General features: G+C 60.6%; 52 protein-coding genes (1 of these 52 cut by a window edge). 28 read left to right on the forward strand and 24 right to left on the reverse strand.

The genetic code is table 11. The annotated features are described in order from the left end of the window. The 5 genes from dnaA (at position 1) to gabP (ending at position 7,902) form a co-directional block, all read left to right on the forward strand. A complete protein-coding gene (gene dnaA / locus LOY50_RS00005) occupies positions 1-1,527 on the forward strand; it encodes a chromosomal replication initiator protein DnaA (RefSeq protein ID WP_258690091.1) in 1,527 nt (508 codons plus the stop codon). A gap of 39 nt (positions 1,528-1,566) precedes the next feature. Continuing rightward, positions 1,567-2,670 carry a DNA polymerase III subunit beta gene (dnaN, locus tag LOY50_RS00010; protein ID WP_003196145.1) on the forward strand — a complete coding sequence of 368 codons (1,104 nt, stop codon included), beginning with the start codon at positions 1,567-1,569 and terminating at the stop codon, positions 2,668-2,670. Between the two features lie 8 nt (positions 2,671-2,678). Further along, positions 2,679-3,782 (forward strand): DNA replication/repair protein RecF, encoded by a 1,104-nt coding sequence (gene recF, locus LOY50_RS00015; RefSeq protein ID WP_003196148.1) that lies wholly within the window; start codon positions 2,679-2,681, stop codon positions 3,780-3,782. 5 nt (positions 3,783-3,787) lie between these two features. Then, the gene (gene gyrB / locus LOY50_RS00020) at positions 3,788-6,205 is read left to right on the forward strand and encodes a DNA topoisomerase (ATP-hydrolyzing) subunit B (protein WP_253470577.1); all 2,418 of its coding nucleotides are present in this window, start codon (positions 3,788-3,790) and stop codon (positions 6,203-6,205) included. 302 nt (positions 6,206-6,507) lie between these two features. After that, positions 6,508-7,902, forward strand: coding sequence for a GABA permease (gabP, locus tag LOY50_RS00025; protein WP_214511131.1), 1,395 nt, complete (start codon positions 6,508-6,510; stop codon positions 7,900-7,902). Between the two features lie 52 nt (positions 7,903-7,954). Here gabP and LOY50_RS00030 read toward each other — a convergent pair whose 3' ends face one another. Further along, positions 7,955-8,689 carry a response regulator transcription factor gene (locus LOY50_RS00030; protein ID WP_253470579.1) on the reverse strand — a complete coding sequence of 245 codons (735 nt, stop codon included), beginning with the start codon at positions 8,687-8,689 and terminating at the stop codon, positions 7,955-7,957. A 223-nt stretch (positions 8,690-8,912) separates the two neighbouring features. Here LOY50_RS00030 and LOY50_RS00035 point away from each other — a divergent pair, with 223 nt between their 5' ends. After that, the gene (locus tag LOY50_RS00035; RefSeq protein WP_258690092.1) at positions 8,913-10,430 is read left to right on the forward strand and encodes a PAS domain-containing sensor histidine kinase; all 1,518 of its coding nucleotides are present in this window, start codon (positions 8,913-8,915) and stop codon (positions 10,428-10,430) included. Positions 10,431-10,608: 178 nt separating this feature from the next. Here LOY50_RS00035 and LOY50_RS00040 read toward each other — a convergent pair whose 3' ends face one another. The 4 genes from LOY50_RS00040 to glyQ form a co-directional block, all read right to left on the reverse strand. Further along, entirely contained in the window at positions 10,609-11,388 is a 780-nt protein-coding gene (locus LOY50_RS00040; RefSeq protein ID WP_214511134.1) for a 1-acyl-sn-glycerol-3-phosphate acyltransferase, read from the reverse strand. Between the two features lie 80 nt (positions 11,389-11,468). After that, positions 11,469-12,008: a D-glycero-beta-D-manno-heptose 1,7-bisphosphate 7-phosphatase gene (gene gmhB / locus LOY50_RS00045; protein ID WP_214511226.1), complete on the reverse strand. Its 540-nt coding sequence runs from the start codon at positions 12,006-12,008 to the stop codon at positions 11,469-11,471. Positions 12,009-12,012: 4 nt separating this feature from the next. Next, positions 12,013-14,064: a glycine--tRNA ligase subunit beta gene (glyS, locus tag LOY50_RS00050; RefSeq protein WP_258690093.1), complete on the reverse strand. Its 2,052-nt coding sequence runs from the start codon at positions 14,062-14,064 to the stop codon at positions 12,013-12,015. Beyond that, positions 14,061-15,014: a glycine--tRNA ligase subunit alpha gene (glyQ, locus tag LOY50_RS00055; protein ID WP_003177094.1), complete on the reverse strand. Its 954-nt coding sequence runs from the start codon at positions 15,012-15,014 to the stop codon at positions 14,061-14,063. Before glyQ ends, glyS begins: the two co-directional genes overlap by 4 nt. Positions 15,015-15,095: 81 nt before the next feature. On the opposite strand from glyQ, the gene LOY50_RS00060 reads away from it, so the two are divergent. The 6 genes from LOY50_RS00060 (at position 15,096) to LOY50_RS00085 (ending at position 20,144) form a co-directional block, all read left to right on the forward strand. Further along, entirely contained in the window at positions 15,096-15,653 is a 558-nt protein-coding gene (locus LOY50_RS00060; protein ID WP_258690094.1) for a DNA-3-methyladenine glycosylase I, read from the forward strand. Positions 15,654-15,696: 43 nt separating this feature from the next. After that, complete coding sequence (locus LOY50_RS00065) at positions 15,697-16,584, forward strand: lysophospholipid acyltransferase (protein ID WP_253470585.1); 888 nt, start codon at positions 15,697-15,699, stop codon at positions 16,582-16,584. A 628-nt stretch (positions 16,585-17,212) separates the two neighbouring features. Next, the gene (locus LOY50_RS00070) at positions 17,213-18,259 is read left to right on the forward strand and encodes an FAD-binding oxidoreductase (RefSeq protein WP_258690095.1); all 1,047 of its coding nucleotides are present in this window, start codon (positions 17,213-17,215) and stop codon (positions 18,257-18,259) included. A gap of 54 nt (positions 18,260-18,313) precedes the next feature. Then, positions 18,314-18,667: a VOC family protein gene (locus LOY50_RS00075; RefSeq protein ID WP_214511139.1), complete on the forward strand. Its 354-nt coding sequence runs from the start codon at positions 18,314-18,316 to the stop codon at positions 18,665-18,667. A 161-nt stretch (positions 18,668-18,828) separates the two neighbouring features. Then, positions 18,829-19,617, forward strand: a complete 789-nt coding sequence (locus tag LOY50_RS00080) for an SDR family NAD(P)-dependent oxidoreductase (RefSeq protein ID WP_214511140.1) — start codon at positions 18,829-18,831, stop codon at positions 19,615-19,617. Between the two features lie 161 nt (positions 19,618-19,778). After that, positions 19,779-20,144 (forward strand): NIPSNAP family protein, encoded by a 366-nt coding sequence (locus LOY50_RS00085; protein WP_014335799.1) that lies wholly within the window; start codon positions 19,779-19,781, stop codon positions 20,142-20,144. Positions 20,145-20,252: 108 nt separating this feature from the next. Here LOY50_RS00085 and LOY50_RS00090 read toward each other — a convergent pair whose 3' ends face one another. The 3 genes from LOY50_RS00090 to LOY50_RS00100 form a co-directional block, all read right to left on the reverse strand. Next, positions 20,253-21,377 (reverse strand): diguanylate cyclase, encoded by a 1,125-nt coding sequence (locus tag LOY50_RS00090; protein ID WP_258690096.1) that lies wholly within the window; start codon positions 21,375-21,377, stop codon positions 20,253-20,255. Positions 21,378-21,618: 241 nt separating this feature from the next. After that, positions 21,619-21,993 carry a lysozyme inhibitor LprI family protein gene (locus LOY50_RS00095; protein ID WP_033062452.1) on the reverse strand — a complete coding sequence of 125 codons (375 nt, stop codon included), beginning with the start codon at positions 21,991-21,993 and terminating at the stop codon, positions 21,619-21,621. Between the two features lie 127 nt (positions 21,994-22,120). Further along, positions 22,121-22,678 (reverse strand): hypothetical protein, encoded by a 558-nt coding sequence (locus LOY50_RS00100; RefSeq protein WP_258690097.1) that lies wholly within the window; start codon positions 22,676-22,678, stop codon positions 22,121-22,123. Positions 22,679-23,380: 702 nt separating this feature from the next. Between LOY50_RS00100 and LOY50_RS00105 the strand changes: the two genes are divergently transcribed. Continuing rightward, a complete protein-coding gene (locus LOY50_RS00105; protein WP_079301413.1) occupies positions 23,381-23,740 on the forward strand; it encodes a DUF6124 family protein in 360 nt (119 codons plus the stop codon). 102 nt (positions 23,741-23,842) lie between these two features. Here the strand turns inward: LOY50_RS00105 and LOY50_RS00110 are convergent, their stop codons facing one another. From LOY50_RS00110 to LOY50_RS00120, 3 genes are all read right to left on the reverse strand, one after another. Beyond that, on the reverse strand, positions 23,843-24,616 hold the full coding sequence (locus tag LOY50_RS00110; RefSeq protein ID WP_253470597.1) for a MetQ/NlpA family ABC transporter substrate-binding protein: 774 nt from the start codon (positions 24,614-24,616) through the stop codon (positions 23,843-23,845). A gap of 79 nt (positions 24,617-24,695) precedes the next feature. Then, complete coding sequence (locus LOY50_RS00115; protein WP_003196204.1) at positions 24,696-25,370, reverse strand: methionine ABC transporter permease; 675 nt, start codon at positions 25,368-25,370, stop codon at positions 24,696-24,698. Continuing rightward, on the reverse strand, positions 25,370-26,377 hold the full coding sequence (locus tag LOY50_RS00120; protein ID WP_214511146.1) for a methionine ABC transporter ATP-binding protein: 1,008 nt from the start codon (positions 26,375-26,377) through the stop codon (positions 25,370-25,372). The genes LOY50_RS00115 and LOY50_RS00120 overlap by 1 nt, the downstream gene beginning before the upstream one ends. Positions 26,378-26,564: 187 nt before the next feature. Between LOY50_RS00120 and katE the strand changes: the two genes are divergently transcribed. After that, on the forward strand, positions 26,565-28,781 hold the full coding sequence (gene katE / locus LOY50_RS00125) for a catalase HPII (RefSeq protein ID WP_258690098.1): 2,217 nt from the start codon (positions 26,565-26,567) through the stop codon (positions 28,779-28,781). Positions 28,782-28,886: 105 nt separating this feature from the next. Here the strand turns inward: katE and LOY50_RS00130 are convergent, their stop codons facing one another. Genes LOY50_RS00130 through zur form a run of 4 tightly spaced genes read right to left on the reverse strand, consistent with a single transcriptional unit; the run spans position 28,887 to position 31,683 of the window. Continuing rightward, positions 28,887-29,600 carry a PA5502 family lipoprotein gene (locus LOY50_RS00130; RefSeq protein ID WP_258690099.1) on the reverse strand — a complete coding sequence of 238 codons (714 nt, stop codon included), beginning with the start codon at positions 29,598-29,600 and terminating at the stop codon, positions 28,887-28,889. A 37-nt stretch (positions 29,601-29,637) separates the two neighbouring features. Then, entirely contained in the window at positions 29,638-30,426 is a 789-nt protein-coding gene (znuB, locus tag LOY50_RS00135; RefSeq protein ID WP_258690100.1) for a zinc ABC transporter permease subunit ZnuB, read from the reverse strand. Then, positions 30,419-31,201 (reverse strand): zinc ABC transporter ATP-binding protein ZnuC, encoded by a 783-nt coding sequence (gene znuC / locus LOY50_RS00140; protein WP_018602784.1) that lies wholly within the window; start codon positions 31,199-31,201, stop codon positions 30,419-30,421. Before znuC ends, znuB begins: the two co-directional genes overlap by 8 nt. Continuing rightward, a complete protein-coding gene (gene zur, locus LOY50_RS00145) occupies positions 31,201-31,683 on the reverse strand; it encodes a zinc uptake transcriptional repressor Zur (RefSeq protein WP_018602776.1) in 483 nt (160 codons plus the stop codon). The genes znuC and zur overlap by 1 nt, the downstream gene beginning before the upstream one ends. Positions 31,684-31,749: 66 nt before the next feature. Here zur and znuA point away from each other — a divergent pair, with 66 nt between their 5' ends. Beyond that, complete coding sequence (znuA, locus tag LOY50_RS00150) at positions 31,750-32,679, forward strand: zinc ABC transporter substrate-binding protein ZnuA (protein WP_258690101.1); 930 nt, start codon at positions 31,750-31,752, stop codon at positions 32,677-32,679. A gap of 132 nt (positions 32,680-32,811) precedes the next feature. Here znuA and LOY50_RS00155 read toward each other — a convergent pair whose 3' ends face one another. After that, the gene (locus tag LOY50_RS00155) at positions 32,812-33,762 is read right to left on the reverse strand and encodes a homoserine kinase (RefSeq protein ID WP_253470607.1); all 951 of its coding nucleotides are present in this window, start codon (positions 33,760-33,762) and stop codon (positions 32,812-32,814) included. Positions 33,763-33,821: 59 nt separating this feature from the next. Continuing rightward, positions 33,822-34,109, reverse strand: coding sequence for a DUF2782 domain-containing protein (locus LOY50_RS00160; protein WP_018602771.1), 288 nt, complete (start codon positions 34,107-34,109; stop codon positions 33,822-33,824). Positions 34,110-34,183: 74 nt separating this feature from the next. Between LOY50_RS00160 and polA the strand changes: the two genes are divergently transcribed. Beyond that, positions 34,184-36,952: a DNA polymerase I gene (gene polA / locus LOY50_RS00165; protein ID WP_258690102.1), complete on the forward strand. Its 2,769-nt coding sequence runs from the start codon at positions 34,184-34,186 to the stop codon at positions 36,950-36,952. A gap of 460 nt (positions 36,953-37,412) precedes the next feature. Here polA and yihA read toward each other — a convergent pair whose 3' ends face one another. After that, positions 37,413-38,054: a ribosome biogenesis GTP-binding protein YihA/YsxC gene (gene yihA / locus LOY50_RS00170; RefSeq protein WP_003196227.1), complete on the reverse strand. Its 642-nt coding sequence runs from the start codon at positions 38,052-38,054 to the stop codon at positions 37,413-37,415. Positions 38,055-38,245: 191 nt separating this feature from the next. Here yihA and LOY50_RS00175 point away from each other — a divergent pair, with 191 nt between their 5' ends. The 7 genes from LOY50_RS00175 to LOY50_RS00205 all read left to right on the forward strand — a co-directional run bounded on the left by LOY50_RS00175 (position 38,246) and on the right by LOY50_RS00205 (position 45,600). Continuing rightward, positions 38,246-38,536 (forward strand): cytochrome c5 family protein, encoded by a 291-nt coding sequence (locus LOY50_RS00175; protein ID WP_003177141.1) that lies wholly within the window; start codon positions 38,246-38,248, stop codon positions 38,534-38,536. Positions 38,537-38,582: 46 nt separating this feature from the next. Then, the gene (locus tag LOY50_RS00180; protein WP_214511152.1) at positions 38,583-39,194 is read left to right on the forward strand and encodes a cytochrome c4; all 612 of its coding nucleotides are present in this window, start codon (positions 38,583-38,585) and stop codon (positions 39,192-39,194) included. 198 nt (positions 39,195-39,392) lie between these two features. Then, complete coding sequence (locus LOY50_RS00185; RefSeq protein ID WP_214511153.1) at positions 39,393-40,034, forward strand: thiol:disulfide interchange protein DsbA/DsbL; 642 nt, start codon at positions 39,393-39,395, stop codon at positions 40,032-40,034. 15 nt (positions 40,035-40,049) lie between these two features. Further along, positions 40,050-40,928 (forward strand): endonuclease/exonuclease/phosphatase family protein, encoded by an 879-nt coding sequence (locus LOY50_RS00190; RefSeq protein WP_003196237.1) that lies wholly within the window; start codon positions 40,050-40,052, stop codon positions 40,926-40,928. Further along, the gene (locus LOY50_RS00195) at positions 40,925-43,027 is read left to right on the forward strand and encodes a GGDEF domain-containing protein (RefSeq protein WP_258690103.1); all 2,103 of its coding nucleotides are present in this window, start codon (positions 40,925-40,927) and stop codon (positions 43,025-43,027) included. The genes LOY50_RS00190 and LOY50_RS00195 overlap by 4 nt, the downstream gene beginning before the upstream one ends. A gap of 104 nt (positions 43,028-43,131) precedes the next feature. Then, the gene (locus LOY50_RS00200; protein WP_258690104.1) at positions 43,132-43,911 is read left to right on the forward strand and encodes an N-acetylmuramoyl-L-alanine amidase; all 780 of its coding nucleotides are present in this window, start codon (positions 43,132-43,134) and stop codon (positions 43,909-43,911) included. Between the two features lie 75 nt (positions 43,912-43,986). Further along, positions 43,987-45,600 (forward strand): EAL domain-containing protein, encoded by a 1,614-nt coding sequence (locus LOY50_RS00205; RefSeq protein WP_214511227.1) that lies wholly within the window; start codon positions 43,987-43,989, stop codon positions 45,598-45,600. A 19-nt stretch (positions 45,601-45,619) separates the two neighbouring features. Here LOY50_RS00205 and LOY50_RS00210 read toward each other — a convergent pair whose 3' ends face one another. After that, a complete protein-coding gene (locus LOY50_RS00210; RefSeq protein WP_258690105.1) occupies positions 45,620-47,410 on the reverse strand; it encodes an ATP-binding protein in 1,791 nt (596 codons plus the stop codon). Positions 47,411-47,420: 10 nt separating this feature from the next. After that, the gene (gene algB / locus LOY50_RS00215; RefSeq protein WP_018602742.1) at positions 47,421-48,767 is read right to left on the reverse strand and encodes a sigma-54-dependent response regulator transcription factor AlgB; all 1,347 of its coding nucleotides are present in this window, start codon (positions 48,765-48,767) and stop codon (positions 47,421-47,423) included. A gap of 438 nt (positions 48,768-49,205) precedes the next feature. Here algB and LOY50_RS00220 point away from each other — a divergent pair, with 438 nt between their 5' ends. The 5 genes from LOY50_RS00220 (at position 49,206) to LOY50_RS00240 (ending at position 53,815) form a co-directional block, all read left to right on the forward strand. Beyond that, complete coding sequence (locus LOY50_RS00220) at positions 49,206-49,526, forward strand: hypothetical protein (RefSeq protein ID WP_258690106.1); 321 nt, start codon at positions 49,206-49,208, stop codon at positions 49,524-49,526. A gap of 80 nt (positions 49,527-49,606) precedes the next feature. After that, entirely contained in the window at positions 49,607-49,771 is a 165-nt protein-coding gene (locus tag LOY50_RS00225; RefSeq protein WP_003177151.1) for a DUF1328 domain-containing protein, read from the forward strand. Positions 49,772-49,773: 2 nt separating this feature from the next. Beyond that, positions 49,774-50,238: an inhibitor of vertebrate lysozyme family protein gene (locus tag LOY50_RS00230; RefSeq protein ID WP_258690107.1), complete on the forward strand. Its 465-nt coding sequence runs from the start codon at positions 49,774-49,776 to the stop codon at positions 50,236-50,238. Between the two features lie 702 nt (positions 50,239-50,940). Further along, entirely contained in the window at positions 50,941-52,272 is a 1,332-nt protein-coding gene (gltP, locus tag LOY50_RS00235) for a glutamate/aspartate:proton symporter GltP (RefSeq protein ID WP_214511159.1), read from the forward strand. A 313-nt stretch (positions 52,273-52,585) separates the two neighbouring features. Continuing rightward, positions 52,586-53,815: a nucleoside recognition domain-containing protein gene (locus LOY50_RS00240; protein ID WP_258690108.1), complete on the forward strand. Its 1,230-nt coding sequence runs from the start codon at positions 52,586-52,588 to the stop codon at positions 53,813-53,815. 20 nt (positions 53,816-53,835) lie between these two features. Here the strand turns inward: LOY50_RS00240 and LOY50_RS00245 are convergent, their stop codons facing one another. The 4 genes in view from LOY50_RS00245 to LOY50_RS00260 are tightly spaced (at most 1 nt apart) and all read right to left on the reverse strand, a layout consistent with a single transcriptional unit that may run on beyond the window. Further along, positions 53,836-54,471, reverse strand: a complete 636-nt coding sequence (locus LOY50_RS00245; RefSeq protein ID WP_253470623.1) for an ABC-type transport auxiliary lipoprotein family protein — start codon at positions 54,469-54,471, stop codon at positions 53,836-53,838. After that, positions 54,468-55,406, reverse strand: coding sequence for an MlaD family protein (locus tag LOY50_RS00250; protein ID WP_253470625.1), 939 nt, complete (start codon positions 55,404-55,406; stop codon positions 54,468-54,470). Before LOY50_RS00250 ends, LOY50_RS00245 begins: the two co-directional genes overlap by 4 nt. 1 nt (position 55,407) lies before the next feature. Further along, complete coding sequence (locus LOY50_RS00255; protein WP_063323605.1) at positions 55,408-56,211, reverse strand: ABC transporter ATP-binding protein; 804 nt, start codon at positions 56,209-56,211, stop codon at positions 55,408-55,410. Next, positions 56,208-56,974, reverse strand: partial view of an ABC transporter permease gene (locus LOY50_RS00260; protein WP_214511163.1) — the 3' portion only. Its footprint extends 382 nt past the window's final position; only the last 767 of its 1,149 coding nucleotides appear in the window; its start codon lies off the right edge, out of view — the gene reads right to left on this strand; the stop codon is at positions 56,208-56,210. Before LOY50_RS00260 ends, LOY50_RS00255 begins: the two co-directional genes overlap by 4 nt.

Consider the following 56,974-nt stretch of genomic DNA (forward strand, 5'->3'; position numbering starts at 1 on the left):
GTGTCAGTGGAACTTTGGCAGCAGTGCGTGGAGCTTTTGCGCGATGAGCTGCCTGCCCAACAATTCAACACTTGGATCCGTCCACTACAGGTCGAAGCCGAAGGCGACGAGTTGCGTGTCTATGCACCGAACCGTTTCGTTCTCGACTGGGTCAACGAAAAGTACCTGGGCCGGGTCATGGAACTGCTCGACGAGCATGGCAATGGCATGGCGCCTGCGTTGTCCTTATTAATAGGCAGCAAGCGCAGCTCGGCACCGCGCGCCGCACCCAACGCGCCGCTGGCCGCCGCAGCGTCACAGGCCCAGCAGGCTGCAACGGCACCGGTTAACAACCATGTTGCCCCGGCACCCGCGCCTGCCCCGAGCAAACGCAACGCACAAAAGGTCGCCGAGGTCAGCGAAGAGCCCTCCCGGGACAGCTTCGACCCGATGGCCGGTGCCAGCTCCCAGCAGGCTCCGGTGCGTGCCGAACAGCGCACCGTCCAGGTCGAAGGTGCGCTCAAGCACACCAGCTACCTGAACCGGACCTTTACCTTCGAGAATTTCGTCGAAGGTAAATCCAACCAACTGGCTCGCGCTGCGGCCTGGCAGGTCGCGGACAACCCCAAGCATGGCTATAACCCGCTGTTCCTTTATGGCGGCGTAGGCTTGGGTAAGACCCACTTGATGCATGCGGTGGGCAACCACCTATTAAAGAAGAACCCGAATGCCAAGGTCGTGTACCTGCATTCCGAGCGTTTCGTGGCCGACATGGTCAAGGCGCTGCAACTGAACGCGATCAACGAGTTCAAGCGTTTCTACCGTTCGGTGGACGCTTTGCTGATCGACGATATTCAGTTCTTCGCCCGCAAGGAACGTTCCCAGGAAGAGTTTTTCCACACCTTCAACGCATTGCTTGAAGGCGGGCAGCAGGTCATTCTCACCAGTGACCGCTACCCGAAAGAAATCGAAGGCCTTGAAGAGCGCCTCAAGTCGCGTTTCGGCTGGGGCCTGACGGTGGCCGTCGAGCCGCCCGAGCTGGAAACCCGGGTCGCGATCCTGATGAAGAAAGCCGACCAGGCCAAGGTCGAGCTGCCTCACGATGCCGCGTTCTTCATCGCCCAGCGTATCCGCTCCAACGTGCGTGAGCTCGAAGGTGCCCTCAAGCGGGTGATCGCTCACTCGCACTTCATGGGCCGCGACATCACCATCGAGTTGATTCGCGAATCCTTGAAGGACCTGTTGGCGCTTCAGGACAAACTGGTTTCTGTGGATAACATTCAGCGAACCGTTGCGGAATACTACAAAATCAAGATTTCCGACCTGCTGTCCAAACGCCGTTCGCGTTCGGTAGCACGTCCGCGTCAGGTGGCCATGGCCTTGTCCAAGGAACTGACCAACCACAGCCTGCCGGAAATCGGCGATGTGTTTGGCGGACGCGACCACACCACCGTGCTGCACGCCTGCCGCAAGATCAACGAACTTAAGGAATCCGACGCGGACATCCGCGAGGACTACAAGAACCTGCTGCGTACACTGACCACTTGATGACCACCAGCGCAGCTTATTAAGGCAAGGGACTAGACCATGCATTTCACCATTCAACGCGAAGCCCTGTTGAAACCCCTGCAACTGGTCGCAGGCGTCGTCGAACGCCGCCAGACCTTGCCGGTACTTTCCAACGTGCTGCTGGTTGTCGAAGGCCAGCAATTGTCGCTGACCGGTACCGACCTGGAAGTCGAGCTGGTCGGTCGTGTGCAACTTGAAGAACCGGCCGATCCGGGTTCCATCACCGTGCCGGCGCGCAAGCTGATGGACATCTGCAAGAGCCTGCCCAACGACGCGCTGATCGACATCAAGGTCGATGAGCAGAAGCTCGTGGTCAAGGCCGGCCGCAGCCGCTTCACCTTGTCCACGCTGCCAGCCAACGATTTCCCGACCGTTGAAGAAGGCCCGGGTTCGCTGACCTGCAGCCTGGACCAGAGCAAATTGCGTCGCCTGATCGAACGCACCAGTTTCGCCATGGCCCAGCAGGACGTGCGTTATTACCTCAACGGCATGCTCCTGGAAGTGTCGGCCGGCGTCATCCGCGCCGTCGCCACCGACGGCCACCGCCTGGCCATGTGCTCGATGCAGGCCGATATCGGTCAGCCGGATCGCCACCAGGTGATCGTGCCGCGCAAAGGTATCCTGGAGTTGGCCCGCCTGCTGACCGAGCCGGACGGCAACGTCAGCATCGTGCTGGGCCAGCACCACATCCGCGCCACCACTGGCGAGTTCACCTTCACGTCGAAGCTGGTGGACGGCAAGTTCCCTGACTACGAGCGCGTGCTACCAAAAGGTGGCGACAAGCTGGTCCTGGGCGATCGCCAGGCGCTGCGCGAAGCTTTCAGCCGTACCGCGATCCTGTCCAACGAGAAGTACCGTGGCATCCGCCTGCAACTGGCCAATGGTCAGCTGAAGATCCAGGCGAACAACCCGGAGCAGGAAGAAGCGGAAGAAGAAGTAGGCGTTGAGTACAACGGCGGCTCCCTGGAAATCGGCTTCAACGTCAGCTACCTGCTCGACGTGCTGGGCGTGATGACCACCGAGCAAGTGCGTCTGATCCTGTCCGACTCCAACAGCAGTGCGCTGGTGCAGGAGTCCGATAACGACGATTCGGCTTACGTTGTCATGCCGATGCGTCTGTAACCAGCTAGATGTCCTTAAGTCGCGTCTCGGTCACCGCGGTGCGCAATCTGCACCCGGTGACCTTCTCCCCTTCCCCCCGCATCAATATCCTTTACGGCGCCAACGGCAGCGGCAAAACCAGCGTCCTGGAAGCCGTGCACCTGCTAGGGCTTGCCCGTTCGTTTCGCAGCACCCGCCTGTTACCGGTCATCCAGTACGATCAACTGGCATGCACGGTGTTCGGGCAGGTGGAACTGGCTGAAGGTGGCCATAGCGCCCTGGGGATATCGCGGGACAGGCAAGGCGAGTTCCAGATCCGCATCGATGGGCAGAACGCTCGCAGCGCTGCTCAGCTGGCAGAGATCCTGCCATTGCAGTTGATCAACCCGGACAGCTTCCGTCTGCTGGAGGGCGCACCGAAGATTCGCCGGCAATTTCTCGACTGGGGCGTGTTCCACGTGGAACCGCGCTTCATGACCACTTGGCAACGCCTGCAGAAGGCGCTGCGCCAGCGAAACTCTTGGCTGCGACATGGTACACTTGACGCCGTTTCGCAAGCGGTTTGGGACAGGGAACTGTGCCAGGCCAGCGCTGAAATCGATGAATACCGCCGCGCTTACATCAAAGCCTTGAAACCGGTCTTCGAGCAGACCTTGAGCGAACTGGTTGAGCTTGAGGGCCTGACGCTCAGCTATTACCGAGGCTGGGACAAGGACCGGGAACTGAGCACCGTGTTGGCTGGCTCGCTGCAGCGCGACCAGCAGATGGGCCATACCCAGGCCGGACCACAACGTGCTGACTTGCGTCTCAGATTGGGCGCACATAACGCCGCGGACATCTTGTCCCGGGGGCAGCAGAAGTTGGTGGTGTGTGCCTTGCGCATAGCCCAGGGGCATCTGGTCAGCCAGGCCCGCCGCGGTCAGTGTATTTATCTGGTGGATGACTTGCCGTCCGAGCTGGACGAAGCCCACCGCCGCGCACTATGCCGCTTGCTGGAAGACTTACGCTGCCAGGTTTTCATCACCTGTGTAGATCACGAATTATTGAGGGAAGGCTGGCAGACGGAAACGCCAGTCGCTCTGTTCCACGTGGAACAGGGCCGTATCACCCAGACCCACGACCATCGGGAGTGAAGGCATTGAGCGAAGAAAATACGTACGACTCAACGAGCATTAAAGTGCTGAAAGGCCTGGATGCCGTACGCAAACGTCCCGGTATGTACATTGGTGACACCGACGATGGTAGCGGCCTGCACCACATGGTGTTCGAGGTGGTCGACAACTCCATCGACGAAGCCCTCGCCGGCCATTGCGACGACATCAGCATCATCATCCACCCGGATGAGTCCATCACCGTTCGCGACAACGGCCGTGGCATCCCGGTAGACGTGCATAAAGAGGAAGGCGTTTCCGCCGCCGAGGTCATCATGACCGTCCTCCACGCAGGCGGTAAGTTCGACGACAACTCCTACAAGGTCTCTGGCGGCCTGCACGGCGTAGGTGTTTCGGTAGTGAACGCACTGTCGGAAGAGCTGGTCCTGACCGTTCGCCGCAGCGGCAAGATCTGGGAGCAGACCTACATCCACGGCGTGCCCCAGGCACCCATGGCGATCGTTGGCGACAGCGAAAGCACCGGCACCCAGATTCACTTCAAGGCCTCGAGCGAAACCTTCAAGAACATCCACTTCAGCTGGGACATCCTGGCCAAGCGGATTCGTGAACTGTCCTTCCTCAACTCCGGTGTCGGCATCGTCCTCAAGGACGAGCGCAGTGGCAAGGAAGAGCTGTTCAAGTACGAAGGTGGCCTGCGTGCGTTCGTTGAGTACCTGAACACCAACAAGACCCCGGTCAACCAGGTGTTCCACTTCAACGTCCAGCGTGAAGACGGCATCGGCGTGGAAATCGCCCTGCAGTGGAACGACAGCTTCAACGAGAACCTGTTGTGCTTCACCAACAACATCCCGCAGCGCGACGGCGGTACTCACCTGGTGGGCTTCCGTTCGGCGCTGACCCGCAACCTGAACACCTACATCGAACAGGAAGGCCTGGCGAAGAAGCACAAAGTCGCCACCACCGGTGACGATGCCCGTGAAGGCCTGACCGCGATCATCTCGGTGAAAGTGCCGGATCCGAAGTTCAGCTCCCAGACCAAGGACAAGTTGGTGTCTTCCGAAGTGAAGACCGCGGTCGAACAGGAGATGGGCAAGTACTTCTCCGACTTCCTGCTGGAAAACCCGAACGAAGCCAAGCTGGTGGTCGGCAAGATGATCGACGCCGCTCGTGCCCGTGAAGCGGCGCGCAAGGCCCGTGAGATGACCCGCCGCAAAGGCGCGCTGGACATCGCCGGCCTGCCGGGCAAACTGGCTGACTGCCAGGAAAAGGACCCTGCCCTGTCCGAGCTGTACCTGGTGGAAGGTGACTCTGCTGGCGGTTCCGCCAAGCAGGGCCGCAACCGCCGTACCCAGGCCATCCTGCCGCTCAAGGGCAAGATTCTCAACGTCGAGAAGGCGCGCTTCGACAAGATGATTTCCTCCCAGGAAGTCGGCACCTTGATCACGGCGTTGGGCTGCGGCATTGGCCGCGAAGAGTACAACATCGACAAGCTGCGCTATCACAACATCATCATCATGACCGATGCTGACGTCGACGGTTCGCACATCCGTACCCTGCTGCTGACGTTCTTCTTCCGTCAGTTGCCGGAGCTGATCGAGCGCGGCTACATCTACATCGCCCAGCCGCCGCTGTACAAGGTCAAGAAAGGCAAGCAAGAGCAATACATCAAAGACGACGACGCCATGGAAGAGTACATGACGCAGTCGGCCCTGGAAGACGCGAGCCTGCACCTGAACGAAGATGCCCCAGGCATTTCCGGTGAAGCCCTCGAGCGCCTGGTGAATGACTTCCGCCTGGTGATGAAGACCCTCAAGCGTCTGTCGCGCCTGTACCCACAGGAACTGACCGAGCACTTCATCTACCTGCCCGCCGTAAGCCTGGAGCAACTGTCCGATCACGCAGCGATGCAGGATTGGCTGGCCCAGTACGAAGTACGCCTGCGCACCGTGGAAAAATCCGGCCTGGTCTACAAAGCCAGCCTGCGTGAAGACCGTGAACGTAACGTCTGGCTGCCGGAGGTCGAGCTGATCTCCCACGGCCTGTCGAACTACGTCACCTTCAACCGCGACTTCTTCGGCAGCAACGACTACAAGACCGTCGTATCCCTCGGCGCGCAACTGAGCACGCTGCTGGACGACGGTGCGTACATCCAACGGGGTGAGCGCAAGAAAGCCGTGACCGAGTTCAAGGAAGCCCTTGAATGGCTGATGGCCGAAAGCACCAAGCGCCACACCATCCAGCGATACAAAGGTCTGGGTGAGATGAACCCGGATCAGCTGTGGGAAACCACCATGGACCCAGGCTCGCGCCGGATGCTGAAAGTCACCATCGAAGACGCCATTGGCGCGGACCAGATCTTCAACACCCTGATGGGTGATGCGGTCGAGCCTCGTCGTGACTTCATCGAGAGCAATGCGCTGGCGGTATCCAACCTGGATTTCTGATCCCTTCAGCAGCACCGCTCCAAAAAAAAGCCAACGCTTATGCGTTGGCTTTTTTTTACGTTTGAAAAACGTGCACCCTTTTCAGACCTGTGGATAAAAAACGGGGTAACTCGGTAACACCTTGGCACAAAGCCTTCATGCTCAATAGGTTAGGAATTGAGTGAGAGCCCCGGATAACGGGGCCTCAGATTTTCTGGCGCAGAACTTGCGTGTTGAATAAATTACACATCGTTTCTTTAAATTGACAGGGGAGCGGTGGGTACGAGGTGACACGAATAAATCCAACACCAAGGGTAGTCTCAATGAGCGGTACGCAAACTTCCAATCATCTGGAGCAAGGGCTCAAACCCCGGCATGTGACGATGCTATCCATCGCCGGCGTCATCGGCGCTGGCCTTTTCGTTGGCTCCGGCCACGCCATCGCGGCGGCCGGTCCAGCCGTGCTGCTGGCTTACGCTGCCGCGGGTGCCCTGGTGGTGCTGGTGATGCGGATGCTGGGCGAAATGGCGGTGGCCTCGCCCGACACCGGTTCCTTCTCCACCTATGCTGACCGTGCGATTGGTCATTGGGCCGGTTTCACCATCGGCTGGCTCTACTGGTGGTTCTGGGTGCTGGTTATTCCGCTGGAGGCCAACGCCGCCGCGACGATCCTGCATGCCTGGTTTCCGAACGTGGCGATCTGGGCCTTCACCTTGGTCATCACCCTGCTGCTGACGGTCACCAACCTGTTCAGCGTGAAGAATTACGGGGAGTTCGAATTCTGGTTCGCCTTGGTCAAGGTAGTGGCGATCATCGGCTTCATCGGTCTTGGTGTGATGGCGATCTTCGGCGTGCTGCCCACCAGCCAGGTCAGCGGTGTTTCGCACCTGTTCGACACCCAGGGCTTCCTGCCCAACGGTATGGGCGCGGTGTTGGGGGCAATCCTGACCACCATGTTTTCGTTCATGGGCACCGAGATCGTGACCATCGCGGCGGCCGAATCGAAGAACCCTGGCCAGCAGATTTCCAAGGCGACCAACTCGGTTATCTGGCGGATTGGCTTGTTCTATCTTGTCTCTATCTTCATCGTTGTCGCCCTGGTGCCGTGGAACGATCCGCTCCTGGCCAGCGTCGGTTCCTACCAGACGGTGTTGGAGCGCATGGGCATCCCCAATGCCAAACTGATCGTCGATATCGTCGTTCTGGTGGCAGTTACGAGCTGCCTGAACTCGGCGCTGTATACGGCTTCGCGGATGATGTTCTCGTTGGGCAAGCGTGGTGATGCGCCGGCCGTTTCCCAGCGCACCAACAAGAGCGGTACACCTTACTGGGCGGTGATGCTGTCGACCGGGGCGGCCTTCCTGGCGGTATTCGCCAACTACGTGGCGCCGGCTGCTGTGTTTGATTTCCTCCTGGCCAGCTCCGGCGCCATTGCGTTGCTGGTGTACCTGGTCATCGCGATTTCGCAGCTGCGCATGCGCAAACAACGCATGGCGCGTGGTGAAAAAGTCGCCTTCAGCATGTGGCTGTTCCCCGGCCTGACCTACGCGGTGATTGTCTTCATCGTCGGGGCCTTGACCATCATGCTGTTCCAGGAAGCCCATCGTGTGGAGATCCTGGCGACGGGGCTGCTGAGTGTTTTGGTGGTGGTGTCCGGTTTGCTGATACAGCGCCGCCGGATCGCAAAGGCAGGAAGCCTGGTGCAGACGATCGGTTGATATCCATTGTGGCGAGGGGATTTATCCCCTCGCCACGGATGTAATCAAATAACTAACTCGCGACAGACGCTTCGCTCCCCGCCGTCACACTCTCCAACCGATACCCATACCCATAAATCGTCAGCAATTGCCAACCCCGGTCTGCCGTCAGGCCGAGCTTGTTGCGCAGGCGATAGATGTGGGTGTCGAGCGGGCGGGACGAGGTCATTTCCTCGTGGGTCCAGAAGCGTTCATAGAAATACTCCCGAGACAGCGGCCGGCCCAGGTTGGCGAACAGGCACCGGGCCAGGCGGTATTCCCGCTCGGTCAGGCTGATGGGTATGCCGGCGCGGGTAATGGTCAGCTCGGCGTCGTCGAACGCCAGGTCGTTGAACACCAGCACGTCGCTGGCGGGCGCGCGTTGCAGGTTGTGACGGCGCAGCACAGCGGTGACCCGGGCCTTGAGCTCGTTGGGTCGGAAAGGTTTGCTCACATAGTCGTCAGCACCGGCGTTGAGGGCCTGGACGATGTCGTGTTCGCCGTCGCGGCTGGTCAGCATGATGGCGGCCGGTGGCGAATCCATGTGCTCGCGGGTCCAGCGCAGCAATGAAAGCCCGCTGATGTCCGGCAGTTGCCAGTCGAGGATCAACAGGTCGAAGGTTTCCCGGCGCAGTTGCCGCAACAAGTCCTCGCCTCGCTCAAAGCTGTGCAGGGTCCAGGCTTGCTCGCCCCTGCCGGGGATTTGTTGCAGGGTCTGTTCTACCCGGCGTAGCTCGGCCGGTTCATCGTCCAGTATGGCGACACGCATGGAATGCGATTCCTTGATCTCGAGAGTAACGGACATCTTCAGGTGGCAATGAAACGCAGCCGGTGGCTGATTCGTTGTCATTGACCTGTCGCTGGCTGCGACAATACCGGCTCGCGGCACAGAGGGAAAGGCAGCAGCGCGTCACCCATCGAGTCCCGTTATAGTCACGGGCTTTGCAGGCCCGTAAAGAAATCCCCAGTCCTTGAGGTTGGCCAGGAGGCCTATGAGTAACCAGCGTCGCCGTGAAAGTCGTGAGCCAACCCAGGTCCAGCAGTTGTTTCGTCAGTTGGTGCGGGAGTGGTTGTGGATAAGTTTGTTGCTGTTGCCGCTGACGGCCTTGCTGTCATTGAGCAGCCAATCGACGGGTAACCATCCAGGCGCTGTGTTGTTGTCGGTGTGTCTGGTGGCCTGTGTATTGGGCTTGCTGCTGTTGCGCCCGCGCCTGGCCTTGTGGACAACAGTGGGCGGCATGAGCCTGGCCCTGTTGATCAGTGCAGTGCTGGGCGCGCGAGGCTGGTGGTGGTCGCCCATGGCAAGTGTGCTGGGCATGCTGTTCGGCTACCTGATCTGGAATTGGCGGCGCCTGAGTGTGGTGCTGGCCTATTTCGGCTGGGAGCTGGCACGCCTGGACGCGGAGCCCAAGGTTTTCCCGGAGCGTCGCCGCGCCTCCTACACCGGCAGCGACCGCTTGCAGGGGCAGATCATGGCCCTGGAACAAGCCATGAGTCGAACCCGCGACACCCGGCGCTTCATTGCCGACGGCCTGGAATACCTGCCGGTGGCGACCATGATCAGTGATCCTCAAGGCAAGCTGTTGCTTGGCAATCGCAAGGCGCGCGAGTTGTTCGGCCATGGCCTGGCGGGCGGCGACGTGCTGGAGCATCTCGGGCAATTGGGTTATCCAGGGTTGGAGCATGGGGCGCATCATCGGTTATCCACATTGCCCTTGGTGGAGTTTCGCGACATTCGCGAGCGCAGCTTGCGCCTGGAACGGGCGGCGTTATTGCCGGTTGATGGCGATGCGCCGATTGGCTGGTTGTTGAGCCTCACGGACCTGAGTGCCGAACGTGAGGCTGAAGAACAGCGCAGCGTCATGCTGCGTTTTCTCTCCCACGACTTGCGCGCCCCGCACTCGGCGATCCTTGCATTGCTCGATGTGCAGCGGCATCAGGTCGGTGGGGATAATCCGCTGTTCGACCAGATCGAGCGCCAGGTACGTCGCGCCCTGGACCTGACCGAGGGCTTCGTGCAATTGGCCAAGGCCGAATCCGAGGCGTATCAATTCCAGCCGACGCTGTTCGCCATGCTGGTGCTGGATGTGCTCGACCAGGCGCTGCCCATCGCCCAGGCAAAACGCATCCAGTTGATTCATGAAATAGAGGATGAAGAGGCGATGGTGAGGGCGGATCAACCGTTGCTGACCCGTGCCCTGTTCAATCTGCTGGAAAACGCCATCAAGTACAGTGCGCCCGACGCCTGCATTTCGCTGCAGGTTCATTGCACCCCGGGCTGGTTGATCTGCAATGTCGCCGACCAGGGCAAAGGCATCAGCGCCGAAGAACTACCCGACCTGTTCAGTCAGTACCGACGGTTTTCCTCGGCTCACGGGGTCGATGGAATTGGCTTGGGGCTGTCGATGGTCAAGGCCGTGGTTGACCATCACGAGGGGAAAATCGAGTGCCGTAGCGTGGTGGGTAAAGGCACGACGTTCAGCCTGCGTTTCCCGTTATTGGAAGATTGAAAAAGATCGCGGCTTTCGGCTGTAGGAGCTGCCGAAGGCCGCGATTTTTTGGTGCTATAAAAAACTTATGCACCTAACCGCGGGTTTTATGTGTTTAGGAAATATGTATTAAAAACATAGACCTACAGCATAAAAACAACGGATTTCGAAAAAACGGTACACAGGTTATCCACAGATCTCAAACAGCGAGCTGGTCGGTGGTGGCCGGTGTTGTCGGGGTCGGAGGCAGCGAGCCCATTTCCCGTTGTGTCTGTTCATTCCAGGCTTGGACTCGGTCATTGAGCTCGGCGATGGCGCGCGGCCCAGTGCCTTCGGCATACATCGGCGCGCCGATCACCACAGTGATGACGCCTGGTTTCCTGATCCAGCCAGCCTTGGGCCAGAATTTGCCGGCATTGTGTGCAATCGGCAGCACGGGTAGATCGGCGTTCACGGCCAATGCCGAACCGCTGCGGGAGAATTTGCCGACGGTTCCATAAGGAACACGGGTGCCCTCGGGGAAGATCAGCACCCAAACGTTATCCTTGAGCAGTTCGTCGCCCTTCTTCGCGACCTGCTTGAGGGCTGCCTTGGGGTTGTCGCGATCGATAGCGATCGGGCGCAGCATCGCCATGGCCCAGCCGAAGAACGGCACGAACAACAGTTCACGCTTGAGCACTTGGCTCAACGGTTCGAAATAGGCCGAGAGAAAGAACGTCTCCCAGGTGCTCTGGTGGTTGGACTGGATCACACAGGGCCGGTCAGGCACATTCTCGGCGCCTTTGATTTCATAGCTGATGCCCAGGAACACCTTGCTCAACCACAGGGCGCAGCGGCACCAGTACACGTTGATGAAACGGTAGCGCGCCTTGAACGGCAAGAAAGGCGCGATAAAAAAACTCAAGGAACACCACAGCAAGGAACTGGTGCCCAACAGCAGGTAAAAGAGAAAGGCGCTGATGGCCTGCAATATAGACATAGCGGCATTTACCGTTGCGGGCAATGCCCGCCTGTTCAAGCGCTTCCCGAACAATCCTTGATCAGGTTGTCTTGGGAGCTCTAATTGTGGATAAGTTCAGCGGCAATCGCCGCCAAGTCGTCAAAAATCAAGGTGCCCACCGGTAGGGTCTTGCCCAGAGTCTTCTCGCCTTTCCCGGTCTTTACCAAAACTGGCTGACAATCGACGGCTTTGGCCGCCTCCAGGTCACCGAGGCTGTCGCCGACGAACCACACACCCGCCAGCGCCACGCCGTAATGCGCGGCAATGGTTTTCAACATGCCCGGCTTGGGCTTGCGGCAATCGCAACCTTCGTCCGGCCCGTGCGGGCAATAGACGATCAGCCCGACTTCCCCGCCCTGCTCCGCCACCAATGCACGCAGGTGCTCGTGCATGGCTTCGAGCATGGCGAGGTCATAATAACCGCGGGCAATGCCCGACTGGTTGGTGGCAACCGCCACCGTCCAGCCGGCCTTGCTCAACTGCGCGATGGCTTCGATTGAACCGGGTAGCGGCAACCACTCCTCCACCGATTTGATGTAAGCGTCGGAGTCGTGATTGATCACCCCGTCCCGATCGAGAATCAGCAGTTTCAACAGCAGCTCCTCAACCCAGCACGGAAATATCGGCAATATTGAGGAACAGGCTGCGCAGGCGTGCCAGCAATGCATAACGATTCTTGCGAACGTCTTCGTTGTCCGCATTCACCATCACGGCTTCAAAGAACGCATCGACCGGCTCGCGCAATGCCGCCAGGCGCGCCAGTGCCTCGGCATAATCGCGTTTTTCCATGAGCGGTTGCACCGACGCATACGCCTGTTGAATCGCCGAGTTGAGCGAAAACTCGGCGGCATTATCAAAGTAACGTGCTTCAACGGCTTTGACGGAAGGCTCGGCCTTGCTCAGCAGGTTCGACACACGCTTGTTCACCGACGCCAGCGCTGCCGCTTCCGGCAATTTACGGAACGCTTGCACCGCTTGTACACGCTGGTCGAAGTCCAGGGCCGAACCTGGTTTCAGGGCACGCACCGACAGGTAGGTCGCGACTTCGACACCTTCGTCTTCATAACGCGCACGCAGGCGGTCGAAGATGAATTCCAGCACGGCATCGGCCAGGCCGGCAGCCTTGACCTTGCTGCCGAACGCATTGACGGCGAATGCCACGGCGTCGTTCAGGTCCAGGTCCAGCTGCTTGTCGATCAGGATCCGCAACACGCCCAGCGCCGCACGACGCAAGGCATAAGGGTCTTTGCTGCCGGTAGGCAGCATGCCGATACCGAAGATGCCGACCAGGGTGTCGAGCTTGTCAGCGATCGCCACGGCCGCACCGGTCAGGGTGGTCGGCAGCTCAGCACCAGCACCGCGCGGCATGTACTGCTCGTTCAGTGCCAGGGCCACGTCTTGCGGCTCGCCATCGTTGAGGGCGTAGTAGTAACCGGCGACGCCTTGCATCTCCGGGAACTCACCGACCATCTCGGTGGACAGGTCGCACTTGGACAGGATGCCAGCACGGGCCGCGCGCTGGGCGTCGCCGCCGATGCGTGGGGCGATGAACGCCGCCAGTTTCGACACGCGCTCGGCCTTGTCGTAGACGCTGCCGAGTTTTTCCTGGAACACCACGTTGCGCAGGCGCTCGTTGAAGCTTTCCAGCGACTGCTTCTTGTCTTGCTTGAAGAAGAATTCGGCATCGGTCAGGCGCGGGCGAACGACTTTTTCGTTACCGGCGATGATCTGCTGCGGGTCCTTGCTTTCGATGTTGGCGACCGTGATGAAGCGCGGCAGCAACTTGCCTTCGGCGTCCAGCAGGCAGAAGTACTTCTGGTTGTCCTGCATGGTGGTGATCAGCGCTTCCTGCGGCACTTCAAGGAAACGTTCCTCGAACGAGCACACCAGCGGCACCGGCCATTCCACCAACGCGGTCACTTCGTCCAGCAGGCTGGCCGGCACGATGGCGGTGCCTTCCTGCAGGGTGGCCAGCTCTTCGGTGCGCTTGCTGATCAGTTCGCGGCGCTCGTTGGCGTCGGCCAGCACGTAGGCGGCACGCAGGTCGGCCAGGTAGTTGGCCGGCGAGGTGATGCGCACGCTCTGCGGATGATGGAAGCGGTGACCGCGGGAGTCGCGACCGGCCTTCTGGGCCAGGATCGTGCAATCGATGACCTGGTCACCGAGCAACATCACCAGCCATTGGGTTGGACGCACGAACTCTTCCTTGCGCGCGGCCCAGCGCATGCGCTTGGGGATCGGCAAGTCATTGAGGGAGTCTTCGACGATGGTCGGCAACAGGCTGGCGGTCGGCTTGCCCTTGATGCTCTGGCTGTAGCGCAGCTTCGGGCCGCTCTGGTCGATTTCGCTCAGGTCCACGCCGCACTTCTTGGCGAAGCCCAGGGCGGCTTGGGTCGGGTTGCCGTCGGCATCGAACGCGGCCTGGCGTGGCGGGCCGTCGAGGTTGATGCTGCGGTCTGGCTGCTGGGTCGCCAGGGCGGTGATCAGCACGGCCAGGCGGCGCGGTGCGGCGTACACCTGTTTGGCTTCGTAGCCCAGGCCGGCGGCTTGCAGGCCTTTGTCGATACCGGCCAGGAACGCATCGGCCAGGGTGTTCAGGGCTTTGGGTGGCAGTTCTTCGGTGCCCAGTTCAACCAGAAAATCTTGAGCACTCATTGTGCAGCCTCCAGCTTAGCCAACACTTCATCACGCAGGTCCGGGGTCGCCATCGGGAAGCCCAGCTTGGCACGGGCCAGCAGGTAGGCTTGCGCAACGGAACGCGCCAGGGTGCGCACACGCAGGATGTATTGCTGGCGCGCGGTCACGGAAATCGCCCGGCGTGCATCCAGCAGGTTGAAGGTATGGGACGCCTTCAACACCATTTCATAGCTCGGCAACGGCAGCGGCTGGTCCAGCTCGATCAGGCGCTTGGCTTCGCTTTCGTAGAAATCGAACAGCTCGAACAGCTTCTCGACGTTGGCGTGTTCGAAGTTGTAGGTCGACTGTTCCACTTCGTTCTGGTGGAACACGTCGCCGTAGGTCACCTTGCCGAACGGACCGTCGGCCCACACCAGGTCGTAGACCGAGTCCACACCCTGCAGGTACATGGCCAGGCGTTCGAGGCCGTAGGTGATTTCGCCGGTGACTGGGTAGCACTCGATGCCGCCCGCCTGCTGGAAGTAGGTGAACTGGGTCACTTCCATGCCGTTGAGCCAGACTTCCCAGCCCAGGCCCCAGGCGCCCAGGGTTGGCGATTCCCAGTTGTCTTCGACGAAACGAATGTCGTGCACCAGCGGGTCGAGGCCCACGTGCTTGAGCGAGCCCAGGTACAGCTCCTGGAAGTTTTCCGGGTTCGGCTTCAGCACGACCTGGAACTGGTAGTAGTGCTGCAGACGGTTCGGGTTTTCGCCGTAGCGGCCGTCAGTCGGGCGGCGGCTGGGCTGCACATAAGCGGCGTTCCAGGTTTCCGGGCCGATGGCACGCAGAAACGTGGCAGTGTGGAAAGTGCCGGCGCCTACTTCCATATCGTAGGGCTGAAGTACCACGCAACCTTGCTCGGCCCAGTATTGCTGGAGGGCGAGGATCAAGTCTTGGAAGGTACGCACGGCTGGCGTAGGCTGGCTCACGAAATTCACCTGTTTCTTGGGCTGCGATTTAAAGAGCGGGAGTATACCCGATTCGTTCGTGCGCACGCCCCCTGGAGCCTTATGCCACGCTGCTTTTGGTGTTCTGACGATCCGTTGTACATGGCTTATCACGATCAGGAGTGGGGCACGCCGCTGCGCGATGCGCAGGGTTTGTTCGAGTTGCTTTTGCTCGAAGGGTTCCAGGCCGGGTTGTCCTGGATCACCGTTTTGCGCAAACGCGAGCGCTACCGGGAGGTGCTGTACGGCTTCGATGTGCAGCGGGTGGCGCAGATGAGCGACGCCGAAATCGATGAACTGATGCTCGACCCCGGCATCATTCGCAACCGCCTCAAGCTCAAGGCCGCCCGCCGCAATGCCCAGGCCTGGCTGGCGTTGGAAGACCCGGTGGCATTTCTCTGGTCGTTCGTGGGCGACAAACCCATCATCAATCATTTCAAGGACCGCACCGAAGTGCCGGCCATCACGCCCGAGGCGCTGGCGATGAGCAAAGGCTTGAAAAAAGCCGGGTTCACCTTCGTCGGGCCGACCATTTGCTATGCCTTGATGCAAGCCTCGGGCATGGTCATGGACCACACCCAGGATTGCGACCGCTACGCCGAGTTGATAAACGGCGGTTAGAATAGCCGGCTCGCAACACGGCCCATACATTCAGGAGTGACCTGTGGATAAGTTGAAAGGCGCCTTGCTGGTCGGCGCTCTGCGGTTGTTTGCGTTGCTGCCCTGGCGGGCGGTGCAAGCGGTGGGCTCGGCCATTGGCTGGTTCATGTGGAAGCTGCCCAACCGCTCCCGCGACGTGGTGCGGATAAACCTCGCCAAATGTTTTCCCGAGATGGACCCGGCCGAGCGCGAACGCCTGGTGGGCCAGAGCCTCAAGGACATCGGCAAATCCCTGACCGAAAGCGCCTGCGCCTGGATCTGGCCGGCCCAGCGTTCCATCGATTTGGTACGTGAAGTCGAAGGCCTGGAGGTGCTGAAGCAAGCGCTGGCCTCCGGCAAAGGCGTGGTCGGCATCACCAGCCACCTGGGCAACTGGGAAGTGCTCAACCACTTCTATTGCAGCCAGTGCAAACCGATCATTTTCTACCGTCCGCCCAAGCTAAAGGCGGTGGATGAATTGCTGCGCAAACAGCGCGTGCAACTGGGCAACAAAGTCGCCGCATCGACCAAGGAAGGCATCCTCAGTGTCATCAAGGAAGTACGCAAGGGCGGCCAGGTGGGCATCCCCGCCGACCCGGAACCGGCCGAATCCGCCGGTATCTTCGTGCCCTTCTTCGCCACCCAGGCCCTGACCAGCAAGTTCGTGCCGAACATGCTCGCCGGCGGCAAAGCGGTCGGCGTCTTCCTTCACGCCCTGCGCCTACCGGATGGCTCCGGCTACAAAGTCATCCTCGAAGCCGCCCCGGACGCGATGTACAGCACCGACACCGAAACTTCGTGCGCCGCCATGAGCCAAGTGGTGGAACGCTACGTGCGGGCCTACCCGAGCCAATACATGTGGAGCATGAAACGCTTCAAGAAACGCCCGCCGGGCGAGGCGCGGTGGTACTGAAGGCCTTTTGCCTCCTATGAGTGGGATTGTTGGTGAATGCAGGATCTGTGAACACCCAAGAACCCCTGTGGGAGCGAGCTTGCTCGCGATGAAGGCGGCACACTCGACATCGATGCAAGCAGACCCACCGCTATCGCGAGCAAGCTCGCTCCCACAGTTTTTTCGGGTTGTTCACAGACCTTGCATCCACCACAAATCCCTGTGGGAGCGAGCTTGCTCGCGATAGCGGCGGCACATTCAACATCGATGCAAGCAGATCCACTGCTATCGCGAGCAAGCTCAGCTCCCACAGTTTTTCCGGGTCTGTTCACAGCCATCGCATCCATCCCCCAATCCCTGTGGGAGCGAGCTTGCTCGCGATGGCGGCGGCACATCCAACATCGATGCAAGCAGGCCCACCGCTATCGCGAGCAAGCTCAGCTCCCACAGTTTTTCCGGGTCTGTTCACAGCCATCGCATCCATCCCCCAATCCCTGTGGGAGCGAGCTTGCTCGCGATGGCGCCCTGACAGCCGCAGCCTAACTAACTGACCCGACCCTCCAGTGGCGAGGGAGCTTGCTCCCGCTGGGCTGCGCAGCAGCCCCAATCGAGCTAACGTATTCCCCCAGGCAAACCCAACGGAGGCCGAATGGATAGCGCTCCAGGCAAACGCGTCATCGTCATTGGTGCGGGCATCGTAGGCGCATCCCTGGCCTACCATCTGGCGACCCAAGGCGCGAAAGTCACGGTAGTCGAGGCCGAAGGCATCGCGTCAGGCGTGACCGGCAGCTCATTCGCCTGGATCAACACCTCCCATGACGAACCCGACTCCATTGCGCCATTGCGCGGTGCTGCCATCCAGGAATACCGCCGACTCGAAACACAGCTGCCCGGCCTGAAGATCCAATGGACTGGCGCCCTCTCTTACGGCGCGAGTTCAACAGCTACGGCAAACCGAATATCCCAATCACAGATCCGTGAACTTGAGCCAAACCTCAAGAACCCTCCTCAACAGGCTTCGTATGCGGTAGATCAAGGAGCACTGGACGCGGTAGCGGCAACCCATGCGTTGATCGCCGGTGCTCAAGCGAATGGCGCGAAAGTGCTCACTCAAACGCCGGTTCTCGGCTTTAAAACCCAGGGTTCCAGCGTGCGGGGCGTCGAAACCGCCGCGGGCGTCATCGAAGCCGATATCGTCGTATTGGCAGCCGGTACAGGCATCACGAAGCTGACCGACCTGCTTGAAGTTTGCCTGCCCATAGACGCCTCCCCGGCAATTTTCATCCGCTACACCTCGCCACCCAACCTGGTACGCACCCTCATCTCCAGCCCTGAAATGGAAGTGAGGCAAACCCCGGAGGGTGCGTTGCTGGCGGCCGAAGATTACCTGGACGACGCCCTGGAGAACCAACCATCGGGGATCGCGCTGCGCACCGCCAACGCCATCAAAAGCGAACTCCACGGCGTTGTCTCCCTGGATCTGCAATCGGCTCGTGTCGGATACAGACCCATGCCTGCCGATGACGTCCCCATCATTGGTTATCTTCCGCAGGTTGGCGGCGTATACGTGTGCGTCATGCACCCCGGCGTAACCCTGGCCGCGATCGTGGGTCGTCTGGCCAGTGAAGAGATCGTCGGCGACAAGGCTTGCCCTGCCCTCAACCCCTGCCGCCCAAATCGTTTTTTCCAAGCTTAGTGAGGGTTGAATGGCCTAAGCTCGCTTACTCCCAAATCAGCCAAGGAAGCGTCAATGGGTATTCAAGGTAAAGACCGTCAGATCGATAACATCGAGTTCAATGTCAGCGACATCGCCCGCAGCAAAGCCTTCTATGCAAGCGTATTCGGCTGGAATTTCGTCGAGTACGGCCCGACTTATACCGAATTCAGCGACGGTCGCCTGACCGGTGGCTTCACGACCGGTGAACCGGTGCGCCCGGGCGGCCCGTTGATCATCTTGTACGCGGATGACCTTGAGGCTACCCAACTCAGGCTCAAGGCCACAGGAGCGACCATCAGCCGTGAAGTGTTCGCGTTCCCGGGGGGCCGACGTTTCCATTTTATCGATCCGGATGGCTATGAACTGGCGGTGTGGTCGGCTTCCTGATGGTTGATTGATCACGAGGAGGCGCAAAGCCTCAATCGTGTCCATGATTAAGGGCCTGCGATATCGGCGACGTTGGGATGCAAAGCCATCTAAATCCGTCGGACTACCGTCCAGTCAGCAATATCGCACTTCCTCTGGTTCATTAATCAAGGAGTCCCCTCATGAACATCGACTTCACCGGCCGTCACGTGTTGGTCACTGGATCCACCAGCGGTATCGGTTTCGCGACAGCCAAAGGCTTCCTGGAAGCCGGCGCCCACGTGGTTATCAACGGTCGCAGCGGGAGCAGCGTGGAGGACGCGTTGCAGCGCTTGGGCGCCCTCGCTTCAAGGGCTGATGGCTTCGTTGGCGATCTGAGCAACGCGCCGGGCTGCCAGGCACTGATCGCCAAATACCCACGCTTCGACATCGTCATCAACAACCTGGGCATTTTCAAACTGGAAGACTTTTTCGAGACGCCGGACAGCGAATGGCAGCGCTTCTTCGAAACCAACGTGATGTCCGGCGTGCGTGTTTCCAGGGCCTACGCGCCCGGGATGGTCGAGCGCGGTTGGGGGCGGATCGTGTTTGTCTCGTCGGAATCCGGCGTAAACATTCCCGCTGACATGATCCACTACGGCTTCACCAAAACCGCCCAACTCTCAATTGCTCGCGGCCTGGCCAAGCGCCTCGCCGGCACCGGCGTGACGGTAAACTCGGTGCTGCCTGGGCCGACACTTTCCGAGGGCGTTGCCCAGATGCTCCAGGCAGACGTCGAGCGTACCGGGGACAGCCTGGAAAAGGTCGCGGCAGACTTCGTCAATCAGCACCGCAGCACCTCGATCATCCAGCGCGCGGCACGCGTCGAGGAAGTCGCCAACATGATCATCTACGCCAGCTCGGAACAGGCCTCGGCCACCACTGGCGCGGCGCTGCGGGTTGATGGTGGGGTGGTGGATAGCATCATTTAGCGGAGTGCATTGCTACAAGTGGGAGCCTGCTTCCGGGAAAACCGCGCCGGCCGATTGACGACGGCTGCGCCGCCGAGCGGGAGCAAGCTCCCTCGCCACAAATCGCATGCGTCTTCAGGCTATGGCTTACTCACGTTGGAACTCCACATGGAAGACTTGGAATGACTCGAATTATTGAAATCCTGATGTACACCTTAAAGCCAGGATCGGGATTGGACTTTCATCAAATAATGCAGAATGTAAGTGTTCCGCTTCACCTGGAAGCGGGCATAGACGTTGTTTCGTATGGCTGCTCATTACACGATAGTGACAGCTATCACCTGATTCGCTCCTATGAAAGCGAGAGCCATCGCCAAGTATCTCAAGAGGCTTTTTACGCAAGCGCTGCCTGGAAACAGGGCCCGAGAGAAGACATTATCAATCGGATTGAAATCAGTACAACGACAGTTCTGGCGCTCGCTCAAGACGCAATTGATGCCATCAGAGCTTGCGTAGATCTATCTAGAGCCGAAGTTCGATCCGCGTAGCTGAGATCGACAAAGGCAGGCCTTGTAGCAAACTCGGGATCAGGGAAAAGTACTAAAGACCGCCAAATTGGCGGTTTTTTGGTTTCGCTCTGGGCAAAGCCAACCCGACTAAGCAACAGCCACTCGATTACGCCCCAACGCCTTCGCCCGATACAGGGCTTTATCCGCATCGTTCATCAAGCTGTGAAGATCCTTGTTACAGGCCTCCGTCGATGCCACGCCAAGGCTGGCGGTTATGCAGTGAACAGGCTCGATCATCAAACCCGCAATCGTATCGATGAGTTGTTCTGCAATCTGGGTGGCGACCTCAATGGACGTGTCCGGAAGCAAAATGGCGAACTCTTCGCCACCGAGCCGACCGTGGATATCCGTTGCCCGAAACGACGAACTGATGACCGCCCCCATCTGGCGCAAAACCTGATCGCCGACCTGATGGCCGTAGGTGTCGTTGATGTGCTTGAAGTGATCCATGTCCAACATGACCGCGCACAACCCCAACCGGTTGGCCTTACATTCGTTGTAAAGCTGCTGGGCATGCTCGAAAAACGCCCGTCGACTCTTCAGGCCGGTCAGTTCATCGGTTTGAGCGGCGCGGGTTGAAATGCTGTTCGCCTGTTCCATTTCACGGGTGAGTCGAAAGGCGATTTCCAGTGCCTGGGACATTTTGTTCGTGGCGCGGGCCGCAAATGCCGCGAACACCAGAATCGAAAGGGCCATGCCGACTTGAGTCGGGGACGGTTGAAACAGCAGCCAGATCGTGCACGGCAACAGCACCACGCCAATGGAGACCAGTGTCATATCGCGATAGGCCGAGTAGCAGGACACCGCGCTGACCGACATGCCGACCGTAAAGAGCATGACCAACGCCTGCGACAACAGATCGTCCGCTGGCATGAGAACGAACGCGCCGCCGCCCCAGATGCTGGCGGATAGCACCAGGGTGACCCAGTATTTGCGCTCCCACCGTTGAGGCGTGCGCTGACTTTCGTCGCTGCGGAAATAGGCAACGAACATCGCGATACGCAACAGCGTCGATGCGGTCAGGATGGCCATCCACCAAAAAATAGCGCCGTGCTCAAAACGATCCCAACACAGCCAACTCAGCATGATGGCGGCAAGGTAGCTACCAAAAACCGCAGAAACGGATTGGCGAAACAGCTGCTGCAATCGGTCGGTGCGCACCTGCTCGGCTATTACAAAATCCTGGCCATTGCGCAATCTTGGGCCATACATTTGAATCACCTGGTTATGACGCGACAAAAAACGATTGTGGCACCCTGCCATTACCGTAAACAACTGAATTACTGTGACGAGGGGATTTATCCCCAAACGTTATGCAGGAACACAACCCCCGTGGCGAGGGAGCTTGCTCCCGCTGGGCTGCGAAGCGTCGAGCTGCGGTAGCGGGTGAACCCGCCAAAGAAAAACCCGACGCGTTACGTCGGGTTTTTCAGCGAGGGCAAGTTGTTACGGGTTACTCGACTTGCGACAGCTTGGCGTCATCGCAACCGGCAGCACGGCACTCGCGCTCGACAGCTTTGAGTATGACGATACGCGCCTCGGTCTTCTCGTTGGCACAGTCCAGGTAGAGCAGGCCATCGTTGGAACAGGCGCTGTCACGATTTTTGATCCACTGGATTTGAGCGGCTTTCACTTTTTTCTTTTGATCCGGGTTCAGCGCACTCATCGTCTTCTTGTATTGATCGTTGATGTCCTGATCCGACTGAACCATTTTCAGCGACGCGCAATAGGTTCTGTCATAGGCGTTTCTAGGGTTATCGCAACTCATCGCAGATGCCGATGCTGATGCCATTGCCAGCAATGCCCCAACCAACAAAGACTTGATCACTTACTTCTCTCCCTGAATGCCCTCTATTGATTAGAGGTCGCGGCTGGGAATTTATCATGGGGGTTGTAGAACAATGAAGCACAACTGCAACGCCCTCGACCGCCGCGCTGCCGGCGACTGCCTTTCGTTACAACTTTGACTTTCTCGACCAAAGATCGAGGTCGCTGCCGCACGCCGCAACGATGTAGTTCCCACACCAGGAGAATCCGAACGCCCGCACGTGGTCCCTGTAGATCACCGTGCAATCTGCTTGGTGACCCTTAATCAGCGCATTTTTGAAGGGTTTGCTCAGGATAAGGCTGTTTTCAGGCCAATCCGGGGAAACCAACTCCAGTCCTTCTCCGGCGAGGTTGCCGGTTGGCAAGCCACCGCCCTGTATGCCACACAGCGATATGACTTCATCGGCGATCACGCCAATGCCCTGGCAATGCAACCCAAGCTGGCTCAAGCCCGCATATTCTTCATAGTCGCGCTCAATTTTTTCGCCTGTGTCGCAGTGCACCACACTCCGACCCGAGCTTGAGACGACCAGCAAGTAGGGACCTTTTTGCGAAAACCCTACCGATAGCAGCCCGCCGACGGCTATCGAAGCAACATGGGTCCAACCCTCGGGGTTCTCATCAACAGGGATCTGGTCGATGAGTCGTATCAAGCGCTTTCGATTGTCTTCGCGTAATGAATTCATGAGTGCATTCGGATAGAAAAGGGGCAAGTTTATTCTGCCCTCCGCCCCCCTGTTCGGATCGAAAGACAGCAACCATCACGTATCGAGCGAGGCATCCCCAAGCCGGCCAAACATTCGTTTTTGATCGTTCCCACGCTCTGCGTGGGAATGCATCATTCCCACGCAGGAGCGTGGGAACGATCGATATGTATTTTCAGCCTTAAAAACCACAGGGTTGCAATTTGTTCCGTGAGAGCTTGCTCCCGCTGGGCAGCAAAGCAGCCCCCCACCCTCCCCGAAAAATGCCTACAGACTAAGCCGCATCATCCACTTCAAACCCTAACCGCAAACCCGTCTAGCCCCAATTTACGGGCCAAAATAAGCCCTGTTTATTCCGCTGGCGTGATCCTTCCCTCAAGCTACACATCCTTGCGCCATTACCTACAACTACGCCAGAATCCGCCCGCTTGTGCGCCTTGTCCCTGGGTTCTATCGTTTCCCTGCCACTGCCCATCAGTGGTCGGGTTTAGTAGCCCGAGGTATTTAGTAAGGTGCAAAGCTCTATCAGTCAGGTATCTCCATGCCTGTATTTGATGGCGGTTGTGCGCAGGGCGCTCTCGGGCGCGCCGGCTTGCTAAGTCCCCGGTCTACTAACCTGCGTACAGCTGCCACCCCTTGTTTAGTAGCTAGAGGGTTGCGGCTTCACCTATAGGACTTAAGCACATGATTAAACCTACACCGAATCCGCCAGAGGCGGACCAAGCTTCCCCGCGAACCAAATCCAAAGCCAAGAAACACGACGAAGCCACCAATCGCGCCTTGGATTACTACCTGCTACCAAAACCGGAAAAGTCCGAAGATACGTCCCAACCGGGCCAGCTCTTCACCGTCGCAAAAAACGCCGACAACGAATCCCTCCTCGCCAACCTCAGCGAAACCCTGGCGGCAGCCGACGCGATGGTCAGCAACCTGGCCTTCGACCTGGAAGGTCCTCGCCGTCACATCCTCCTCGGCATCCAGCAGTTGATTGAATTGAGCTCATTGCTGGCGAATCGGGTGTTGGATAACGTTGATCCGCGTTAGCCCGTGATCTTGCGGGCCTTTCCGTGACGCCGCACATTTCCAAGCATAAAAAAACGGGCCTGCATTCCCACGCAGCCCCGTTTTTTTCACCACCCGATCAGATCAAAACGCCGGCAAAACCGCGCCTTTGTACTTCTCAAGAATAAAAGCCTTCACTTCCGGGCTATGCAACGCCGCCACCAGCTTCTTCATCGCCTCACTGTCCTTATCATCCTCACGAGCCACCAGGATGTTCACATAAGGAGAGTCATTACCTTCGATGACCAGCGCATCCTTGGAAGGATCAAGCTTGGCTTCCAACGCATAGTTGGTATTGATCAACGCCAGGTCCACCTGGGTCAGCACCCGCGGAATGGTCGCTGCTTCCAGTTCACGGAATTTCAGATCCTTCGGGTTCTCAACAATGTCCTTGGTCGTCGACAGGATGTTGTTCGAATCCTTCAGCTTGATCACCCCAGCCTTCGCCAGCAGCAACAGCGCACGGCCGCCGTTGGTGGCGTCGTTCGGGATCACCACGTTGGCGCCGCCCGGCAGTTCTGTCAGTGCCTTGTACTTGCTGGAGTACGCGCCCAGTGGTTCCAGGTGCACACCGGCCACGCTCACCAGGTGCGTGCCCTTGGCTTTGTTGAACTCATCCAGGTACGGCTGGTGTTGGAAGAAGTTGGCGTCCAGGCGCTTTTCCGCAACTTGTACGTTCGGCTGGATGTAGTCGGTGAAGACTTTGACCTTGAGGTCCACGCCTTCTTTGGCCAATGCCGGTTTGACGAATTCGAGGATTTCCGCGTGCGGGACTGGGGTGGCCGCGACGGTCAGGGTGTCGGCGGCGTGGGCGGAAAACGCTGCGGCGGCAGCGAAGGCAACCAGTAGTTTCTTCATTCAGCTAACTCCTTGTGGGGCGCCTGCTCTTGGCGCCTGCCAGCGAATGGCCGGCTCATGGTTTATTGGCCGCGAGGCCTTATTTTCTAGAGAAATGCACAACCAGTTTGTCGCCCACGGTTTGCAGGACCTGCACCAGCACCAGCAGCAACACCACCGTGACCACCATGACGTCGGTCTGGAAACGCTGGTAACCGAAGCGGATCGCCAGGTCGCCCAAACCACCGGCGCCGACCACACCGGCCATGGCCGTGTAGGACACAAGCGTAATCGCTGTCACCGTAATCGCTGCAAAAATGCCCGGACGGGCTTCCGGCAGCAAGGCGTTGACGATGATCTGCCGCGTCGTTGCGCCCATGGCCTGGGTCGCTTCGATGATGCCGCGGTCGACTTCGCGCAGGGCGGTTTCCACCAGGCGGGCGAAGAACGGTGTGGCGCCGACCACCAGCGGTGGGATCGCGCCGGCCACGCCCAGGGAGGTGCCGGTGATCAATACCGTGAACGGGATCATCACGATCAACAGGATGATGAACGGCAGCGAGCGCAGGATGTTCACGATCAGCGACAGGAGCGCATAAACGCCCCGGGCTTCGAGCAACTGGCGCGGGCTGCACAGGAACAGCAGCACGCCCAGGGGCAGGCCGAGCAGCACGGTGAACAACAGCGAACCGAACAGCATCAGGAAGGTGTCGCCCGTCGCCAGCCAGATTTCCAGCCAGTCGATGTTGGAGAAGAACGAACTCAACAGTTCCATTAGCGCAGCACCTCCATGTGGACATCGGCCGCGGTGAAGCGGGCAAACGCCGCCTCCATGTCACCGCCGGTGATGGCGAGGGTCAGTTGCCCGTAGGGGGTGTCTTTGATGCGGTCGATACGACCGGCCAGGATGCTGTAGTCCACGCCGGTTTCCCGAGCGATGGTGCCGAGCAACGGCGCGTAGGTCGCGTCGCCCTGGAACGTCAGACGCACGATGCGGCCTGGGACGTGAGCGAAATCGTCGCGCTGTTCGCTTTCGTCGATCTGCTCGTCTTCCTGGACGAAACGCTTGGTGGTCGGGTGCTTGGGGTGCAGGAACACCTGGGCCACCGGGCCTTGCTCGACGATCACGCCGGCGTCCATTACGGCCACTTGATCGCAGACGCGGCGGATCACGTCCATTTCATGGGTAATCAGCACGATGGTCAGCTTCAGCTCGCGGTTGATTTCCGCCAGCAGTTGCAGCACCGAGGCGGTGGTCTGTGGGTCGAGGGCGCTGGTGGCCTCGTCGCACAGCAAAATCTTGGGTTTGGTCGCCAGGGCGCGGGCGATGCCGACGCGCTGCTTCTGGCCGCCGGACAATTGCGCCGGGTATTTCCTGGCGTGGTCGGACAGGCCCACCCGCGCCAGCAACTCGGCGACGCGCTGGTCGATTTCGCTGCGGGACAATTCGCCGGCCAGCGTCAGTGGCAGCGCCACGTTGTCGGCCACGGTCTTGGACGCCAGCAGGTTGAAGTGCTGGAAAATCATCCCGACTTGCTGGCGGAAGCGGCGCAGGCCGCTGGCGTCCAGGGCGGTGACTTCCTCACCGTCGACGATGATCTTGCCGCCCGTGGAATCTTCCAGGCGATTGATCAGGCGCAGCAGGGTACTTTTTCCCGCACCGGAATGGCCAATCAGGCCGAAGACCTGACCGTTCTCAATCGTCAGACTGGTCGGGTGCAGGGCGGGGATATCCTTACCGGCGACCCGGTAGGTTTTATGGACGTCTTGAAACTCGATCACGTAGCGAACCTTGTGGGGCGCGTTGGAAAAGGATCAGCGGTTAGCCGGGCGCGCATTTTAGCCTGTCCGTATAGAGGTTCTTAGCATTTATTTGCGATCAGACCTTTCATTTGGCAATAACGCGATCAAAGGCCATAAAAAAGGAACACGGCCAAACGGCATCGGTCACTCATTAAGCCACTCGAAAATGCCCAGGTGCCGAACCTGCGGTATCGAACTCAAGAGTCCCGGCCATGGCGGGGATTGCAAAGAGGAGTCATGCCTGATGAGTACCAACAAGCCCACGGTCAACAAGAGCCAACTGGCCGGGACCGACACGCTGGATCGCGGCAACACCAACGCCAAGCTCGAGAGCCTGGAACAGTTCCGCTCCGACGCCACCGAACAGGCGTTGCGCACCAACCAGGGCGTGAAGATCGCCGATAACCAGAACACCCTGCGCGCCGGCCCCCGGGGCCCTTCGTTGCTGGAAGACTTCATCATGCGTGAAAAAATCACGCACTTTGACCATGAACGCATTCCGGAACGCATCGTCCACGCCCGTGGGACCGGCGCCCATGGTTATTTTCAGAGCTATGACGCGCATTCGGCATTGACCAAGGCCGGTTTCCTACAAGATCCGAGCAAGAAAACCCCAGTGTTCGTGCGTTTTTCCACTGTGCAAGGCCCACGCGGCTCCGGCGACACCGTGCGAGACGTGCGTGGCTTTGCGGTGAAATTCTTCACCGACGAAGGCAACTTCGACCTGGTGGGCAACAACATGCCGGTGTTTTTCATTCAGGACGCGGTGAAGTTTCCGGACTTTGTCCACGCGGTAAAACCCGAGCCCCATAACGAAATGCCTACAGGCGGCTCGGCCCACGACACGTTCTGGGATTTTGTCTCGCTGGTGCCGGAATCGGCTCACATGGTGATCTGGGCGATGTCTGATCGGGCCATTCCAAAAAGCCTACGTGCGATGCAGGGTTTTGGTGTGCACACCTTCCGCATGATCAACGCCGAAGGCAAAAGCAGCTTCGTCAAATTCCACTGGCGCCCTACCGTCGGCACCTGCTCGTTGGTATGGGACGAAGCGCAGAAACTGGCGGGTAAAGATACGGACTACCACCGTCGCGATCTCTGGGAGTCGATCGAGATGGGCGACTACCCGGAATGGGAGTTCGGCGTGCAGGTTGTCGCCGAGGAAGACGAGCACAAATTCGACTTCGACCTGCTCGACCCGACCAAGATCATCCCTGAAGAGCTGGTGCCCATCACGCCCCTGGGCAAGATGGTGCTGAACCGCAACCCGGACAATTTCTTCGCCGAGGTCGAGCAAGTTGCGTTCTGCCCCGGGCACATCGTGCCGGGCATCGACTTTTCCAATGACCCGTTGCTGCAAGGGCGGCTGTTTTCCTACACCGATACGCAGATCAGCCGACTCGGTGGGCCGAATTTTCATGAGCTGCCGATCAACCGGGCGATCACGCCGGTACACAACGGCCAGCGTGACGCCATGCACCGCACCACCATCGACAAGGGGCGTGCTTCCTACGAACCGAATTCAATCGATGGCGGCTGGCCGAAGGAAACCCCGTCCGGCCCGGAAGATGGCGGCTTCGAAAGTTATCCAGAGCGCATCGACGCCTACAAGATCCGCCAACGCAGCGATTCGTTCGGTGATCATTTCTCCCAGGCGCGGTTGTTCTACAAGAGCATGAGCCCTCATGAGCAGGAGCACATCGTTGCTGCCTACAGCTTCGAGCTGGGCAAGGTGGAGCGTGAGTTCATCCGGGCGCGGCAGGTCAATGAGATCCTCGCCAATATCGACCTGGAACTGGCCGGGCGAGTGGCGAAAAACCTCGGGTTGCCGGCGCCTACCGCGGGCACCGTCGATGTGCCAACGCCATCGCTGCAGCAGTCACCGGCCTTGAGCCAGGCGAACCTGCTGTCCGGCGACATCAAGACGCGAAAAGTGGCGGTGTTGGTGGCTAACGGTGTCGATGGGGCGATCATCGATGCGCTCAAGAAGGCCCTGAAGGCCGAGGGCGCCCACGCCAAAGTGCTGGGGCCGACCTCCGCACCGGTGACCACGGCCGATGGGAAAACGCTGGCGGTGGATGCGTCCATGGAAGGGTTGCCGTCGATTGCCTTTGACGCGGTGTTCGTGCCCGGTGGCGCGGAGTCGATCAAGGCCTTGAGTCGCGACGGCGTGGCGTTGCATTACGTGCTGGAGGCCTACAAGCATCTGAAAGCCATTGGGCTTCATGGTGAGGCCCGGCAGTTGTTGGTGGAGTTGAAGCTGGAGGTGGATGCGGGGTTGATCGAAGACGCGGATGCGAGCGGTTTTTCGCGGTTTTTTGCGGCGATTGCCCAGCATCGGGTTTGGGCGCGGGAGCCGAGGGCCAAGGCGGTTCCGGCCTAAAGAGATTTGTTGTCTGGTAGGGCGCTATCGCGAGCAAGCTCGCTCCCACATGGGGTTTAGTGATCGACACCTAACCCTGTGGGAGCGAGCTTGCTCGCGATGCTTTTAAGGCTTACGCGGAGTCAGCACCATCTGCGCCGGCACACTGCGCAAGATCTGCTTCTGCAGTTTCAAATCAAACCCCGGGTCCAGTTTCTTGACCCGCTTGGTCAGCAACGTCTCCAACCAAGGATAATCATCAGTACGCGGCGCCTGGATGCTGACGTCACACTGATAATTCACCACGTCGGCGGCGATGGCATCAAGTTGTCGACGCATTTGCTGTATATCGGCGAGGTTGAGTGCAACCGTGGTGCTGGGGGCGCTCGGGTCGATCACTTTGGCGACCGGTTTGGCTTCGGCGGCCTTGAGGTCGGCCTCGGCTTTATCCAGGTCGGCCTTGCGGGCTTCGGCAATGGCGCTGTTGACCTCGCCGGTGAGCGCTGGGGCCTTGGGCATCAAGGCTCGGGCACGGCTCAGGGCGGTGGCGGCGGCGTTTACATCGCCTTTTTGCAGATCGATCTGGCTGCGGCGCAAATACGCCTCGGCCAATTGCCGTTGATAGGGTTCCAGCGACCGGTCTTCGGCCGACTGGGCTTGCAAGGCGGCCAACTGGTCTTCGGCGGTGGCCAGCTCATTGCTGGCAAGGCTTTGCTCGAGCTGCGCGATGGCCGGGCCCCGCGTATCGGGGGCCTGGGTGACCGGCGGTGTACTCTGGCAGGCGCCCAGTAGCAGGGAAAATGCGACAAGGAGCAGATAACGGGAGGCGAACGGCTTCATTCCTGCGACTCTCTATTTGCGCAAAAAGCGAGCAAGTCTACACCCCTCGACGAGGCAGGACAAAACTCAGCAGAAACAGCGCGGCGGCGCTGACCACGATCGACGGGCCGGCCGGGGTGTCCTTGAACCAGGAAAGTGCCAGGCCGCCACACACCGCGAGCATGCCCAGCAGGCTCGCGCCCAGGGCCATCTGCTCGGGTGAGCGGGCGTGACGCTGTGCCGCAGCCGCCGGGATGATCAGCAATGAAGTAATCAGCAACACCCCGACGATTTTCATCGCCACCGCGATGACCACCGCAATCAGCAGCATCAGCACCAGGCGCAAGCCCAGTACGGGCAGGCCTTCGACCCGGGCCAGTTCCTCGTGCACGGTGACGGCCAGCAAGGGACGCCAGAGCGCCACCAGCAACAGCAGCACCGCGGCGCTACCGCCGAGGATCCACGACAGGTCTGTAGGACTGATCGCCAACAGGTCGCCGAACAGATAGGCCATCAGGTCAATCCGCACGTCATGCATGAAGCTTAGTACCACCAGCCCGAGGGACAGGGTGCTCGGCGCCAAAATACCCAGCAGCGTGTCGGACGCCAGCGGTTGGCGGTGTTGCAAGGTCACCAGTACCACCGCCAGCAACAGGCAGCCAACGGTCACCGCCACCGCCGGGCTGACGTCTAACAGAAACCCCAAGGCCACGCCGAGCAACGCTGCGTGGGACAAGGTGTCGCCGAAATAGGCCATGCGCCGCCAGACCACGAACGAACCCAAGGGACCGGCTACCAGGGCAAGTGCCAAGCCTGCGAGCAGGGCGTACAACAGAAAATCAGCCATGCTTGCAGCCATCTCCATGAACATGATTGGAAGCAGAAGGGGCGCTGACCACCGAACCATGCAGGTCATGGGCGTGGTCATGGTGGTGGTGATAAATCGCCAGGCTTTGTGCGTTTTTTCCGAACAGCTCGACGAAAGCCGGATCGCCGCTGACTTGCTCGGGATGCCCGGAACAGCAGACGTGGCGATTGAGGCAGACCACCTGGTCGGTGGTGCTCATCACCAGGTGCAAGTCGTGGGAGACCATCAGCACGCCGCAGCCGTGGCGGTCGCGCAGGCGCGTGATCAGGCTGTACAGCTCGGCCTGCCCCGCCACATCGACCCCTTGCACCGGCTCGTCGAGCACCAGCAGCTCAGGCTCACGCAGCAGGGCGCGAGCCAGCAATACGCGTTGCATCTCGCCCCCGGACACGCTTTGCACCGGGCTGTCGATCACCTGTTCGGCGCCGACTTCCTTGAGCGCGGCCAAGGCGCGTGCGCGGTCCACGCCTGGCACCAGGCGCAGGAAGCGCAGCACCGACAGTGGCAGCGTCGGGTCTACGTGGAGTTTTTGCGGCATGTAGCCGACGCGCAACCTGGGCTTGCGCCAGACGCTGCCGCTGTCGGGCTTGAGCAAACCCAGCACGGCGCGCACCAGGGTGGTCTTGCCGGCGCCGTTGGGGCCGATCAAGGTCACGATCTGCCCCGGTTCGACGCTCAGGTGGATGTTGTCCAGCACGCTCTGCCCGGCGAACGTCACGGCCACCTGTTCGAGGCGGATCAACGCATTGCTCATCAGGCCCCCTGGCAGCCGGAGCAGAGACCGACCACCTCGACGGTCTGGGTGTCGACCACGAAGCCGACGTCCTTGGCGCTGGCGATGATGGCATCGCTGATGGACTTCTGTTCCAGCTCGATGGCGGCGTGGCATTCGCGGCAGATCAGGAACTGGCCTTGGTGGGCGTGCTCCGGATGGTTGCAGCCGACGAAGGCGTTCAGCGACGAAATGCGATGCACCAGGCCGTTTTCCAAGAGGAAATCCAGCGCCCGGTAGACCGTCGGCGGTGCGGCGCGGCGGCCGTCCTGCTCGCTGAGCACGGCGAGGATGTCGTAGGCGCCCAGTGGCTTGTGGCTTTGCCAGACCAATTCCAGCACGCGCCGACGCAGGGCGGTCAGGCGCAACCCTTGGCGCGCGCAGATGGCGTCGGCCTCGGACAGCGCGCTGTGCACGCAGTGGGAGTGATCGTGGGGGCGACTGGCAAGGGGTGTAATAGGCATGGGCAGCGACGAGTTTAGTGAGAGACGTTATTATGTTACCCGTTCTCGCCTCTACGAGTGGTCATCGTGTCCCGATTTTTTTCGCTCTTTGTCGCTTTTGTCGCAAGTTTTCTACTGATTGGCTCGGCCCAGGCCGACGTCAAGGTGCTCACCAGCATCAAGCCGCTGCAACTGATTGCCGCCGCCGTGCAGGACGGCGTGGCCGTTCCAGAGGTGTTGCTGCCGCCAGGGGCTTCGCCGCATCACTATGCGTTGCGGCCATCGGATGTACGCAAGGTGCAGTCGGTGGACCTGCTGTATTGGATCGGCCCCGATATGGAAGGCTTTCTGCCGCGGGTGCTCAACGGTCGCACGTTGCCCTCCGTTGCCATCCAGGATTTGCCGGGGCTCAAGTTGCGTCACTTCGCCCAGGACAGCGCGTCCCACGAGGATGATGACCATGACGCCGATGAACACGATCACGACCATCGCCCCGGCACCGTGGATGCCCACCTGTGGCTCTCGCCGCTCAATGCGCGGGTGATCGCCGCCAAGATGGCGGCTGACCTGAGTGCGGCGGATCCGGCCAATGCGGCCCGCTATCAAAGCAACCTCAAGGGCTTCAACCAGCGTCTCGATGCCTTGGACATACGCCTCAAGGCGCGTCTGGCCGGGGTCGCGGGCAAGCCGTATTTCGTCTTCCACGAGGCGTTCGACTATTTCGAAGACCACTACGGCCTCAAGCACGCCGGGGTGTTCGCCGTGGCCGCCGAAGTCCAGCCCGGTGCCCAGCATGTGGCGGCAATGCGCACGCGCTTGCAGGCCGTGGGCAAAACCTGCGTCTTCAGCGAACCGCCCCTGCGCCCGCGCCTGGCCGAAACCCTGGTGGCCGGGTTGCCGGTGAAGCTGGCGGAGCTCGATGCACTGGGCGGCTATACCCCGGCGACGGCGCAGGGGTATGAGCAGTTGTTGGAGAAGTTGGGCAATGATCTGGCGGGGTGCCTGGAGTCGTTGTAACCCCGGCTGCTCTTGTGGCGAGGGAGCTTGCTCCCGCTGGGCCGCGAAGCGACCCTGAAATCTTGCGGTCGCTGCGCAACCGAGCGGGAGCAAGCTCCCTCGCCACAAAAGCCTTCGCGCCCCTGTCGGTTATCAGAGGGCGAAAGGCAACACCGTGTGAACCGTCTGCCGCTGCGCCAAGCGCTGCTGGAATTCCATCGGATCGTGAATCAACACATCCTGCCCGGCAAAGGATTCAGCGGCGATCAACCGCGACAGCCAGAACCGCACGCACGCCACGCGCAGCATGGTTGGCCATAACTCGGCTTCGGCGGCAGTGAACGGTCGCAGCGCCGCATAGGCGCCCAGCAGCGCTCGCGCCCTGGCGCCATCGAGCACACCGTCGTCGTCCGAGCACCAGTCGTTCAAGGCAATGGCGACGTCATACAGCATCGGCCCGGAGCAGGCGTTGTAGAAGTCGATCAGCCCGGTCAGGTGCGTGCCTTCGAACATCGCATTGTCGCGGAACAGATCGGCGTGGATGTTGGCGCGCGGCAGCGCCAGGATGCCGACCTTCTGCAACGAGATTTCATCCAGCGCCGCCTCGAGCAGCCGACGCGGTTCGGCGTCGAGGTGCGAGAGCAACTTGGCGCCCTCCTCCTGCATCCAGTCCAGGCCGCGATCGGTCTTGCGCTTGATCATGTTGTCGCGGGTTGCCAGATGCAGATGCGCCAGCAACTCGCCGACCTGGGCGCAGTGCTGGGCGTTGGCCTGCTTGATGTGCTTGCCGGCCAGGCGTGGTTGCAGCAGCGCCGGCTTGCCCGCCAGTTCCCGCAGCGCGACACCGTCGGTGGTGCGCAAGGCGTAAGGCACCGGCAGGTCGGCGTCATGCAGCACGTCCAGCAGTTCGATGAAGAACGGCATTTCCTGCACCGGACCGCGCTCGACCAGGGTCAGGACGAATTCGCCCTGCTCCAGGCTGATAAAGAAATTGGTGTTTTCGCTGCCGGCGGCGATCCCCTGGAAATCAAGCAGGCGGCCAAGCCCATAAGGGGCGAGAAAGGTTTCCAGCTCGGGCCGAGCCAGGGGCGTGAACACAGACATGGTTAAAACTGCCAGTACGGGCGCCCTTCAGCGGGCGCCGGTTGAAGTGCAGAGCGGTACTACCACTCAAAGATTTTCCACGAAGGGATCAGCATATCCGGCTGGTCCGAGCGGATGAAGTTTGCATCGGTACCGTCGGCGCGTACCAGGAAATAAGGCTTGCCATTCTTGGGCGTGACCTTGATCGCGTACAAAAATCCGTTTTGCCGATACTCCTGAATGGTTTTATCTCCTTCGGTCCGGATGGTGACGTCCGGGTCCGCCGAGGGGGCGTCATCCGCCGCCATGACGGCCAACGGGGTGATTGCAAACAAGCCAGCCAGTAACAGGCGATTTAGTGTACGCATGATAACCTTGTCCCTTTGTCGTCAACGGTCCCGCTATTCTAGCCCCGGACCCGCCGAAAAGGTTGATCCTGCTCATGAGCCAAGCCCCCCTCGTCCTGGTGGACGGTTCTTCTTATCTGTACCGCGCCTTTCATGCGCTGCCACCGCTGACCACGTCCAAAGGCCTGCCGACCGGTGCGGTCAAGGGCGTGCTGAACATGCTCAAGAGCCTGCGCAAGCAGTATCCAGACAGCCCGTTTGCCGTGGTCTTCGACGCCAAGGGTGGGACGTTTCGCGATGAGCTGTACGCCGAATACAAGGCCAACCGTCCGAGCATGCCCGACGACATGCGCGTGCAGATCGAGCCGTTGCATGCCAGCGTCAAGGCCCTGGGCTTCCCGCTGCTGTGCGTGGACAACGTCGAGGCCGATGACGTGATCGGCACCCTGGCCCGCAGCAGCGCGGCGGCCGACCGTCCGGTGGTGATCTCCACCGGCGACAAAGACATGGCGCAGTTGGTCGACGGGCACATTACCTTGGTCAATACCATGACCGGTAGCGCCCTGGACGTGGCTGGCGTGAAGGAGAAGTTTGGCGTCGCTCCCGAGCAGATCATCGATTACCTGGCGTTGATGGGCGATTCGTCCGACAACATCCCGGGCGTCCCGGGTATCGGACCGAAGACTGCTTCCGGCCTGCTGGTGGGCGTCAATGGCGGCCTGACCGAGCTGTATGCGCAACTGGACATCGTCGCCACCTTGCCGATCCGTGGCGCCAAGACCCTGGCCGCCAAGCTCGAAGAGCACAAGGAAATGGCGTTGCTTTCCTACGAGCTGGCGACCATCAAGACCGACGTACCGCTGGATGTCGGCCTCGACGACCTGCAAATGGGCCAACCGGATCACGAGAAACTCGCCGAGCTGTACACGCTGTTGGAATTCAAGAGCTGGTTCGAAGACAACCAGCGGGACGCCAAGCGTGCCGGCCAGGAGATCGTCGAAGTTACCGAAGAACAGCCCGGCGCTGCCGAGGCCAAGTACGAGGTCATCCTCGATCAGGCGCGCTTCGACGCGTGGCTGGCAAAACTGGACAAAACGCCGCTGTTTGCCTTCGTCACCGAAACCAATGGCGGCGATGCCCAGCATTCGCAACTCGTCGGCTTGTCGTTCGCCGTGGCCCCTTTCGAGGCGGCCTACATCCCGCTGACCCACTCCTACATGGGCGTGCCGGAGCAACTGGACCGCGACACGGTGCTCAAGGCACTCAAGCCGCTGCTGGAAAACCCGAACAAGCTCAAGGTCGGCCAGCACGCCAAGTTCGAAACCAATATCCTGGCCAACTGCGCCATTGGTGGCGATCAGAACAACGGCATCCTGGTCCAGGGCATCGCCTTCGACACCATGCTTGAGTCCTACGTGCTGGACTCCACCGCGACCCGCCACGACATGGACAGCCTGGCGCTCAAGTACCTGGGCCAGAGCAAGACCGATTTTCAGGACATCGCGGGCAAAGGGGTCAAGCAACTGACCTTCGACCAGATATCCCTGGAACTGGCCGGCCCCTACGCCGCCGAAGACGCCGACGTGACCTTCCGCCTGCATCAGGCACTGCAGGAAAAACTAGCCGCCACGCCAAGCCTGGGCACGGTGCTCAACGACATCGAAATGCCGCTGATGCCGGTCCTGGCGCGCATCGAGCGCCAGGGGGCGTTGGTCGATGCCAACCTGCTGGGCGTACAAAGTGTCGAGTTGGGCGAGAAACTGGTGGCGCTGGAGCGTGAGGCGTTTGCCATCGCCGGCGAGGAATTCAACCTGGGCTCGCCGAAGCAATTGGGCGTGATCTTGTACGAAAAGCTCGGCTTGCCGGTGCTCAGCAAAACCGCCAAGGGCCAGGCGTCTACCGCCGAAGCAGTGCTCGCCGAGCTGGCAGAGCAGGATTACCCGCTGCCCAAGGTGCTGATGCAGTACCGCTCGCTGAGCAAGCTCAAGAGCACCTACACCGATCGCCTGCCGGAACAGATCAACAGCCGCACGGGCCGCGTCCATACCAATTATCAACAGGCCGTCGCCGCGACCGGGCGCCTGTCGTCCATCGACCCGAACCTGCAGAACATTCCGATCCGCACGGCCGAAGGCCGACGCATCCGCCAGGCGTTTGTCGCGCCGAAAGGCTACAAGCTGCTGGCGGCGGACTACTCGCAGATCGAACTGCGGATCATGGCGCACCTGGCCAAGGACGAAGGCTTGCTCTATGCGTTTCGCCACAACCTGGATGTGCACCGGGCCACTGCTGCCGAGGTTTTCGGCGTCGAGCTGGAGGCCGTCACCCAGGACCAGCGCCGCAGCGCCAAGGCGATCAACTTCGGTTTGATCTATGGCATGAGCGCGTTCGGCCTGGCCAAGCAGATCGGCGTCGATCGCAAGCAGTCCCAGGCTTACATCGACCGCTACTTCGCCCGCTACCCGGGTGTGCTGGCGTACATGGAACGCACCCGCGCCCAGGCGGCCGAGCAAGGTTTTGTCGAAACCATTTTCGGTCGCCGGCTGTACCTGCCGGACATCAACGCGAAAAACCCGGCCCTGCGCAAAGGTGCCGAGCGCACCGCCATCAACGCGCCGATGCAGGGCACGGCGGCTGACATCATCAAGAAAGCCATGGTGGCTGTGGATAGCTGGCTGACGACGTCCGGGCTGGATGCGAAGGTCATCCTGCAGGTACACGACGAACTGGTGCTGGAAGTGCGTGAAGACCTGGTCGATCAAGTCCGTGAGGAAATCCGCCAGCACATGAGCGCCGCCGCCACGCTGGACGTGCCGCTGCTGGTGGAAGTGGGCGTGGGTAATAACTGGGACGAGGCGCACTGATCCTTTCGTCCTGAGGCTTCGAGCTTTTGTGGCGAGGGAGCTTGCTCCCGCTGGCCTGCGCCCTGTAGGAGCTGCCGAAGGCTGCGATCTTTTGATCTTGATCCTTCACTTGAGATTCAAGCGTCAGGGGAAAGATCGCAGCCTCGTTGCACTCGACAGCTCCTACGGGGCCGCTTTGAGCCTCAGCAGGAGCAAGCGTCCTCACCACATCGACTCACAGAAAACCCAGGCGCAGCCTCATTAGCTCTGAAGATTCCTACGGTTATTTCCAAAAATAATCTGAACTAAACCCGTGAATCGCCACTCAGAGATTTTGAATGGCTGGTGAAGCCCTTCAATGCTCCTATGTTGTGTTAAGTGTTGGCAGATATCTGGACCCCGCCCTAGCGGTCCGGAACTTGGACCCCGAACTTCCCCCTCCCCATAAGAAGTCCGGGGTTTTTTTTGCCTGCGATTTGGCTTATTCGGCCTCTTCGCTGCCCTTGTCCGCCAATTCCATCCAGTCGGCCAGCACCGTGTAGGCTTCTTCCAGGCCCATGCGCTTGGGCGCCGAGAACAGCTGGATGGTGATCGCGTCACCCCAGCCCTTGCGAATTTCCGACTGCACTTTGAGCAAGGTATTTTTCGCCGCGCCGTAGGTGAGCTTGTCAGCCTTGGTCAACAGGATGTGCATCGGCATACCGCTGGCGACCGCCCAATCAAGCATCAACAGGTCGAAGTCGGTCATCGGATGGCGAATGTCCATCATCAGGATCAGGCCTTTCAAACTCTCGCGGCTGCCCAGGTAGGCTTCCAGGTGACGCTGCCAGTGTTGCTTGAGCGGGATCGGTACCTTGGCGTAGCCGTAGCCGGGCAGGTCGACCAAACGCCGTTCATCGTCTAGCTTGAAGAAGTTCAAGAGCTGCGTGCGACCCGGGGTTTTCGAGGTGCGTGCCAGGCTCGCATGGGTCAAGGTGTTCAGTGCGCTGGATTTGCCGGCATTGGAACGCCCGGCAAAAGCCACTTCGAAGCCTTCGTCGTCTGGGCATTGATCGACTTTGGCGGCGCTGAGCATGAAGGTGGACTGTTGGCACAGGCCGAGGATGGGGTTCTTCAGTTGCATGGGATTTCCGATGTGGGCGGCGTCGGGAATGGACGCGGCAAGCTGTGTCGTTTCCGTTTCAGTGACGCCAGTATATAATGCCGCAGATTTTGTGTGCGCTTTGTCCCAGCGTAGGATGAAGTTCACGGGAGCGACCGACCGAAATTGCGCGTTAGAACGCAGCTCGTTCCCAACCCTGAAAAGGTCGTTTTATGACGAAATGGCTGCTAGCTGCCGGTGTCTTGATGCCGCTTTACAGCGCTCAGGCTACACAGGATCCGGAAGCTGTGTACAACCGTGTTTGTGGTGCCTGTCATTCCGGCCAACTCCCCACGGCGCCCCGCAAGGGCGATCAGGAAGCTTGGACGCCGAGGTTGGCGAAAGGTATGGAGACGCTGGTGCAACACGTGACCCAGGGTTTCAAGGCGATGCCGCCGCGTGGTTTGTGCATGGACTGCAGTGCCGAGGATTACCGAGCCATCATCCAGTGGATGAGCGAGTGAACCCGGTCCATAACTCTTTAACCCTTAGCCGTAGTTGGATTAGCTGATGAACAAACTGATCGTGAGTCTGCTGTTGACCTTGGGGATATCCGGCGTAGCCCACGCCGCTGGCAATGCCACTGCCGGTCAGGCGAAGGCGGCCGTATGCGGAGCCTGCCACGGCCCGGATGGCAATAGCATGGCGCCCAACTTTCCGAAACTGGCGGGCCAGGGCGAACGTTACCTGACCAAGCAACTGCACGACATCAAGTCCGGCAAGCGCACGGTGCTGGAAATGACCGGCCTGCTGACCAACCTGAGCGATCAGGACCTGGAGGACATCGCGGCATATTTCGCCAGCCAGAAGGGCAGCGTCGGCGCCGCCGATCCGAAGCTCGTGGCCCGTGGTGAAGCGCTCTTTCGCGGTGGCAACCTGGACAAAGGGCTTCCAGCCTGCACCGGTTGCCACTCGCCTGACGGCAAAGGCAACGCCGCAGCCGGCTTCCCACACTTGGGCGGCCAGCATGCCCAGTACGTAGGCAAGCAGCTGACCGACTTCCGCAAAGAAGACGGTGGCCGGACCAACGACGGCGATACCAAGCCGATGCAGAGCATTGCGAAGAAGCTGAGCGACGAAGATATCGCTGCGGTATCCAGCTACATCCAGGGCCTGCACTGAGGCCTTTGGCTGGCGTTGCAAGGGGCGTACATCCCTTGCAACGTTAACGCTCGATTAATCTGTCGATGCGAGCATCAAAAGGGTGGCTTTGGCCGCCCTTTTTTGTGGCCGCTGCCGTTACACTAGAGAACTTGAACCCGCCACGGCCTGTCTTAGAAACAGGCCTCGCGAGGCCCCCTCATTGTCCAGGAGTAAAGCATGCGTAATCTGATCATCAGCGCCGCGCTCGTCGCCGCCAGCCTGTTCGGCGTCACTGCCCAAGCGGCTGAAAAGCCAGCCGCACCTTATGTCGAATTGACCAACCCCGTTCCGGTGGCGGCGCCTGGCAAGATCGAAGTCGTGGAGCTGTTCTGGTACGGCTGCCCGCATTGCTACGCTTTTGAACCGGTTATCAACCCATGGGTCGAGAAACTGCCTTCGGACGTTAACTTCGTGCGCATCCCCGCCATGTTCGGCGGCCCATGGGACGCCCACGGCCAGATGTTCCTGACCCTCGAAGCCATGGGCGTCGAGCACCAGGTTCACGCCGCGGTATTCAACGCGATCCAGAAAGAAGGCAAGAAGCTGGTCAAGAAAGAAGAGATGGCCGATTTCCTCGCCACCCAGGGCGTCGACAAGGACAAGTTCCTCGCCACGTTCGACTCCTTTGCCATCCAGGGCCAGATCAAGAAGGCCCGCGAGCTGGCGAAGAAATACGAGATCACGGGCGTACCGACCATGATCGTCAATGGCAAATACCGCTTTGACATCGGCTCCGCCGGTGGCGCAAATGAAGCGCTGCAACTGGCCGACCAGCTGATCGCCAAAGAGCGAGCGGCCACCAAGGCTGCTGCCAACTAAGCGCGGCCCACGCCCATGGCCCGCTGGAGCACCGAACGCATCGTTGGCCTGCATGAACCGCGGGTCAACGAGCATCATGTCATGTCCACGGGCCTGCCTGGCGACAGCCGCTTGCGGCTGCTCAGCTTCAATATCCAGGTGGGCATCAGCACCGAGCGCTACCGGCATTACCTGACTCGCGGCTGGCAACATTTGCTGCCGCACACCGGGCGTGCCGGTAACCTGCAGAAAATCGGCGACCTGCTCAAGGACTTCGACCTGGTGGCCCTGCAAGAGGCCGACGGCGGAAGCTTGCGCTCAGGCTACGTCAACCAGGTGGAACACCTGGCCCAATTGGGCGCCTTTCCCTACTGGTACCAGCAACTCAATCGCAACCTCGGCCGTCTCGGCCAGCACAGCAATGGTGTGTTGAGTCGCTTGCGCCCGTGGGCGATCGAAGACCATCCGTTGCCAGGACCCAAGGGTCGCGGGGCGATCCTCGCGCGTTTCGGCGAAGGTCCCGAGGCGCTGGTCGTGGTCATGATGCACCTGGCGCTCGGGGCGCGTACCCGGACGATGCAGCTGGCGTACATTCGCGAGTTGATCGGTGGCTACAAGCACCAGGTGCTGATGGGCGACATGAACACCCATGCCACCGATTTGCTGCAGACTTCGCCCCTGCGCGATCTCGGTCTGCTTGCGCCACAACTGGAAGCGACATTCCCCAGCTGGCGCCCCCAGCGCTGCCTGGACCATATCCTGTTGAGCCCGACCCTGACCCTCGAACGCGTCGAGGTGCTGGCCCAACCCATTTCCGATCACCTGCCGGTCGCGGTAGAAATTCGTTTGCCTGGTTCGCTCACGGCCGATGCATTCCCCGCGCTGAGTCCTGCCCCTCGCGGATCCGATGAATGAGCGACGACGCCGAACGCTGGAGAGAAAAGTACCTCAAGAGTATCGAACAGCAGGAAAAGCTTGAGCGCCGTTGGGAGGCTCGGCTCGACTTGCTGCGTCGTGGCCTGGTGCGCAGCACCCTGGCCGCCGAGGGCACTGACAGGGCTGTCGATCAATGCATGAAAGAGATGCGCGATGTGGTGCGCACCGATGACATGGATGCCGGCCTCGCCGCCCTGCTGCCGCGCCTGGAGAAAGCCGTACTCGATTCCGAGCAGCGCCGCGAGACCCGGGTCGAGCAGACGAGCGCCGCGTTGGCCGCCCTGGTTGCCCAGTTGCAGAGCCTGCCGCTGCCCAAGGAAGTCAGTCGGCCGCTGAAGAAGTTTGCCAAGCAACTGGAGGATCGGGCCGGCCAGGCTCGGGAGATTCCGCTGCTGCTCAGCGAGTTGAGCGGCTTGCAAGGCAAGGCCCTCAATGCCCTGGATGCCCCTGTCGAACCGAATCGCCCCGGTCTGCTGCAACGGCTGTTTGGTGGCCAAGGCCATGAGGACGCGACGCCCCAGCCCCACGAGCCTACCCAGGCCAGCGTGGCACCTGCGTCGGAAATGGCCCTGCCCGTAGCCGTGGCGCCGGCAACGACCGCAGAATCCGTCGCACCAGCACCAGCACCAGCACCAGCACCAGCACCAGCACCAGCACCAGCACCAGCACCAGCACCGCAGCCCTCGGTGGCGGAGCAAGCGCCAGCGTTGGAGACGACGCCTGAACCGGTTGCCCTGACTGCGCCGCAGCTCGAGATCGCTCCAGCGCCCGCTCCAACACCTGCAGCCGAAGTGGTTCAGCCCGCCAGTGAACCGGGCGACCAAGCAGTCGAGCCCGCGCCGCTGCCGACGCCGGTCGCCGAAGAACCCCCGGTTGTGGCGCCCGCACTCGAGAATCCCGACGAGCTGATGCCCGAGGAGCCTAGCCAGGCCCTGCCCGCCCCCTCGCTGCCGACTGCGGAGCTCGACGAGTCCCTGGAAGGCGCCGATGTGGCTGACGCCCAGTACGCCCTGCCCGACTCGCCGGAGCCGTCCTACAGCTCGGTCGCCAAGCATATCGAAGACACGCTGTTGGGCCTCTTGGGCGACCTGACCTTGCCCGAGCGTCATCGACCCCAAGCCGAAGCCATGTGTGAGCGTCTGCGAAATGGCTTGAACTGGTATGAATTGCTGCCGATCCTTGATGACCTGGCTGTGCTGATGCTGGCCATCACGGACACCGGCCAGCATGAATTCGAAGCGTACCTGCAGCGCCTCAACGATCGGCTCGAGTCATTCCAGAGCAGCCTGCAGGCCGCCAGTGAAGACCACGCCGAAAACCTGTCGGCCTCCAGGGAAATGGACACCCAGATTCGTGAGCAGGTGGACGGCCTGCAAAGCAGCGTGAAGGAAGCCGATGACCTGGAAGGCCTCAAGCAGGTGCTCGAGAATCACCTCGAAGGCTTGCTCGGGACGATGGACCACCACCGCCAGCAACGTGATCAACGCGAGCAGGAGGTCTCGGTTCGCCTGAAAAGCCTGGCCGATCGCGTCGCGCTGATGGAGCAGGATGCCCAGGTCGTGCGGGAGAATCTCGAGGAGCAGCGGCAAAAAGCCCTGATCGATCCGCTCACCGGGCTACCCAACCGCGCCGCCTGGTCCGAGCGCCTGGAGCATGAAGTCGCCCAGTGGCAACAACACGGCAACAGCTTGCTGCTGGCCATGCTCGATCTCGATCATTTCAAGCGCATCAATGACAACTATGGCCATCTGGCCGGTGACCGGGTGTTGAAACTCATTGCCTCGGTCCTGCGTAAACGCCTGCGTGGCGGCGATTTCATTGCGCGTTTTGGTGGCGAGGAGTTTGTGCTGCTGGTGCCCAATACCTCCCTGACGGCCGGCGCCAAGCTGGCCGAGGCGCTGCGCCTGGCCATCGAAGCCTGTCCGTTTCATTTCAAGGGCGAGCCGGTGACGGTGACGGTATCCATTGGCCTGACCGCCTTCAAACCTGGCGAACACAGCGACTTGGTGCTTAAAAGAGCCGATAAGGCGCTTTATCGGGCAAAAAATTCCGGGCGCAACCATGTGGAATTGGGCTAGGGGCCTAATTGTTCCAATTTGTTTAATATCGCCGCGCGCACCGGATCATCGCGAGGCGATACGTTACACTGTTGCATTACTCCCAGTGCGTATTGCCTTCCGCCATGAAATTTTTCTCGCTCATTGTTTCTTTATTTATCTTGACCGGCTGCGCCAGCGGCCCGCGGCTCGACACCAGTCATCCTTCCGTCAACCATGACAACCGTATCCAATTCGTGGTGGTGCATTACACCTCGGCCTCCCTGGAGCGCTCACTGGCCCTGCTGACCCACGGCGAAGTCAGTTCCCATTACCTGATCGGCGACGATAAAGGCGCGACCATCTACAAACTGGTGGATGAAAGCCGACGCGCCTGGCACGCCGGGGAAAGTGAATGGGAAGGCCGGACCTGGCTCAACTCCAGTTCCATTGGCATCGAAATCGTCAACCCGGGTTTTGTCGACACGCCCACCGGCCGCCTCTGGTATCCCTACAGCGAAGCCCAGGTCCAGGCCTTGATCGTATTGCTCAAGGACATCATCCAGCGCAACGGCATCAGCCCGCGCAGCATCATCGGCCACAGCGACATCGCGCCCCTGCGCAAGCTCGACCCAGGCCCGCTGTTCCCTTGGAAGCGCCTGGCGCAAGCTGGTTTAGGAGTCTGGCCAGACGAACAGGCCGTCGCCCGCCAGCAGGCCGTCTTCGCGCCGCAGCTGCCGCCTGCCAGTTGGTTCCAGGCCGAGCTGGCCCGCCTGGGCTACCCGACGCCGCAGACCGGCGAGTGGGACGTGGCCACCCACCATGTGCTGGCCGCCTTCCAGATGCACTACCGACCGACTCGCTTCGATGGCATGCCGGATGCGCAAAGCGCGGCGATCCTGCAGGTGCTCAACCAGACAAAATAATGACGCCCGTCCGACGAATCGGGCCAAATCCAAATCAGAAGCTATAACTCATTGGTAACTTTCGGATTACCCATGATGACGGCTGCCCGCGAAACCCTACACAGCTGGCTCCATCGCCCCGTTTTCCTGGCGCTGGTGGCAACTGCCCTAAGTACCGTCCTGTTGCTGGCGGGGAGTCTGCTCGTGGTCGTGCAGCAGATCCAGCAGCGCGAAAGCGACCAGATGAACGCCCAGGGCGAACGCTTCCTGCAGCGCCTGGAACAGCTTTTCGGGCAGCTGCGTGAAAGCCTCGACGACCTGCAAAACCAGCCGTTGCGCGGATGCAACGACGACATGATCGCCACATTGCGACAGGTCAGCTTCAACTACCGTTTTGTCTACGAGGCGGCGTATATCGATGGCAGCGGCGTCTGCTCCAATCGTCCACGCCAGGGCGGCTTGTCAGTGACCCGCCCGCCCGACATCCGCGGGCCGACCTACAATTACTGGCTCAACACCACCACAGAGCCCGACGAAGACCGCGCCGCATTGATGCTGGGCCGCGGCAACTTTCGGGTGGCCACGTCCCGCGGGCATTTGACCGATGTGGTCGATTTACCACCGGGCAGCAGCCTGCTGGTCGTCCTGGATAACGGTAAACGGGCCATTCCGGTGCTCGGGACGGACCAACACTGGCCGCCGGTCGAGCCTTGGCCACCGAAAAGCCACAATGCCTTGCAAGTGACGCAGAATCGGTTGATCTATCGAATGCCGACCGACAGCCCGGTCTATCAACTGGTGCTGATCGCCCAGCGCAACGGTTTCAAGGTTCCGGCCAATGCCTGGTGGATGCTGCCCATCAGCCTGATGCTGGGCCTGGGGATTGGTTTCCAGGTGTTTCTGCTGGCGCGTCAGCGCCAGTCCATGGACGCCGAGCTGCACGGGGCCATTCGGCGTGGTGAATTGCAGGTGCTTTACCAGCCGATTTTCGACCTGAGCAGCCGCAACTGTGTCGGGGCGGAGGCCTTGCTGCGCTGGCGACGACCGGACGGCACCCTGACCAGCCCGGACCTGTTTATCCCGATGGCCGAGAACACCGGGCAGATCCGCCAGATCACCGATTTCGTGCTGCAGCGGCTGTTCGATCAATTGGGCCAAGTGTTGCGGGCCAATCCGCAGTTGTATATCTCGGTGAATCTGGCGGCCTGCGATGTGATGGTGCCGCGTATTGGCGAAGTGATCGCCCGCCTGCTGGCGTTGCATCGTGTGTCGGCGCACCAGATTGCCTTCGAAGTGACCGAGCGTGGGTTGGTCGATGTGTTGGTCGCCCGGGATAACCTGCAATCGCTGCGCGACGTCGGGCACCAGGTGTTGATCGACGATTTCGGCACCGGTTATTGCAGCCTGGCCTACCTGCAAACCCTGCCGGTGGACTGCTTGAAAATCGACAAGGCCTTCATCGACGCCTTGGGCCACGATGCCGCCAGCAGCGGCGTGGCCCCGCATATCATTCGCATGGCCCATGCGCTGGAACTCAAGGTGATCGCCGAAGGCATCGAGCATGAAGCCCAGGCTTCCTATTTGAGCAGCGAAGGGGTGAAGTTCGGCCAGGGTTGGCTGTTCGCCCATGCCCTCAGCGCGGTGCAGCTCATTGAACTGATTACCCGTGGCCGGCGCCTGCGTGGCCGGCGCCTCGATGACGAAGCCTGAGTCTCCTCAGGCCATGAGCTCAGACCGCCAGCGCCATGTAGAACTGCGTGCCCTGCCCCGGCCTTGAATAAACGCCCATGCGCCCGCCGTGGAGCTGGACGATCTCCTTGCACAGCGCCAGGCCGAGGCCAGCACCGCCCTTCTTGCGTCCGACCTGGACGAAAGGTTCGAAGATCCGTCCCTGCTGGCCGTAGGCGATGCCTTCACCGTTGTCTTCGACACTGATGATCACCCGCTCGCCATGGCGCCGGGCCTGCAGGCGAATCTGGCCGTTTTCGGCGGTGTGACGCATGGCGTTGTCGATCAGGTTATCGAGCACGCGATCCAGTTGCGCAGCGTCGGCATGCAGGCGCGGGAGCGGGCCCTGGATCGCCACGAGCAGCTCGATACCCTTGGCTTGGGCCTGTTCGGCAAACCGCAGCCGGGCCGCTTCCAACAGATCGTCGATGGAACAAGGCGCCAAGGTCAGCTTCTGCAGGCCGTTCTGATAGCGAGAGAAGTTCAGCAGGTCATTGATGAGCTGCATCAGCCGCTGCATTTCTTCGGTGACGGTGTTGAGCAGGTCGGCTTCGCGCGACTCCTCTGAAAAATGCAGGCGCTCCTGTAACAGGCCGAAGGCCATGTGCATGCCCGTCACGGGCGTGCGCAGCTCATGGGAGGCACGCAAGACGAACTCGCTGCGCACCCGTTCGAAGGCGCGTTGTTCGGTGACGTCATGCAGCACCATGACCGCGCCGAGAATGTGGCCCTGGGTATGGCTGACCGGGGTGAGGCTGTAGGTCAGCACCCGCGACTCGCCATCCACTTCGATGCTCAGGTCTTCCGGCGCGCGCTCCAGGCTTCCACCGCGCAGGACCAGGTGCAATTCTTCATCCAGTTCAAGGTGTCCCAGCGCCTCGCCCAGACCTTGGCCGAGGCGTTCCTCATCCCAGCCCAATTGACGCTGGGCGACCGGGTTGAGGTGCTCCAGCTGGCCTTGGCGGTCGATCATCAGCAAGCCGTCGTCGATGCTGTCGAGCACCGCTTGCAAACGTTGCTGGCCGGCGAGCAGCTCATCGACGTTGGTGGCCTGATGCTCACGCAGCGCCTCGGCCATGACCCCGAAGCGACGGGTCAGCAGATTCAACTCAGCGGCCGAGGAAACGGGTAGCGTAACCTCGAAATTGCCTTGGCCGATGTCGTCCGCCGCGGCGACCAGTGCCTCGATCGGCGCGCCGAAACGCCGGGCAATGCCATGGGCCGTGATAAAGCCGATGATCAGTACCGCAAACCCCACCAACCCCAGCAGTCCGGAAATCCACATCGCGCGTTCACGGGCGCGGTCCTGGGTTTCACTGATGTTGGTCAGGGCCTGGCGATAGCCCTCGATCAGTCCATTGCGCAGCACGTTGAATTTTTCGGTGAGGTCCTTGAGGTTCGTGAGCTGGCTCGGCTGCTGGCGAGATGCAATGAAGGCTTCAAAAAACTCAATGTAATCGGTCTTGGCCCTGCTGAAGCTGACTGCCGCTTCGTCCAGCCCCTGTTCGTGGGCGATGCCCTCGTCGATCAGCGCCAGGTATTGCTGCTTGGAGGCCTCCAGCGCCGGCAGGTCGGGCTTGTCGTCGAGCATGATCATCAACTGGTCGCCGAGGGTCTGGCGCAGCTTGAGGCCCAGGTCCAGCAGGATGAAGTTGTCGCGTACCGATTGTTCCTGGGTATTGGCCATTTGCATCACGCTGACCAGGCCAAGCACCAATCCCAGCAAGGCCACGGTGATCAGGGCCGAGATGCTGAGAAACAGTCGTGTGCGCAGCTTCATCGCCAGTTTCATAAGGTGTCGCTCACAGGTTGTACTGCTTGCGTTTGCGGTACAGCGTGGAGGCATCGATACCCAGGGTCTTGGCCGCCTGGTCGAGGGTGTCGGCCGTGGCCAGCACCGCGCCGATGTGGGCTTTTTCCAATTCGTCGAGGCTCAGTGCGGCGCCGATGCGTGGCGCATTGTTGACCGGTTGCTCGGCCATGCCCAAGTGACTGATTTCGACTTTTTCCTGAGGGCAGATAATGCTGGCGCGCTCGACCACGTTGCGCAGTTCCCGGATGTTGCCCGGCCAGCGATAGCCTAGCAGCGCTTCGCGGGCTTCGTCGCTGAAGCCCCGGGCCGGACGCGCGTATTCCTTGACGAAGCGAGCCAGGAAGCGGTCGGCCAGGGTCAGGATGTCTTCGGCGCGCTCTCGCAATGGCGGCAGGTGCAGGGTGATGACGTTCAGGCGATACAGCAGGTCTTCGCGAAAGCGTCCGTCGCGCACCATGTCTTCGAGGTTGAGGTTGGTCGCGGCGAGAATCCGCACGTCGGCGCGACGGGTGACTGGGTCCCCTACCCGCTCATATTCCTTGTCTTGGATGAAACGCAATAACTTTGGCTGTAACGTCAGGGGAAAATCGCCGATCTCGTCGAGAAACAGCGTACCGCCGTCGGCCTGGTTGACCCGACCCAAGGTACTCTCGCTGGCGCCGGTGAAAGCCCCACGGCTATGGCCGAACAATTCGCTTTCCATCAGTTCAGCGGTCAGCGACGGGCAATTGATGGTGACGCAGGATTTTTTCGCCCGCTTGCTCCAGGCATGGATCGCGCGGGCCAACTCGCCTTTACCGGTGCCGGACTCGCCGAGGATCAGGATGTTGGCATCGGTGCTGGCGACCTGGCGCGCGGTTTCCAGGACGACTTTCATTGCCGGGCTGTGGGAGTCGAGGCCGTCCTTGGGTTTGCGCACTTCCCCTTCAAGGGCTTCGAGCCTGGCCGACAGCTGGCGTACTTCCAATTGCTTGGCGGTCGCCAGGCGCAATTGATCGGGGCTGCACGGTTTGACCAGATAGTCGGCCGCCCCGGCCTGGATCGCATCGACCGCGGTATCGACTGCCGAGTGGGCGGTGACGATGACCACGCGCATCCAGGGTGCCTGGATCCGCATTTGTGCCAGGACATCCAGGCCGTTGTCCTCCCCCAGGCGCAGGTCGAGGAAACACAGGTCGAACACCTGGCGTTGCAGCAGTGCGTCGGCCTGGGCGGCGCTGTTGGCGGTGGCGACGCTATAGCCTTCGTCTTCCAGGCAGTATCGGAACGTACGCAGGATGGCGGACTCGTCGTCTACCAGCAGAATGCGGCCTTGGTGCTCAGTGGCGGATTCCATTTTTCCTACGCTCCTTTAGTGAATGATGTTGGTTAGTGTCAGAAAAATCGGGCAAGTTGCATGGTCGATTCTGAGGGGATATTACCCACCGAGAATGGCCCTGTGGACGTGTGACTCCTAAAAGCCTGATTTGAGTTCCTTTTTTTATGATTCGTCCGGTTCGGACGGTCCACATCGCTCATTCCGACAGCTGTGTCTGACAGCCAATTCAAAAACAATCTAACGTCTTTTCCTCCTGATTCGTGCAATACGCACGACCAGTGCCTGCGCCATCGTGCAGGATGCGCTCCCGGCACGTTGCATTTATTTATTAACTTATTGATTTTAAAGGTATTTATCTAATAAAAAATCCTGGCACGGCGACTGCAATGCTCTGATCAACGTGGCGTTAGTGCGCCTCAACCAGATCACCGCACTCGGGTGGGGAGGAATTCCAGGATGAATCGTCAAAGTGTCGCTCAATTCGGCCCCACCCACTTTAAAAGTGCCGCCCAATTGCGCCTCTCGTCCCTGCACGTCCAGCAGGGCGCATGGGCTGCCTTGGCGCTGCTGGTCACCCTCGTAACGGGCCAGCAATGGTTGTTCTGGCAGGAAAGCCAGCAGCCCGAAGCGCCACAGGTGTCGATTCACCGTGCCCCACAAACCCATTTCAGCGCCGTCAGCAGCCTTGAAGAAGCGTCCGCTCCAATGCGCATGATGGATGTCGACCAGACCCAGCCATTGAGCGCCATGCCGCGTGAAGAGCGCTGGGTGTTTTAACCCGATGAACCGGTCGTCCATTGCGCCGGAACCATCACCGCAAGACCTTCACTAAATAGAAAAGCGTAAGGAGAATCACCATGTTGAGCTGGGCAATTACCTTCCTGATCATTGCCATCATCGCCGCCGTACTGGGCTTCGGTGGTATCGCAGGCACCGCCACGGGCATCGCCAAGATTCTCTTTGTTGTGTTCCTGGTGATGTTCATCGCTTCCTTCTTCTTTGGCCGTCGTGGCCGAGGCTGACCATGAGCGTTTCATTCAAAGGACTGGCCGCCGCCCTGTTGCTGGGCGGCAGTGCCATGGCAATGGCTGCCAATGACGGGCAGATGCGCGTCAACCAGTTGCTGGAGTCCGACCCGCAATACCGCCAGACCTGGCAGCACGTCGTGAAAAAAGAAGAACGCCTGCCCGAATGGGTGATGAACCTGTCGGGCGATTCGGACCAGATGAATGCTGTCGAGGAAGATGGCGACAAGTATTTGGTGGGACCGCTGTGTGAAACCCAGGCAACGTGTCGCAGCAAGCGCCTGATCGTCGCCTTCAGTTTCGACAAGGACGAAGCCTATGCCATGTTGGTGGAAGTCCCTGCGGGGCTGCCGGCCGACAAGTCCCCGACGCGGCATGCCGACTACCGATTCCTCGGCAAGCCCGATGAAGGTATGCAGAAACTGTTAATGGAACAACTCAAGAAAGATCCGAACTGGTACTGATTCTGAAAATGGGAAAAGCAGCCCTGCTTTTCTCTGCTGCACAGCCCGAGGAGGGCCGGTGCATGACCAGGGGGCTGGGACGTTCTGACGGATTAGCGTCGGAGTGACCTACGGGCACAAGGGGTGCCTGCGAAAGGGCCGGGTCAGGTAAAAGCTGCGACGCAAGTTCGCAAAGCCATCACGGCTTGGCGAACTTGCGTAGAGCTTCGTGACGCACAATGCTTGGGCCAGAGCGGTTGGTGGATTGGCCACGGCCATTCGCTCCGCGATGCGGCATTTTGTCTCCTCCCGCCGATTTATCCCCCACTTGCTGACCGTATATCGGAGAATGCCGAGGCAATTTCTCCCATGGGCCGCGTCTTGATTCGCTGCCGTTTTATCGGTTCCCCACACTTGCGAGAGAAAGCCCAGCTACGCTGAAATGGCCGGTTCACGGCACTTATGCCTGCATAAATGTCGTATTCGAGCCGCTTGGAAGGCGGGTTTCGTTTGAAAAATCTCATGCCGATTCGGCATAGGGTAGGCGTTTACGGCATTAGACGAGCCCCCCTTGCATCGCAATAGTTGCGCCTTTTTTCGCCTGCCAGTAAGCCGCTAACGCGCTCGGGGTGACCTTATACGGGGGCAGGGGCGCGAATGTTTTTCGTCATCGACGATCTGTTCGCGCCACTGCCCGAGTCCAACTGAAGTAAGGGTAACGATATGAAGAAGGCACGACTAAGCCTCGCCTGGCAGATCCTCATCGGTCTGGTGCTCGGGATTGCATTGGGCGCGCTGCTCAACCATTTCAGTGCCGAGAAGGCCTGGTGGATCAGCAATGTGCTGCAACCGGCGGGCGATATCTTTATCCGTCTGATCAAGATGATCGTGATCCCGATCGTGATTTCCTCGCTGATCGTCGGCATTGCCGGGGTTGGTGATGCCAAGAAGCTCGGGCGCATCGGTCTCAAGACCATCCTTTACTTCGAAGTCGTCACCACCATCGCCATCGTCGTCGGCCTGCTGCTGGCCAACTTCTTCCAGCCGGGCAGCGGCATCGACATGAGCACCCTGGGTACGGTGGATATTTCCAAGTACCAGGCCACGGCGGCGGAAGTCCGGCATGAACACGCGTTCATCGAGACCATCCTCAACCTGATCCCGTCGAACATCTTTGCCGCCGTCGCCCGTGGCGAGATGCTGCCGATCATTTTCTTCTCCGTCTTGTTCGGCCTGGGCCTGTCCAGCCTGCAATCGGACCTGCGCGAGCCGCTGGTGAAGATGTTCCAGGGCGTGTCGGAAAGCATGTTCAAGGTCACCCACATGATCATGCAATACGCCCCGATCGGCGTGTTCGCCCTGATCGCGGTGACCGTCGCCAACTTCGGTTTCGCGTCGCTGCTGCCGCTGGCGAAACTGGTGATCCTGGTTTACGTCGCCATCGCTTTCTTCGCCTTTGTGGTGATGGGCCTGATCGCCCGCCTGTTCGGCTTCTCGGTGCTCAAGCTGATGCGCATCTTCAAGGATGAGCTGGTGTTGGCCTATTCCACCGCCAGTTCCGAAACCGTGCTGCCGCGCGTGATCGAGAAGATGGAAGCCTACGGCGCGCCGAAAGCCATCTGCAGCTTCGTGGTGCCCACCGGTTATTCGTTCAACCTCGACGGTTCGACCCTGTACCAGAGCATCGCGGCGATTTTCATCGCCCAGCTGTACGGCATCGACCTGTCCATCAGCCAGCAATTGCTGCTGGTGCTGACCTTGATGGTCACCTCCAAAGGCATCGCCGGTGTGCCGGGCGTGTCGTTCGTGGTGTTGCTGGCAACCTTGGGCAGCGTGGGCATTCCGCTGGAAGGCCTGGCCTTCATCGCCGGCGCCGACCGCATCATGGACATGGCTCGTACCGCGCTGAACGTCATCGGCAACGCCCTGGCCGTACTGGTCATCTCCCGCTGGGAAGGCATGTACGACGATGCCAAGGGCCAGCGCTACTGGAACTCCCTGCCGCACTGGCGCAGCAAAGAGCCGCTGCCGGCGGGGGAAACTTCCAGCCGTTAAGATCCATTGTGGGAGTTTGGGCCAGCAGCAAAGAGCCTGAACCACCCCGGTCATTGTGGGAGCGAGCTTGCTCGCGATAGCGGTGTGTCAGCCAACATCAATGCTGACTGATCCGACGCCATCGCGAGCAAGCTCGGCTCCCACAGGAATTTGTGCCGGGCGCAAAGATTCTGAACAACCCGGCTCCCACAGGATCTGCCATAGGACTTTTTGTAGGCCCTGCGCAGTGCCAAGCAAACCCCGGAGAAATCCGGGGTTTGTCGTTTCTGCCAGCCCCGCTATCATTCGCGGCATCTTCCGGGGGATTTGACTGATGCTCAATGGCCTGTGGCTTGGCTTCTTTATCGTGGCTGCCGTGTCGGCGCTGGCGCAGTGGTTGGTCGGCGGCAACGCCGGGATCTTCGCGGCCATGGTGGAAAGTATTTTCGCCATGGCCAAGCTGTCGGTGGAGGTGATGGTCCTGCTGTTCGGCACCTTGACCCTGTGGCTGGGCTTCCTGCGCATCGCTGAAAAGGCCGGCATCGTCGACTGGCTGGCCAAGGCCCTCGGGCCGTTGTTCTTGCGCTTGATGCCGGAAGTGCCTGCCGGCCACCCGGCGATCGGCCTGATCACCCTCAACTTCGCCGCCAACGGCCTGGGCCTGGACAACGCGGCCACGCCCATCGGCCTCAAGGCCATGCGCGCCCTGCAAGACCTCAACCCCAGCCCGACTATCGCCAGCAATGCGCAGATCCTGTTCCTGGTGCTCAACGCCTCGTCGCTGACGCTGCTGCCGGTGACGATCTTCATGTACCGCGCCCAGCAAGGCGCGCCGGACCCGACCCTGGTGTTCCTGCCGATCCTGCTCGCCACCAGCGCCTCGACGCTGATGGGGCTGCTGTCGGTGGCGTTCATGCAGCGCCTGCGCTTGTGGGACCCGGTGGTGCTGGCTTATCTGATTCCGGGGGCGTTGGTGCTGGGCGGTTTCATAGCGCTGCTGGCGACGCTCTCGGCCACGGCGCTGGCGGGGCTGTCGTCGATCCTCGGTAACCTGACGCTGTTTGGCCTGATCATCCTGTTCCTGGTGGTGGGTGCCCTGCGCAAGGTCAAGGTGTACGAAGCCTTCATCGAAGGCGCCAAGGAGGGCTTCGACGTCGCCAAGACGTTGCTGCCATATCTGGTAGCGATGCTCTGCGCCGTCGGCGTGCTGCGTGCTTCGGGGGCGCTGGATTTCGGCCTCGACGGCATCCGGCACCTGGTGCAGTGGGCCGGCTGGGACACGCGCTTCGTCGATGCCCTGCCGACCGCCATGGTCAAGCCGTTCTCCGGCAGCGCCGCCCGGGCGATGCTGATCGAGACCATGAAGACTTCCGGCGTGGACAGCTTCCCGGCCCTGGTGGCGGCGACCATCCAGGGCAGCACCGAGACCACGTTCTACGTGCTGGCGGTCTATTTCGGCGCCGTGGGCATCCAGCGAGCGCGCCATGCCGTGGGGTGCGCGCTGCTGGCGGAGTTGGCCGGGGTCGTGGCGGCGATTGGCGTTTGCTACTGGTTCTTCGGTTGACCTGAGTCGCCCGGCGGACCCTAGGGTTGGGTCGGCGTTGCGAAACGCTGGCCTTGCTCCACTGTCCAGGCCACCACGTCGGCCGTCAGCCGGTCACCGGCCCGACCGAAGCCGTCTACCACCGCCGGCACTTTCACATCGCTCAGCGGCTGGCGCACTTCAAAACGGCGACTGGCCAGGATGCGCTGGTCGAAGCCGCGCACCAGCAGCGCGTCCAGGCGAATCACCACGCTGGCCGCGGTGCCCTGGTATTCGGTCTGGAACGCCTGCAGTTGCCCGCCCAGCTCCAGGTCCGCTTGCAGGTTGCTGTCGGCAACGCTCAACAACCTGACGCGTCCATCCTGGGCGAAGCCATCGAGCAGGCGGTTGCGCAACAGCACCGGGGCTGGGTCGCTCCAGCGCGAGGCGGCGTAGCTGCTGAACAGATTGCCCTGGGGGATTACCGCGATTTTCGGGCTGTTGAGCACTTCGCTGGTCTGAGGGTTGGCCAGGCGCAGCGACCAGCTCACCGCCGTGCCCGCAGACGCCGGGGCCTGGGTGGCGGGCAAGCGATACACATCCGAAGGTTCGGCCTTGGGCAAAATCGAGCAACCGCCCACCAGGACAAATCCTGCCAGCAGGAAAAGAGGGCGGATAAACCGGTTGGACGGCTTCATGGCGTGAACTCCTTGTCCTTGTCATTGCCCAGCAAATAACCGCTGGGGTTGGCATCCAGGCGCCGGGAGATGCCCCGCAGGGCGCTCAGGGTTTCGCGCAGTTCACGCACGGCTGGCGCCAGGGCATTGAGGCCCTGCATGCCGTTATTCAACGAATCGCGGTTGTCGTCCAGCAGCTTGTCGAGGGTCGCGGTGCTGCGAGCCAGGGACTGCATGGCCTGGCCGGCGTTGCCGAACGCCTGTTTGCCCTGGTCGTTGAGCAAACCATTGGCATTGCGCATCAACGCCGTGGTCTGTTCCAGCGTGGCGCTGGCCTGTTTGCCGATGGACGCCAGTTGCTGCATGGCCTGGCGAATATCGCCGCGCTGCTCGGCAATGACCCCGGTGGTTTGTTCCAGATGCTCGAGGGTCTTGCCCAGGCTTTGGACGTTGTTCGAGGAAAACACCTCATTGGCGTTGTGCAGCAGCAGGTTGATGCTGGTCATCAAGTCATCGCTGTTGTTGAGCAGGCGGGCAATAGGCGAGGGCGCAGCGATGATCACCGGCGGTTCCCCGTCGTGCCCGGTCAGTGCCGGGCTCTGGGGCGTGCCGCCACTGAGCTGGATAATCGAGGTGCCAGTGATGCCGGTCAGTGCCAGCTTGGCCTGGGTGTCTTGCTTGACCGGTGTTTCCCCGCTCAAGCGCACCCGCGCCAGCACCCGGCGAGGGTCGTTCGGGTCCAGGCGCAGGTTGACGACGTCGCCGACCTTGATCCCGCTGTATTCCACCGAGCTGCCCCGGGACAACCCGCTGACCGCCTCGTTGAACACCACTTCGTAATACTTGAATTCGCTGTCCACGTTGGACTTGGCCAGCCACAGGCCAAACAGCAGGGCGCCAGCCACCACAATGACGGTGAACAGGCCGATCAGCACATGATGGGCTCGGGTTTCCATGTCAAACCTCGTTGGATTGTGTAGCGGCCGATAACGCCGCGCGGCCGCGAGGGCCATGGAAGTATTCGTGAATCCAGGCGTCGTCGGTTTCCGACACCTTGTCGATGACATCGGCCACCAGTACTTTTTTCTGCGCCAGCACCGCCACCCGGTCGGTGATGGTGTAGAGGGTGTCCAGGTCGTGGGTGACCAGGAACACGCTGAGGCCCAAGGCATCGCGCAGTGTCAGGATCAACTGGTCGAACGCCGCCGCACCGATGGGATCGAGGCCGGCGGTGGGTTCGTCGAGAAACAGGATGTCCGGGTCCAGGGCCAGAGCACGGGCCAGGGCGGCACGCTTGATCATGCCGCCGGACAGCGAGGCGGGGTACTTGTCGGCGGCCGATAACGGCAGGCCGGCCAAGGCCAGCTTCACCGCCGCCAAGTGCTCGGCGTCGGCCCGGCTGAGCCCGGCGTGTTCGATCAGTGGCAGGGCGACGTTTTCTGTCACGGTCAGTGACGAGAACAGCGCGCCTTTCTGGAACAACACGCCAAAGCGCCGTTCCACCCGCGAACGTTGTTCCGGGGGCAGGCTCGGCAAGTCCTCGCCGAACACCCGTACGGAACCTTCGCTGGGCCGGTTCAGGCCGACGATGCTGCGCAGCAGCACCGATTTGCCGCTGCCGGAGCCGCCGACCACGGCAAGGATCTCGCCCTTGTACACGTCCAGGTCGAGGTTTTCATGCACGCTCTGGCGGCCAAAGCGATTGCACAGGCCGCGCACCTGAATCACCGCCTCGGTGGGTGGTCGCAAGGGTTGGCTCACCAGTTCATCTCCATGAAAAACAGCGCGGCCACGGCATCGAGCACAATCACCACGAAAATCGACTGCACCACGCTGGACGTGGTGTGAGCACCGACCGATTCGGCGCTGCCACTGACCTTGAAACCTTCCAGGCAGCCCACGGCGGCGATCAGGAAGGCAAAGATCGGCGCCTTGACCATCCCCACCAGGAAATGCTGCACACCAATGTCCGACTGCAACAGCGTCAGGAACATGGCCGGGGAAATACCCAGCGACAGGGCACACACGACACCGCCGCCGATAATGCCCGAGAGCATGGCCAGGAAGGTCAGCATCGGCAGCGCCACCAACAGCGCCAGCACCCGTGGGATCACCAGCAACTCGACCGGATCGAGGCCCAGGGTGCGGATCGCGTCGATTTCTTCGTTGGCCTTCATCGAGCCGATCTGCGCGGTGAACGCGCTGGCGGTGCGGCCCGCCATGAGGATCGCCGTCAGCAACACGCCGAACTCACGCAGGAACGAGAACGCCACCAGGTCCACGGTAAAGATGCTGGCGCCGAAATCGGCCAGCACCGTTGCGCCGAGAAAGGCCACCACCGCGCCCACCAAAAACGTCAGCAGGGCGACGATGGGGGCTGCGTCCAGGCCGGTCTGTTCGATGTGAACGACCATCGGCGTCATGCGCCAACGCCTGGGGCGAAACAGGTTGCGGGCCAGGGTTTCCAGGATCAGGCCGACAAAACCCAGCAGTTGCAGGGTGTCTTGCCAGACTTTTTCCACGG

Origin of the sequence: Pseudomonas sp. B21-010, from assembly GCF_024749325.1 — a bacterium.
GTDB classification, from domain to species: domain Bacteria; phylum Pseudomonadota; class Gammaproteobacteria; order Pseudomonadales; family Pseudomonadaceae; genus Aquipseudomonas; species Aquipseudomonas kilonensis.

What these genes read in the sequence shown, in the direction of transcription:
- dnaN (WP_003196145.1), top strand. Translation starts at nt 1,567, where the DNA reads ATGCATTTCACCATTCAACGCGAAGCCCTGTTGAAACCCCTGCAACTG.
- recF (WP_003196148.1), top strand. Translation starts at nt 2,679, where the DNA reads ATGTCCTTAAGTCGCGTCTCGGTCACCGCGGTGCGCAATCTGCACCCG.
- gabP (WP_214511131.1), top strand. Translation starts at nt 6,508, where the DNA reads ATGAGCGGTACGCAAACTTCCAATCATCTGGAGCAAGGGCTCAAACCC.
- LOY50_RS00030 (WP_253470579.1), bottom strand. Translation starts at nt 8,689, where the DNA reads ATGCGTGTCGCCATACTGGACGATGAACCGGCCGAGCTACGCCGGGTA.
- LOY50_RS00035 (WP_258690092.1), top strand. Translation starts at nt 8,913, where the DNA reads ATGAGTAACCAGCGTCGCCGTGAAAGTCGTGAGCCAACCCAGGTCCAG.
- LOY50_RS00040 (WP_214511134.1), bottom strand. Translation starts at nt 11,388, where the DNA reads ATGTCTATATTGCAGGCCATCAGCGCCTTTCTCTTTTACCTGCTGTTG.
- glyS (WP_258690093.1), bottom strand. Translation starts at nt 14,064, where the DNA reads ATGAGTGCTCAAGATTTTCTGGTTGAACTGGGCACCGAAGAACTGCCA.
- LOY50_RS00060 (WP_258690094.1), top strand. Translation starts at nt 15,096, where the DNA reads ATGCCACGCTGCTTTTGGTGTTCTGACGATCCGTTGTACATGGCTTAT.
- LOY50_RS00070 (WP_258690095.1), top strand. Translation starts at nt 17,213, where the DNA reads ATGGATAGCGCTCCAGGCAAACGCGTCATCGTCATTGGTGCGGGCATC.
- LOY50_RS00075 (WP_214511139.1), top strand. Translation starts at nt 18,314, where the DNA reads ATGGGTATTCAAGGTAAAGACCGTCAGATCGATAACATCGAGTTCAAT.
- LOY50_RS00080 (WP_214511140.1), top strand. Translation starts at nt 18,829, where the DNA reads ATGAACATCGACTTCACCGGCCGTCACGTGTTGGTCACTGGATCCACC.
- LOY50_RS00085 (WP_014335799.1), top strand. Translation starts at nt 19,779, where the DNA reads ATGACTCGAATTATTGAAATCCTGATGTACACCTTAAAGCCAGGATCG.
- LOY50_RS00090 (WP_258690096.1), bottom strand. Translation starts at nt 21,377, where the DNA reads ATGTATGGCCCAAGATTGCGCAATGGCCAGGATTTTGTAATAGCCGAG.
- LOY50_RS00100 (WP_258690097.1), bottom strand. Translation starts at nt 22,678, where the DNA reads ATGAATTCATTACGCGAAGACAATCGAAAGCGCTTGATACGACTCATC.
- LOY50_RS00105 (WP_079301413.1), top strand. Translation starts at nt 23,381, where the DNA reads ATGATTAAACCTACACCGAATCCGCCAGAGGCGGACCAAGCTTCCCCG.
- LOY50_RS00110 (WP_253470597.1), bottom strand. Translation starts at nt 24,616, where the DNA reads ATGAAGAAACTACTGGTTGCCTTCGCTGCCGCCGCAGCGTTTTCCGCC.
- LOY50_RS00115 (WP_003196204.1), bottom strand. Translation starts at nt 25,370, where the DNA reads ATGGAACTGTTGAGTTCGTTCTTCTCCAACATCGACTGGCTGGAAATC.
- katE (WP_258690098.1), top strand. Translation starts at nt 26,565, where the DNA reads ATGCCCAGGTGCCGAACCTGCGGTATCGAACTCAAGAGTCCCGGCCAT.
- LOY50_RS00130 (WP_258690099.1), bottom strand. Translation starts at nt 29,600, where the DNA reads ATGAAGCCGTTCGCCTCCCGTTATCTGCTCCTTGTCGCATTTTCCCTG.
- znuB (WP_258690100.1), bottom strand. Translation starts at nt 30,426, where the DNA reads ATGGCTGATTTTCTGTTGTACGCCCTGCTCGCAGGCTTGGCACTTGCC.
- znuC (WP_018602784.1), bottom strand. Translation starts at nt 31,201, where the DNA reads ATGAGCAATGCGTTGATCCGCCTCGAACAGGTGGCCGTGACGTTCGCC.
- zur (WP_018602776.1), bottom strand. Translation starts at nt 31,683, where the DNA reads ATGCCTATTACACCCCTTGCCAGTCGCCCCCACGATCACTCCCACTGC.
- LOY50_RS00155 (WP_253470607.1), bottom strand. Translation starts at nt 33,762, where the DNA reads ATGTCTGTGTTCACGCCCCTGGCTCGGCCCGAGCTGGAAACCTTTCTC.
- LOY50_RS00160 (WP_018602771.1), bottom strand. Translation starts at nt 34,109, where the DNA reads ATGCGTACACTAAATCGCCTGTTACTGGCTGGCTTGTTTGCAATCACC.
- polA (WP_258690102.1), top strand. Translation starts at nt 34,184, where the DNA reads ATGAGCCAAGCCCCCCTCGTCCTGGTGGACGGTTCTTCTTATCTGTAC.
- yihA (WP_003196227.1), bottom strand. Translation starts at nt 38,054, where the DNA reads ATGCAACTGAAGAACCCCATCCTCGGCCTGTGCCAACAGTCCACCTTC.
- LOY50_RS00175 (WP_003177141.1), top strand. Translation starts at nt 38,246, where the DNA reads ATGACGAAATGGCTGCTAGCTGCCGGTGTCTTGATGCCGCTTTACAGC.
- LOY50_RS00180 (WP_214511152.1), top strand. Translation starts at nt 38,583, where the DNA reads ATGAACAAACTGATCGTGAGTCTGCTGTTGACCTTGGGGATATCCGGC.
- LOY50_RS00185 (WP_214511153.1), top strand. Translation starts at nt 39,393, where the DNA reads ATGCGTAATCTGATCATCAGCGCCGCGCTCGTCGCCGCCAGCCTGTTC.
- LOY50_RS00190 (WP_003196237.1), top strand. Translation starts at nt 40,050, where the DNA reads ATGGCCCGCTGGAGCACCGAACGCATCGTTGGCCTGCATGAACCGCGG.
- LOY50_RS00195 (WP_258690103.1), top strand. Translation starts at nt 40,925, where the DNA reads ATGAGCGACGACGCCGAACGCTGGAGAGAAAAGTACCTCAAGAGTATC.
- LOY50_RS00200 (WP_258690104.1), top strand. Translation starts at nt 43,132, where the DNA reads ATGAAATTTTTCTCGCTCATTGTTTCTTTATTTATCTTGACCGGCTGC.
- LOY50_RS00205 (WP_214511227.1), top strand. Translation starts at nt 43,987, where the DNA reads ATGACGGCTGCCCGCGAAACCCTACACAGCTGGCTCCATCGCCCCGTT.
- LOY50_RS00210 (WP_258690105.1), bottom strand. Translation starts at nt 47,410, where the DNA reads ATGAAACTGGCGATGAAGCTGCGCACACGACTGTTTCTCAGCATCTCG.
- algB (WP_018602742.1), bottom strand. Translation starts at nt 48,767, where the DNA reads ATGGAATCCGCCACTGAGCACCAAGGCCGCATTCTGCTGGTAGACGAC.
- LOY50_RS00220 (WP_258690106.1), top strand. Translation starts at nt 49,206, where the DNA reads ATGAATCGTCAAAGTGTCGCTCAATTCGGCCCCACCCACTTTAAAAGT.
- LOY50_RS00225 (WP_003177151.1), top strand. Translation starts at nt 49,607, where the DNA reads ATGTTGAGCTGGGCAATTACCTTCCTGATCATTGCCATCATCGCCGCC.
- LOY50_RS00230 (WP_258690107.1), top strand. Translation starts at nt 49,774, where the DNA reads ATGAGCGTTTCATTCAAAGGACTGGCCGCCGCCCTGTTGCTGGGCGGC.
- gltP (WP_214511159.1), top strand. Translation starts at nt 50,941, where the DNA reads ATGAAGAAGGCACGACTAAGCCTCGCCTGGCAGATCCTCATCGGTCTG.
- LOY50_RS00240 (WP_258690108.1), top strand. Translation starts at nt 52,586, where the DNA reads ATGCTCAATGGCCTGTGGCTTGGCTTCTTTATCGTGGCTGCCGTGTCG.
- LOY50_RS00245 (WP_253470623.1), bottom strand. Translation starts at nt 54,471, where the DNA reads ATGAAGCCGTCCAACCGGTTTATCCGCCCTCTTTTCCTGCTGGCAGGA.
- LOY50_RS00250 (WP_253470625.1), bottom strand. Translation starts at nt 55,406, where the DNA reads ATGGAAACCCGAGCCCATCATGTGCTGATCGGCCTGTTCACCGTCATT.